At 48.0% G+C, this 57,671-nt stretch carries 60 protein-coding genes (2 of these 60 cut by a window edge); 12 read left to right on the top strand and 48 right to left on the bottom strand.

Annotation, left to right across the window (positions count from 1 at the left end; translation table 11 throughout):
- The 24 genes from ACZ5FK_RS00555 to ACZ5FK_RS00440 form a co-directional block, all read right to left on the bottom strand.
- On the bottom strand, positions 1-172 hold the start of the coding sequence (locus ACZ5FK_RS00555) for a sigma-E processing peptidase SpoIIGA (RefSeq protein WP_464805980.1). Its footprint begins 722 nt before the window's first position; only the first 172 of its 894 coding nucleotides appear in the window; its start codon is at positions 170-172; its stop codon lies off the left edge, out of view.
- Positions 173-327: 155 nt separating this feature from the next.
- Positions 328-1,491 (bottom strand): cell division protein FtsZ, encoded by a 1,164-nt coding sequence (gene ftsZ / locus ACZ5FK_RS00550; RefSeq protein ID WP_464805979.1) that lies wholly within the window; start codon positions 1,489-1,491, stop codon positions 328-330.
- A 43-nt stretch (positions 1,492-1,534) separates the two neighbouring features.
- Positions 1,535-2,818, bottom strand: a complete 1,284-nt coding sequence (ftsA, locus tag ACZ5FK_RS00545; protein ID WP_464805978.1) for a cell division protein FtsA — start codon at positions 2,816-2,818, stop codon at positions 1,535-1,537.
- 97 nt (positions 2,819-2,915) lie between these two features.
- Positions 2,916-3,284, bottom strand: a complete 369-nt coding sequence (locus ACZ5FK_RS00540; RefSeq protein ID WP_464807463.1) for a small basic family protein — start codon at positions 3,282-3,284, stop codon at positions 2,916-2,918.
- A gap of 2 nt (positions 3,285-3,286) precedes the next feature.
- Entirely contained in the window at positions 3,287-4,006 is a 720-nt protein-coding gene (locus ACZ5FK_RS00535; RefSeq protein ID WP_464805977.1) for a DUF881 domain-containing protein, read from the bottom strand.
- 20 nt (positions 4,007-4,026) lie between these two features.
- Positions 4,027-4,764, bottom strand: coding sequence for a DUF881 domain-containing protein (locus tag ACZ5FK_RS00530; protein WP_464805976.1), 738 nt, complete (start codon positions 4,762-4,764; stop codon positions 4,027-4,029).
- Positions 4,730-5,524, bottom strand: a complete 795-nt coding sequence (locus ACZ5FK_RS00525; RefSeq protein WP_464805975.1) for a cell division protein FtsQ/DivIB — start codon at positions 5,522-5,524, stop codon at positions 4,730-4,732. The genes ACZ5FK_RS00530 and ACZ5FK_RS00525 overlap by 35 nt, the downstream gene beginning before the upstream one ends.
- A 12-nt stretch (positions 5,525-5,536) precedes the next feature.
- Positions 5,537-6,634 (bottom strand): putative lipid II flippase FtsW, encoded by a 1,098-nt coding sequence (ftsW, locus tag ACZ5FK_RS00520; RefSeq protein ID WP_464805974.1) that lies wholly within the window; start codon positions 6,632-6,634, stop codon positions 5,537-5,539.
- A gap of 156 nt (positions 6,635-6,790) precedes the next feature.
- Positions 6,791-8,143, bottom strand: a complete 1,353-nt coding sequence (gene murD / locus ACZ5FK_RS00515; protein WP_464805973.1) for a UDP-N-acetylmuramoyl-L-alanine--D-glutamate ligase — start codon at positions 8,141-8,143, stop codon at positions 6,791-6,793.
- Complete coding sequence (gene mraY, locus ACZ5FK_RS00510) at positions 8,140-9,117, bottom strand: phospho-N-acetylmuramoyl-pentapeptide-transferase (protein WP_464805972.1); 978 nt, start codon at positions 9,115-9,117, stop codon at positions 8,140-8,142. Before mraY ends, murD begins: the two co-directional genes overlap by 4 nt.
- A gap of 115 nt (positions 9,118-9,232) precedes the next feature.
- Positions 9,233-11,146, bottom strand: coding sequence for a penicillin-binding transpeptidase domain-containing protein (locus ACZ5FK_RS00505; protein ID WP_464807462.1), 1,914 nt, complete (start codon positions 11,144-11,146; stop codon positions 9,233-9,235).
- Positions 11,147-11,202: 56 nt separating this feature from the next.
- Positions 11,203-13,383, bottom strand: a complete 2,181-nt coding sequence (locus tag ACZ5FK_RS00500; RefSeq protein ID WP_464805971.1) for a penicillin-binding protein — start codon at positions 13,381-13,383, stop codon at positions 11,203-11,205.
- 35 nt (positions 13,384-13,418) lie between these two features.
- Complete coding sequence (ftsL, locus tag ACZ5FK_RS00495; RefSeq protein WP_464805970.1) at positions 13,419-13,790, bottom strand: cell division protein FtsL; 372 nt, start codon at positions 13,788-13,790, stop codon at positions 13,419-13,421.
- A gap of 15 nt (positions 13,791-13,805) precedes the next feature.
- Entirely contained in the window at positions 13,806-14,738 is a 933-nt protein-coding gene (rsmH, locus tag ACZ5FK_RS00490; RefSeq protein WP_464805969.1) for a 16S rRNA (cytosine(1402)-N(4))-methyltransferase RsmH, read from the bottom strand.
- Between the two features lie 41 nt (positions 14,739-14,779).
- Complete coding sequence (gene mraZ / locus ACZ5FK_RS00485) at positions 14,780-15,211, bottom strand: division/cell wall cluster transcriptional repressor MraZ (protein ID WP_464805968.1); 432 nt, start codon at positions 15,209-15,211, stop codon at positions 14,780-14,782.
- Between the two features lie 199 nt (positions 15,212-15,410).
- Positions 15,411-17,039, bottom strand: coding sequence for a bacillithiol biosynthesis cysteine-adding enzyme BshC (gene bshC / locus ACZ5FK_RS00480; RefSeq protein ID WP_464805967.1), 1,629 nt, complete (start codon positions 17,037-17,039; stop codon positions 15,411-15,413).
- 91 nt (positions 17,040-17,130) lie between these two features.
- Positions 17,131-17,520, bottom strand: coding sequence for a DUF3397 domain-containing protein (locus ACZ5FK_RS00475; protein WP_464805966.1), 390 nt, complete (start codon positions 17,518-17,520; stop codon positions 17,131-17,133).
- Positions 17,517-18,413, bottom strand: a complete 897-nt coding sequence (locus ACZ5FK_RS00470; protein ID WP_464805965.1) for a ketopantoate reductase family protein — start codon at positions 18,411-18,413, stop codon at positions 17,517-17,519. The genes ACZ5FK_RS00475 and ACZ5FK_RS00470 overlap by 4 nt, the downstream gene beginning before the upstream one ends.
- 63 nt (positions 18,414-18,476) lie before the next feature.
- Positions 18,477-20,027: an acyl-CoA carboxylase subunit beta gene (locus tag ACZ5FK_RS00465; protein ID WP_464805964.1), complete on the bottom strand. Its 1,551-nt coding sequence runs from the start codon at positions 20,025-20,027 to the stop codon at positions 18,477-18,479.
- Positions 20,028-20,059: 32 nt separating this feature from the next.
- Positions 20,060-20,275, bottom strand: coding sequence for a biotin/lipoyl-binding carrier protein (locus tag ACZ5FK_RS00460; protein WP_464805963.1), 216 nt, complete (start codon positions 20,273-20,275; stop codon positions 20,060-20,062).
- Positions 20,272-21,627 (bottom strand): acetyl-CoA carboxylase biotin carboxylase subunit, encoded by a 1,356-nt coding sequence (locus ACZ5FK_RS00455; RefSeq protein ID WP_464805962.1) that lies wholly within the window; start codon positions 21,625-21,627, stop codon positions 20,272-20,274. The genes ACZ5FK_RS00460 and ACZ5FK_RS00455 overlap by 4 nt, the downstream gene beginning before the upstream one ends.
- A gap of 193 nt (positions 21,628-21,820) precedes the next feature.
- A complete protein-coding gene (locus ACZ5FK_RS00450) occupies positions 21,821-22,594 on the bottom strand; it encodes an enoyl-CoA hydratase/isomerase family protein (RefSeq protein WP_464805961.1) in 774 nt (257 codons plus the stop codon).
- A 115-nt stretch (positions 22,595-22,709) separates the two neighbouring features.
- Positions 22,710-22,883: a 50S ribosomal protein L32 gene (gene rpmF, locus ACZ5FK_RS00445; RefSeq protein WP_184206909.1), complete on the bottom strand. Its 174-nt coding sequence runs from the start codon at positions 22,881-22,883 to the stop codon at positions 22,710-22,712.
- Between the two features lie 24 nt (positions 22,884-22,907).
- A complete protein-coding gene (locus tag ACZ5FK_RS00440; protein ID WP_464805960.1) occupies positions 22,908-23,441 on the bottom strand; it encodes a YceD family protein in 534 nt (177 codons plus the stop codon).
- A gap of 189 nt (positions 23,442-23,630) precedes the next feature.
- Here ACZ5FK_RS00440 and ACZ5FK_RS00435 point away from each other — a divergent pair, with 189 nt between their 5' ends.
- Positions 23,631-24,848 carry a nucleotidyltransferase gene (locus tag ACZ5FK_RS00435; protein ID WP_464805959.1) on the top strand — a complete coding sequence of 406 codons (1,218 nt, stop codon included), beginning with the start codon at positions 23,631-23,633 and terminating at the stop codon, positions 24,846-24,848.
- Between the two features lie 4 nt (positions 24,849-24,852).
- Here ACZ5FK_RS00435 and ACZ5FK_RS00430 read toward each other — a convergent pair whose 3' ends face one another.
- Positions 24,853-25,899: a SepM family pheromone-processing serine protease gene (locus ACZ5FK_RS00430; RefSeq protein ID WP_464805958.1), complete on the bottom strand. Its 1,047-nt coding sequence runs from the start codon at positions 25,897-25,899 to the stop codon at positions 24,853-24,855.
- Positions 25,900-26,110: 211 nt separating this feature from the next.
- On the opposite strand from ACZ5FK_RS00430, the gene ACZ5FK_RS00425 reads away from it, so the two are divergent.
- Positions 26,111-27,031, top strand: coding sequence for a hypothetical protein (locus ACZ5FK_RS00425; RefSeq protein ID WP_464805957.1), 921 nt, complete (start codon positions 26,111-26,113; stop codon positions 27,029-27,031).
- Positions 27,032-27,215: 184 nt separating this feature from the next.
- Here the strand turns inward: ACZ5FK_RS00425 and coaD are convergent, their stop codons facing one another.
- The 3 genes from coaD to ACZ5FK_RS00410 are packed head-to-tail and all read right to left on the bottom strand — an operon-like array spanning position 27,216 to position 29,677.
- Entirely contained in the window at positions 27,216-27,698 is a 483-nt protein-coding gene (gene coaD, locus ACZ5FK_RS00420; protein ID WP_464805956.1) for a pantetheine-phosphate adenylyltransferase, read from the bottom strand.
- Between the two features lie 9 nt (positions 27,699-27,707).
- Entirely contained in the window at positions 27,708-28,256 is a 549-nt protein-coding gene (rsmD, locus tag ACZ5FK_RS00415; protein WP_464805955.1) for a 16S rRNA (guanine(966)-N(2))-methyltransferase RsmD, read from the bottom strand.
- Entirely contained in the window at positions 28,253-29,677 is a 1,425-nt protein-coding gene (locus ACZ5FK_RS00410) for a stalk domain-containing protein (protein ID WP_464805954.1), read from the bottom strand. The genes rsmD and ACZ5FK_RS00410 overlap by 4 nt, the downstream gene beginning before the upstream one ends.
- Before the next feature lie 82 nt (positions 29,678-29,759).
- On the opposite strand from ACZ5FK_RS00410, the gene ACZ5FK_RS00405 reads away from it, so the two are divergent.
- A complete protein-coding gene (locus ACZ5FK_RS00405; protein WP_464805953.1) occupies positions 29,760-30,164 on the top strand; it encodes a DUF7147 family protein in 405 nt (134 codons plus the stop codon).
- 108 nt (positions 30,165-30,272) lie between these two features.
- Here the strand turns inward: ACZ5FK_RS00405 and ACZ5FK_RS00400 are convergent, their stop codons facing one another.
- The gene (locus ACZ5FK_RS00400) at positions 30,273-30,545 is read right to left on the bottom strand and encodes a YlbG family protein (RefSeq protein WP_464805952.1); all 273 of its coding nucleotides are present in this window, start codon (positions 30,543-30,545) and stop codon (positions 30,273-30,275) included.
- 138 nt (positions 30,546-30,683) lie between these two features.
- Between ACZ5FK_RS00400 and ACZ5FK_RS00395 the strand changes: the two genes are divergently transcribed.
- Positions 30,684-31,589 carry a glycerophosphodiester phosphodiesterase family protein gene (locus tag ACZ5FK_RS00395; protein ID WP_464805951.1) on the top strand — a complete coding sequence of 302 codons (906 nt, stop codon included), beginning with the start codon at positions 30,684-30,686 and terminating at the stop codon, positions 31,587-31,589.
- A 63-nt stretch (positions 31,590-31,652) separates the two neighbouring features.
- Here ACZ5FK_RS00395 and ACZ5FK_RS00390 read toward each other — a convergent pair whose 3' ends face one another.
- A complete protein-coding gene (locus tag ACZ5FK_RS00390) occupies positions 31,653-32,093 on the bottom strand; it encodes a YlbF/YmcA family competence regulator (RefSeq protein WP_464805950.1) in 441 nt (146 codons plus the stop codon).
- A gap of 56 nt (positions 32,094-32,149) precedes the next feature.
- Positions 32,150-33,565 (bottom strand): UDP-N-acetylmuramoyl-L-alanyl-D-glutamate--2,6-diaminopimelate ligase, encoded by a 1,416-nt coding sequence (locus ACZ5FK_RS00385; protein ID WP_464805949.1) that lies wholly within the window; start codon positions 33,563-33,565, stop codon positions 32,150-32,152.
- Positions 33,566-33,699: 134 nt separating this feature from the next.
- Between ACZ5FK_RS00385 and ACZ5FK_RS00380 the strand changes: the two genes are divergently transcribed.
- Positions 33,700-34,446 (top strand): amino acid kinase family protein, encoded by a 747-nt coding sequence (locus ACZ5FK_RS00380; RefSeq protein WP_464805948.1) that lies wholly within the window; start codon positions 33,700-33,702, stop codon positions 34,444-34,446.
- Here ACZ5FK_RS00380 and ACZ5FK_RS00375 read toward each other — a convergent pair.
- Positions 34,421-35,509 (bottom strand): CAP domain-containing protein, encoded by a 1,089-nt coding sequence (locus ACZ5FK_RS00375; RefSeq protein ID WP_464805947.1) that lies wholly within the window; start codon positions 35,507-35,509, stop codon positions 34,421-34,423. The genes ACZ5FK_RS00380 and ACZ5FK_RS00375 overlap by 26 nt on opposite strands.
- Before the next feature lie 247 nt (positions 35,510-35,756).
- Here ACZ5FK_RS00375 and ACZ5FK_RS00370 point away from each other — a divergent pair, with 247 nt between their 5' ends.
- Positions 35,757-36,113, top strand: a complete 357-nt coding sequence (locus ACZ5FK_RS00370) for a YugN family protein (protein ID WP_464807461.1) — start codon at positions 35,757-35,759, stop codon at positions 36,111-36,113.
- Between the two features lie 101 nt (positions 36,114-36,214).
- The gene (gene ytvI, locus ACZ5FK_RS00365) at positions 36,215-37,273 is read left to right on the top strand and encodes a sporulation integral membrane protein YtvI (RefSeq protein ID WP_464805946.1); all 1,059 of its coding nucleotides are present in this window, start codon (positions 36,215-36,217) and stop codon (positions 37,271-37,273) included.
- 47 nt (positions 37,274-37,320) lie between these two features.
- Here the strand turns inward: ytvI and ACZ5FK_RS00360 are convergent, their stop codons facing one another.
- The 7 genes from ACZ5FK_RS00360 to cyoE all read right to left on the bottom strand — a co-directional run bounded on the left by ACZ5FK_RS00360 (position 37,321) and on the right by cyoE (position 43,868).
- Positions 37,321-37,782, bottom strand: a complete 462-nt coding sequence (locus tag ACZ5FK_RS00360; protein WP_464805945.1) for a DUF420 domain-containing protein — start codon at positions 37,780-37,782, stop codon at positions 37,321-37,323.
- A 33-nt stretch (positions 37,783-37,815) separates the two neighbouring features.
- A complete protein-coding gene (gene ctaG, locus ACZ5FK_RS00355) occupies positions 37,816-38,730 on the bottom strand; it encodes a cytochrome c oxidase assembly factor CtaG (RefSeq protein WP_464805944.1) in 915 nt (304 codons plus the stop codon).
- A gap of 172 nt (positions 38,731-38,902) precedes the next feature.
- Positions 38,903-39,250 (bottom strand): cytochrome C oxidase subunit IV family protein, encoded by a 348-nt coding sequence (locus tag ACZ5FK_RS00350; RefSeq protein WP_464805943.1) that lies wholly within the window; start codon positions 39,248-39,250, stop codon positions 38,903-38,905.
- Position 39,251: 1 nt separating this feature from the next.
- Positions 39,252-39,878: a cytochrome c oxidase subunit 3 gene (locus tag ACZ5FK_RS00345; RefSeq protein ID WP_464805942.1), complete on the bottom strand. Its 627-nt coding sequence runs from the start codon at positions 39,876-39,878 to the stop codon at positions 39,252-39,254.
- Complete coding sequence (gene ctaD / locus ACZ5FK_RS00340; protein ID WP_464805941.1) at positions 39,878-41,752, bottom strand: cytochrome c oxidase subunit I; 1,875 nt, start codon at positions 41,750-41,752, stop codon at positions 39,878-39,880. Before ctaD ends, ACZ5FK_RS00345 begins: the two co-directional genes overlap by 1 nt.
- Before the next feature lie 33 nt (positions 41,753-41,785).
- Positions 41,786-42,853: a cytochrome c oxidase subunit II gene (gene coxB / locus ACZ5FK_RS00335; RefSeq protein ID WP_464805940.1), complete on the bottom strand. Its 1,068-nt coding sequence runs from the start codon at positions 42,851-42,853 to the stop codon at positions 41,786-41,788.
- Positions 42,854-42,950: 97 nt separating this feature from the next.
- Complete coding sequence (gene cyoE / locus ACZ5FK_RS00330) at positions 42,951-43,868, bottom strand: heme o synthase (RefSeq protein WP_464805939.1); 918 nt, start codon at positions 43,866-43,868, stop codon at positions 42,951-42,953.
- Positions 43,869-44,243: 375 nt separating this feature from the next.
- Here cyoE and ACZ5FK_RS00325 point away from each other — a divergent pair, with 375 nt between their 5' ends.
- Positions 44,244-45,110: a COX15/CtaA family protein gene (locus tag ACZ5FK_RS00325; protein WP_464807460.1), complete on the top strand. Its 867-nt coding sequence runs from the start codon at positions 44,244-44,246 to the stop codon at positions 45,108-45,110.
- Between the two features lie 40 nt (positions 45,111-45,150).
- Here ACZ5FK_RS00325 and pyc read toward each other — a convergent pair whose 3' ends face one another.
- The 3 genes from pyc to ACZ5FK_RS00310 are packed head-to-tail and all read right to left on the bottom strand — an operon-like array spanning position 45,151 to position 50,125.
- Positions 45,151-48,594, bottom strand: a complete 3,444-nt coding sequence (gene pyc / locus ACZ5FK_RS00320; protein WP_464807459.1) for a pyruvate carboxylase — start codon at positions 48,592-48,594, stop codon at positions 45,151-45,153.
- A 12-nt stretch (positions 48,595-48,606) separates the two neighbouring features.
- Positions 48,607-49,785, bottom strand: coding sequence for an FtsW/RodA/SpoVE family cell cycle protein (locus ACZ5FK_RS00315; RefSeq protein WP_464805938.1), 1,179 nt, complete (start codon positions 49,783-49,785; stop codon positions 48,607-48,609).
- A gap of 58 nt (positions 49,786-49,843) precedes the next feature.
- Entirely contained in the window at positions 49,844-50,125 is a 282-nt protein-coding gene (locus ACZ5FK_RS00310; protein WP_464805937.1) for an Fpa/YlaN family protein, read from the bottom strand.
- Between the two features lie 245 nt (positions 50,126-50,370).
- On the opposite strand from ACZ5FK_RS00310, the gene ACZ5FK_RS00305 reads away from it, so the two are divergent.
- Both ACZ5FK_RS00305 and ACZ5FK_RS00300 read left to right on the top strand, forming a co-directional pair.
- Positions 50,371-50,868 carry a peptidyl-prolyl cis-trans isomerase gene (locus ACZ5FK_RS00305; protein WP_464805936.1) on the top strand — a complete coding sequence of 166 codons (498 nt, stop codon included), beginning with the start codon at positions 50,371-50,373 and terminating at the stop codon, positions 50,866-50,868.
- 35 nt (positions 50,869-50,903) lie between these two features.
- Positions 50,904-51,107, top strand: a complete 204-nt coding sequence (locus ACZ5FK_RS00300; RefSeq protein WP_464805935.1) for a YlaI family protein — start codon at positions 50,904-50,906, stop codon at positions 51,105-51,107.
- Between the two features lie 18 nt (positions 51,108-51,125).
- Here ACZ5FK_RS00300 and ACZ5FK_RS00295 read toward each other — a convergent pair whose 3' ends face one another.
- Together ACZ5FK_RS00295 and typA are read right to left on the bottom strand one after the other, a co-directional pair.
- Positions 51,126-51,458 (bottom strand): YlaH-like family protein, encoded by a 333-nt coding sequence (locus ACZ5FK_RS00295; RefSeq protein WP_464805934.1) that lies wholly within the window; start codon positions 51,456-51,458, stop codon positions 51,126-51,128.
- A 33-nt stretch (positions 51,459-51,491) separates the two neighbouring features.
- Complete coding sequence (gene typA / locus ACZ5FK_RS00290) at positions 51,492-53,333, bottom strand: translational GTPase TypA (RefSeq protein WP_464805933.1); 1,842 nt, start codon at positions 53,331-53,333, stop codon at positions 51,492-51,494.
- A gap of 101 nt (positions 53,334-53,434) precedes the next feature.
- On the opposite strand from typA, the gene ACZ5FK_RS00285 reads away from it, so the two are divergent.
- Entirely contained in the window at positions 53,435-53,620 is a 186-nt protein-coding gene (locus ACZ5FK_RS00285; protein WP_464805932.1) for a YlaF family protein, read from the top strand.
- Between the two features lie 137 nt (positions 53,621-53,757).
- Here the strand turns inward: ACZ5FK_RS00285 and ACZ5FK_RS00280 are convergent, their stop codons facing one another.
- The 3 genes from ACZ5FK_RS00280 to ACZ5FK_RS00270 form a co-directional block, all read right to left on the bottom strand.
- Positions 53,758-55,212, bottom strand: coding sequence for an IS1182 family transposase (locus tag ACZ5FK_RS00280; RefSeq protein ID WP_464805533.1), 1,455 nt, complete (start codon positions 55,210-55,212; stop codon positions 53,758-53,760).
- Positions 55,213-55,514: 302 nt separating this feature from the next.
- Positions 55,515-56,312 carry an inositol monophosphatase family protein gene (locus tag ACZ5FK_RS00275; protein WP_464805931.1) on the bottom strand — a complete coding sequence of 266 codons (798 nt, stop codon included), beginning with the start codon at positions 56,310-56,312 and terminating at the stop codon, positions 55,515-55,517.
- Between the two features lie 183 nt (positions 56,313-56,495).
- Positions 56,496-56,693: a hypothetical protein gene (locus ACZ5FK_RS00270; RefSeq protein ID WP_464805930.1), complete on the bottom strand. Its 198-nt coding sequence runs from the start codon at positions 56,691-56,693 to the stop codon at positions 56,496-56,498.
- A gap of 155 nt (positions 56,694-56,848) precedes the next feature.
- On the opposite strand from ACZ5FK_RS00270, the gene ACZ5FK_RS00265 reads away from it, so the two are divergent.
- Positions 56,849-57,472, top strand: coding sequence for a YktB family protein (locus ACZ5FK_RS00265; RefSeq protein WP_464805929.1), 624 nt, complete (start codon positions 56,849-56,851; stop codon positions 57,470-57,472).
- 84 nt (positions 57,473-57,556) lie between these two features.
- On the opposite strand, the gene ACZ5FK_RS00260 is transcribed toward ACZ5FK_RS00265, so the two are convergent.
- Positions 57,557-57,671, bottom strand: the 3' end of a protein-coding gene (locus ACZ5FK_RS00260) for a UPF0223 family protein (protein ID WP_464805928.1). Its footprint extends 167 nt past the window's final position; the window shows 115 of its 282 coding nt (coding positions 168-282); its start codon lies off the right edge, out of view — the gene reads right to left on this strand; it ends in the stop codon at positions 57,557-57,559.

Raw genomic sequence — 57,671 nt, 5'->3', positions numbered from 1 at the left:
AGACGATCATGCCTGGAAGCGAATGCGGGAAAAATGTGACCGGCAGTGCACCTGCAAAGGAAGCGGAGACGAGCCTGCCGCGGGCGGCCTGTATGTTTCCGGCTTTATTCGCAAAAGACAACACGGCAAAGTTGAAAATCATGTTTATGCCGATGATGATTTCGCCATACATGGACCACCCTCCTTTGTAAATTAAGGTTACCACTTGGTCTATGAAATGTTTGTCGGAAAGGGGATTTATTTTCTTTGTTTGTTCGACAACTTCTGAGGGTGGTTTTGAGGAAATGAAAAACCCGGCCCGTCTTTCCCGGGCCGGGAGTATATCTATTATCTGCGTTGACGATTGCGAAGGAAGGTTGGAATATCCAAAGCATCCTCCTGCTGATTCGATTGCGGCTGCCGTACTGGCTCAGACTGCTGCTGGTATTGAGGCTGCTGCTCCTCCCTGCTGATTCGCGGTTGCTGGGCAGGCTGGGATTCACGCTGGCGCGTAGAACCGAATCCGCCTGCGCGGTTCGGGCGGGCCGTGGTCAATTGCTCTTCGGTAAAGCCGGTCGCAATGACAGTGACGATAATTTCGTCTTTCAAGTCATCGTTAATGACGGAACCGAATATCATATTAACATCCTCGTCCGAAGCGGATGCGACAATATCGGCTGCCTCCTGCACTTCGAAGAGGCTTAAGTTTGAGCCGCCTGTAATGTTCATGATGACGCCTTTCGCTCCATCTATCGATGTCTCAAGCAACGGGCTGGAAATTGCTTTTTTCGCCGCTTCGGCCGCCCGGTTCTCGCCTGTCGACATGCCGATCCCCATAAGGGCAGAGCCTTTATTGGACATGATTGTCTTCACATCAGCAAAGTCCAGATTGATCAATCCAGGAGTCGCGATCAAGTCGGAGATGCCCTGGACACCTTGACGCAGCACGTTATCCGCTTCACGGAACGCTTCGAGCATCGGCGTGTTTTTATCGACAATCTCAAGAAGTTTGTCATTTGGAATGACGATGAGCGTATCAACAGATTCCTTCATCGCCGTTATTCCGCCGATCGCCTGTGTAGAACGCTTGCGACCTTCGAAAGTGAATGGACGAGTGACAACGCCGACCGTCAGAGCACCGAGGTCTTTTGCCACTTGTGCGATGACTGGCGCGGCACCTGTGCCAGTACCGCCGCCCATGCCAGCAGTGACGAAGACCATGTCAGCTCCTCTGAGCGCCTCTTCAATCTGCTCTTTGCTCTCTTCGGCTGCCTTTTTGCCTACTTCAGGATTCGCACCAGCTCCAAGTCCTCTTGTAAGTTTTGCACCAATCTGTAATTTAACCCCTGCGTGGGAAAGTTTAAGCGCCTGTGCATCCGTATTGACTGCGATGAATTCAACGCCTTGTACACCATGCTCGATCATCCGGTTGACGGCATTGTTGCCTCCACCACCGACACCAATAACTTTTATGACAGCGAGCGAATCAATATTCGTATCAAAATCTAGCATCCGTCTCTCCTCCTAGTTTCTCTTAAACAAGTAATCTGCATGCTCATTCAAAAAATCCATCGAAAAATTTCTTTGTTTTGCTGATGAGGCTTCCCTTTTTATCCTTCGGCCGTTCACTTGCAATCTTTTTGCCGGCAGGCACCCGCTCTTTTTCATGCAGGACAGGCTCAGCGTGTTCGTCAGGTGATATACCGAAATACGTATCCTCCATATCAGCATAACGGATAAGACCGACCGCTGTCGCATACATTGGCTCCCTCACCCCGATATATTCCGGAGTGTACACGCGTACACGCGTCTTAAGCACATGCCTTGCGAGCTGCAAGATCCCCTCCAGTTTCGTTGTGCCGCCCGTTAAAACGACACCGCCCGGCAGATCTTTGATCCCCATCTTGTACAATTCCTCCAAAACAAGATCAAACAGTTCCTCAAGGCGGACGCCAATGATTTCGGATATGTATCTTTGACTATATTGATCTTTCGTATCCACACCAATAACCGGGACTTCGAATAGTTCATCATCGGACGCATCGTCATAGAATGCATGTCCGAATTGATGTTTGATTTTCCTGGCTTGTTCGGTTGGAGTTTTCAAGACGATCGAGAGATCTTTTGTTATATGATCGCCTCCAACCGGCACGACAGCAGTGGAGATGAGCCGGTTGTCACCGAAGACAGCGACGGTCGTGGATCCCCCTCCGATATCGATGAATGCGGTTCCGTGGTTCTTCTCGTCATCTGTTAATGCAAAAGTTCCTGATGCGAGCGGCTGCAAGTATATTTCGCGTATGACGAGGCCTGCCCTTTCCACGCATCGCAATATATTATGGACAAGGGTTTTTGATGTGGTGATCAATGTCCCGTCCATTTCCAGCCGGACACCGATCATTCCTCTCGGATCAGTTATTTCATCATAGTCATCCACAATGAATTGCTTAGGGATGATATTGACGATTTCACGCTCAGGCGGCACTGACATCACTTGTGCCGACTTCATGACGCGCGCAAGCTCATCGTCCGTTATTTCGCGGTTCTCCGAATTGACGGCTACCACGCCTTTCACATCCTGCAGGACAACCCCTCCGGCGGGTATTCCAAGAATGACATCCCGTACCGTCATACCAGTCATCCGCTCAGCCTGCTCAACCGCTTTCCGGATGGATTGCACAGTCGCATCAATATCAATGATTGTCCCTTTCCGAATACCAGCGGATTGGACATTGCCGACACCAATGACATGCAGGGAACCGCCATCGACTTCACCGATCAGCACTTTGACCGAAGAAGACCCTATATCAAGAGAAACATAGATCGTAGACTGACTCAATTCATGGCACCTCCCATAACAACTCTTATACTCCATTCTATTGTATTATAGTCCAGTTGTCTAAATATTTTCGCCATCCATTCCCCAAATCCTTTCATCACTGTTCTTTCGATGCATTTTCTTTCCGGTATTCCGTCCATTTCCCCAGCAAAATCCTTCGAATGACAGCGATATTCTGGAACAGACGGACGCCGAATGCGAATACCGCGGCCAAATAGAGATCGACTCCAAGATGGACGCCGAGAAAAGCCAGCGCGGCAGCAAGGGCGATGTTGAAGAAGAAACCCGAAATGAACACCTTGTCATCATAGATATGCTGCAAGTGCGCCCGGATCCCTCCGAATAGTGTATCCAGCGCGGCAAGCACCGCAATCGACAAATAGTTGCTGTATACGGGAGGGATTTGTATGTCCGACAGGAGTCCGAACGCTATTCCAAGTATGAGCCCTAGAAAAGGCAGCCACATGGTCATTCTCCTTTCGGCAGTTCTTTAAGATACTCGTTCTTAAATTTTTCTGGCCAGCCGTTGATCGTGACTTTCTTCTGCGGCTTTCCGATTTCAAGCAGCAGATTATCGACATAGAAATCATCCTGAATAGACGAAGCAAGAAGATAATTGTAAAGCTTTTCGCTGTCTTTCATCGTCTCGCTGACGACTTTAATCTGAAATGGCGGCATTTTGATCGGCAGACCATTCACGGATGTCTCTCCATTGATATCCCGGATTGAACTGAGGATTGTGTATCGCTTTCCGTCGATTTCTAGATCGTGACCTTTGAAACGGTTCAGATCATTGACAAAGCGGATGAGCAAGTCTGATGAAATGCTCGTGATCGGCATTCCATATGCGATACTTTCCGGGGAAGGCTTCACTTCGATGACAATGCCGGGTCCGGTCAAGTCCGTTTCGCCTGCCTGCCTTCGAAGGTTGTCCACCGTCGTCCCAAGCGCTTTCGCCGCATTACCGTCATTTTCTGTCTGATAAGCGGACAGGGTCTCATCCAATTCCCGGATTTCCTTCAGCAGCTCCGAATGTGTCTTCTTCTCTTCAGCCAGCTCTTGGCGGATGGCCCATATATCCCTCGTATCACGTTCCTCAGGATGTTTTACCGTATTGTATTGAACAGCCACCATAAACCCGAGCAGCAGAAGGATGGCTGTAAACTTCCAGCTGATTGATGGTTTCATAGGCTCCCCTCCGATCCGCCTCAGCTCTCATCCCGGATGGCTGGCATTTTGACATCTTTCAATGGTTCTACACTTACAACAACATTATCGCGCTTCAGCCCGTCAATCACGCCGCCTTTCAAGGTCAGGGCAGAAGAGAGCACTTCCGAATCTCCAACCGCCTCTATGACAAAGGGGGCTGGATATGTCCTTCCGTCCACCGTGATGACAGGACCCGTGCATTTGATATAGGAACCTGCTGTGATACGCTGGCCGTTGATCGCAAGGCCTTCCGCTCCGGAGATCCATAATTCATTAACAACCCTCAAAATATGTGATTCATGAACAATGTAATCATTTGGATTCTGTTCGACCGGATCATAATCAGCGTCTTTCAAGACAACCCTCACTCCAGTGCCTACGGCCGGAACTGTCCCAAGGAGCAGACGGAGTTCCTGCGCCTCTGTCACCAGGCCCTGATAGTGTTTCTCCTTATCGGATATGCTCTCTTCCGCCACACGGATCATCTTCTGCTTTTCATGGATTTCATCAGTCAGTTCTTTATTCCTCTCCTGCTGATCGATCAATTCATTGCGATATTGCTCCTCCTTGACCGCTGCGGGCGACTCATGAAAAGATTCATTTCCCATATCGCCCAGCATGCGGTAGGAAAAGGCAAGAATGAAACCGAGCACAAGGAAAACGAATGAAAAGAGAATATGTCTCCCCCTTTTGCGGTTTGCATCATTCTCCTTCTGCTTCACTTTCAACTGTATCACCTGCCTCTTCCCCATCAGTTCCGTATACTTCACTGAAAGGGGTAAAAAAAGTGCCGACTTCCATATCGATTATACCTTTTTCATGCCCCTTCAATTGAGCGGTAATTTGTGGATAGTAACCCATCTGCTCAGCGAACGTTGGAATGACAGCATGCACTTCATATCCATCATCCATATATACGACAAGGCTGTCCGGACTTTTTTCGGAACCTGTATAAATAATTTCCGATACTAACTGGAATACAGTCCTGTCCATTTTCGCCAATTGCTTGATCAGCCGCTTTTTCACCGTTTCATCCGGCTCTCCAGTCAGGATCGGTACGTCCAGCCGATCCATCTCGCCTTTGAAGATTTCACCATTATCAAGAAGCAGGGCATACTCTCCTTTTTCTTCAACATAGGCGACAGTCGCATATTCTTCGACTTTGAAAGTGACGTCTCTCACCCATTTCCGTGACACAGACACGGATTTCACTCCTTCGACCTGCATTAGCCTTTTTTCGATGTCGCCGCTTTCAAACCCCCACAAGGAATCGCCCTCTTGGATACCACTTTTCTGTATATACGCATCCTGAGAGTGCAAATGGGCGCCTGTGACTTGAATTTCACCGATCGAACTCATTGACGATTGAAAATAGAGAAGGATAAGGAGTGCGCCACAAAATATCGCAAGGACCAATAAGAATTTCTTGTTTGTCCGCCTGCGCTGTTTTTTTCGCATAGACGGTATCCGTTCCTGGATATCAATGACTTTCTCCATATCCACCCCTCCTCATCCATCTTGTTTTCTATTAAAAGCAAAATGCAGTATTGTGCCGATCGCCATCCATGTTGTAAGGAGCGAAGAACCTCCATAACTGATAAACGGCAATGTCACTCCTGTAACAGGCAGCAGGCCGGAGACCACTCCTGTATTCAGGAAAGTTTGGAACGTTATCATGGACGCCATGCCGGCCGTCATCAGAAAGGCCTCATACGACCTGGTCCTGATTGCGATTCCGAAAGCGGATACGAGGAGTGCTGCAAAAAGAGCGAGCAAGACGGTCGCCCCGATAAATCCGGTCTCCTCCGCAATAATCGAGAATATGAAATCATTTTGAGGCTCCGGCAAGTAAAGATACTTCTGCCTGCTATTTCCGTACCCATGCCCAAAAAGACCGCCTGGTGCTATTGCAAACAACGATTGGATCCCTTGAAATCCTTTCCCCAGTGGATCGCTCCACGGATCGATATAGGACTTAATACGGTCAAGCCGATATGGCGCAGATGCGATGAGCGCGACAAATGCCCCCACTCCGAGCGTGCCAAGCAGTCCGAAGAAAGAAATCGGATAGCCGGCAATGAACAGAATAACGAACGCAGAAACGATCATTATGACGGCTGATCCAAGGTCTGGTTGCATCATGATGAGCGCACCCGGCAAGAGGATCAGTCCAAAGTGGCTGAGCCGAATTGCACTTTTCTTCCCGGGTATCCGTTCCATACTGCATGCCAGTTTCCCGATTAGCGCCACTTTCACGAACTCAGCCGGCTGAAGGCTGACCGGCCCTAAAGCGATCCAGCTCTGTGAACCGTTCCGAACAGAGCCAATCCCAGGAATTAACACTGCTGCTAGCAAAATGACAGTAGTGTAGTAGAAGAATGTCCAAAAAGACGGCTTTGAGAGCAAAGGGCTCCTCATCATCATGAAAGCAATACCAATTGATACAACCATGTAAATACCTTGCTTGACAATAAAAGGCGCCGAATCTGCGTAGTGCACCTGGCCCCAGTAGGAGCCGGCCGAATGGACAAAAACAAGTCCAATTAGCGACAGCAGAATCGCGGAACTCACAAAAGTGACCTTTAATTTCCGTTCCAGAAAACGCATCCTTCCTTATTTGCGATTCGTAAAGACAGTATGCCTGGATGGAAGTCTCCAGGCCGAAGTGCTAAGAGAAATGATTCCATTGTATGTCATCAGCTTTGCGCCTTCATTACGTGCGGATTAAGTTTCAATGACATGTGCACAGTCTTTCTATGACCATCAATCCAGCGCCATGACAGCTTCAATGAACTTGTCGCCGCGTTCTTCAAAATTTTTGAATTGATCCCAGCTTGCGCAGGCGGGCGACAACAGAATGACGTCTCCTCTGTCCGATAAGTCAAAACTGAGTCGTACAGCCTCTTCCAGATCTGACGCCTGCTTGACAACCCGCACGTCACAATCCCTGGCGAACTCAGCGAACCGTTCCGCGGTTTCCCCGACCGATATAACGGTCTTCACATATTTCATATGAGGTGCAAGCTCATCGAATGGATGGCCCCGATCCAGACCTCCCGCGATGAGGACAACAGGTGACTCAAATGAGGACAATGCGCTCTTTGTTGCAAGCGTATTCGTCGCTTTGGAGTCGTTATAAAATGTTCTGCCCTGGACTTCTTTGACGAACTGCATGCGATGCCTGACGCCTGTGAAGGAGCTGAGCACACTTTCAATCGCCCCTTTGTCACAGTCAGACAGAATCGCAGCAGCAGTGGCAGCAAGTATGTTTTCAAGATTATGCTGTCCAGGGAGCTTGATGATGGATCGCTCAACGTAAGGCTCCCCTTGCCAATAAATATACTGGTCATCTGTTGAAATGCCTTCACTTTTCCTGCCCTGCAAAGTGAAGGGGACCTTAACTGCATGGCTGTCTCTCGTGTACTCTTCCACTTCAGGCTGGTCCGCATTATAAATCAGGAAATCATCCTCGGTCTGATTTTTTGTCACTTGGGATTTGGCTAGCGCGTATGACTCAGATGATCCGTGATAATCCAAATGGGCATCATACAGATTTGTCCAGATGGCGATGCGCGGACGAAATTGTTCCGTTCCAGCCAATTGGAATGATGACACTTCCATTACAATCGTCTGCTCCCTTTTGGCACCGGCTGCGACAGAACAGGCGACCGTACCGATATTGCCGGCGATCAGCGGCTTCTTGCCCCCAATGTTCAGCATGTGATAAAGGATTGTCGTAGTCGTCGTCTTTCCATTCGATCCTGTCACTGCAATGATCGGTGCTTCACTGATCCGGTACGCAAGTTCGACTTCCGTCCAAACAGGGATGCCGGAGCTGACCGCTTTTTCGACAACCGGATTGGAGTATGGAATGCCGGGATTTTTCACAAGCACATCGAAGCCTCTGTCTAAAATGTTCTCAGGATGGCCGCCGCAGATAACTTCAATTCCCTTTTCCGCCAATCGTGCCGCTTCGAGGTTCCCTTCAGCGGGCGATGCATCATTCACGACGACGCACGCCCCCATCTCATGCAGTAGCTCCGCTGCTGCAAAACCGCTTTTTGCAAGCCCTAAAACAAGAATATGTTTATCTTTGAACTGATCCGGCTGTTTCACGTTAGCACCTCCATCATGACAGGGATTACGGCTGCAAGCAGTGCAACTCCCCAAAATACTGCAACAACCTTCCATTCCGACCAGCCTGACAGTTCAAAGTGATGATGGATCGGACTCATTTTAAAGACCCGCTTGCCTGTCAATTTAAAACTGATGACCTGGATGATGACAGACAACGTCTCTATCACATACACAAGACCAATCACGATTAGGAGCAACTCCTGTTTGACGAGGATGGACAACATCGCAAGAGCTCCGCCTAAAGCAAGCGAGCCTGTATCCCCCATGAAAACTTTCGCCGGTTTCATATTGAACAGCAAAAAGCCCAGCATCGCACCTGACACAACAAATGCGAACATCGCGATATCAAACTGTTCATAGTAAAGGGCATGCACTCCAAAAGCAGCGAATGCGATTGTCGAAGTTCCCGCCACAAGACCGTCAAGACCATCTGACAGGTTGACCGCATTTGAAAATCCGACGAGCCAAAATACGAGGAATGCAACATAAAAAATTCCCATGTCAATTTTGAATTCAGTAAATGGGATGGCGACCGTCGTATCAAAAGGACCCATCTTCAATAGGAAATAGGCACAAATGGCAATGATGATCTGACCAATCAATTTTTGCAGAGAAGTAAGCCCCAAATTCCTTTTCATGACAACTATGATGAAATCATCAAGGAAACCGATCAAGCCGAAGCCTGCCAGGACGAGTAGCAGAACGATTGTCTGTGTTGTCAATACATCTTCATATATGTATGAAAGTAAGAGCATTGAAATGATGATGGAAAAAAGGAAGATCAGACCGCCCATCGTCGGCGTTCCAGCTTTTTTCTGGTGGGCCTCAGGGCCTTCCTCTCGGATACTCTGGCCAAATTTCAATTTTCTCAATACCGGAATGAAAAACACACCGATAATGGCTGTTAAAATAAAAGTGACGGCAATTGCCGACAACGTCGTGACGAGTGTCATAGGTAATGATCTCCTTACTCTTTTTGGACATAGTGTTGATTGGGTGAACGGGTCGGATTGCGCCCGTCCACCACTTTTTATAGTAATGCACAAGTTGATATTCCGCTATAGTTTTTTACTCTGTATACAGATGGATGACATCGTCAACTTCTAGGAGAGTTTCGGGAGCAGGCAATTGGTATTTCACTTGTTCGCCATCTCCATGCCATTCGATCCGGTATGTGTGATACTGACGGGCGATCATCGGCTTTGTCATTCCGACCAAGTCAGGAGCACGGTGTGTCAAAGGATCTCCCCATCGATATTCTTTTTCCAGCTGATTCTCACGTTTCTCGATACCTGCTATTGCGGCAACTTCCTCCAGCACCTTACCGACAATCGGAGCTGCAATCACTCCGCCGAATTGGATGGAGTTCTTCGGGCTGTCGACTGCCACGTACGCGAGAAGTTCAGGGTCATCAGCGGGTGCGAAACCGATGAATGAAACGATGTAATCGCCATCCTTATAAGTGCCGTCAACGACCTTTTGAGCTGTTCCTGTTTTTCCGCCGACACGCAAGCCGTCTGTGAATGCGCCGCGGCCTGACCCGTTGGCAACGACCGATTCAAGGGCTTCCCTCACTTGAGCGGATGTTTCCTCGCTGACGACCCGCCGTTTCAGTTCGGGCTCAAACGATTTCACCGTATTTCCATTCTCGTCTTTAATCCCTTTAACGATGTACGGTTTATACAGATTGCCGCCATTCACCGCCGCCGCAACGGCTTGGACCTGCTGAATCGGCGTAACGGAGATTCCCTGGCCGAAAGCTGTCGTCGCCTGTTCCACCGGGCCGAATTTCTCCTTTGAGAAGAGGATTCCCTTCGCTTCGCCCGCTATCCCAGATCCTGTCGATTCTCCAAACCCAAAATCCCGGATATACTTATCAAGCCTCTCAGCTCCAAGCCTTTGTCCGATTTCAATAAAACCAGGGTTGCAAGAATTCTCGACGACTTCAAGAAATGTCTGATGGCCATGGCCAGACCGCTTCCAGCAGCGAAGGCGCGCATTGGCCACAACTGTGAATCCGGGATCGTTGAAATGCTCGTTTTTCAAGTCGATTAACTTCTCCTCAAGTCCTGCAGCGAGCGTGACAATCTTGAAAGTGGAACCAGGCTCGAATGTCATCCATACCGGCAAGTTGCGATTATAGATCGCCTGATCAGCTGATTGGTAGTCAGCAGGGTCGAACGTCGGAAAGGAGGCCAGGGATAAGATTTCTCCAGTCTTCGGGTTCATGATGATGCCCAGTGATTGCGTCGCATCATACTTTTCCATCGCCTGCATGAGTTCGCGTTCCAGCACTTTTTGCATTTCAAGGTCAATGGTCAATTCTACAGTAGATCCATTTTTCCCGGTTTGGAACCCATCGTCGACATGGGGCAGGGGAATAGTTCTGGCATCTGTGTAAAGACGGACTTTATCACCGGTCCCTTTCAGGATCTCGTCATACGCAAATTCGATTCCTGCCAGCCCGTCACCGTCATATCCAGTGAATCCAATCAGCCTGGCCAAAAGATCTTTATACGGATATTGTCTGATAAAGTCTACGCCTGTATACAGCCCGTCTATTTTCAGCCGGGTGATTTCATCCGCCTGTTCCTTCGATATGTTCTTACCTTTCGGCCCCAGCTTCACCATATAACCGGGTTTCTTCATCCGATCGAGAAGCTCTTTTTCATCGGCACCTAGAATCGGCGCCAAAATGGCCGCTACTTTTTCCGGTTCCTTATTCTGGGATGGCATGAAATACAGCGTCGGAGCGAGCTGGTTTCCGACGATCGTATTTCCGTTCCGGTCATTTATATTTCCACGGACCGCGCCAAACGGAATCTCCCGGTCCCAATTCGCCTCGGCGCGTTCCTTCAGCCATTCATGCTTTATGATTTGAACGTGGAACAGTTTTCCGACGACCATGAGAAGAGAGAACAGGAAAATGACAAACACAGCACGCAGCCGTTTTTTCGACTGTAGATTGATAGCTCTACGCAGCGCCCCACACCTTTCGTTTTTCTATCAACGTATGAGTATAGGCGCGGCGCTATTCGTCAGCCGCCCACGATCTCCTCTTCTTCTGCTTCAGGTTTTTCTTTGAATTGTTCAGAAGGCGGCTCGAGAATGATGACGATCGGTTCTTTTGCATCAACGACCGTACCAGCAGAGAGACTCTGCTCATTCACAAATCCGTCACCATTAAGGCGGATATCAAGGCCGGATTGCATTTTAAACGAAAGAACCATTTTTTTAGACCAGCCTGTGAAATCAGGCAATGTCGTCTTTCCGGCTGTCTTCAGAAGAACTGTCGATCCCGCAGTCACTTTTGTTCCGTCCCCAGGGTATTGGCTTTCAATCTTTCCGCCTGATCCGACGAGGACAGGATCCAGGCCTTCTGATTTCAGTTTATCCGTGATGGAGGATGAGTCTTTTCCAACATAGTCCTCAAGCGAGAGGATTTTCGTGGCTTCACTATCATCCGGCAATATATTCAAATACTTTAAACTGCTTTCCATAACCGGCTTGAAAATTTCGGAAACCGGATCTGAACCGGTCTGGGTCACATCGATATCCGGCTGCTGGACGAGCACATAAATGAGCAGCTGCGGATCATCGATAGGTGCCATGCCAAGAAAAGAATATAGATATTGCCCTTGCCCGCTAATATATCTCCCGTGTTTGTCAGGTATTTCTGCTGTTCCTGTCTTTCCGCCGACCTCATATCCGGGAATGGCGAACTTCCTGCCTGTCCCGACCTCTGAAGTGACTGTTGACGCGAGGATATCACGGACTTTTTTTGCCGTCTCTTTCGAAATCGGTTTCCCCTTCTCTTCGGGCTTATGGTTCTGGATGACCTCGTCTGTATTAGGATTGATAATCTCATCGATCACATACGGTTTCATCATGACTCCGTCATTCGCTATCGCTGTTGCTGCCTGGATCATCTGAATCGGAGTGACCGTCGAACCTTGTCCGTAAGATGTTGTTAGCCGCTCAGCAGGGAAATTGTCCAATATTTTACCCGGAGTTTCGTTCGGCAGGTCGATGCCGACTCTTTCACCGAATCCGAAGTCTTTCAGATACTCAATAAACGTGCGGTCACCAAGTCTTTCAAGCAAGTAAGCCATCGATACGTTGGAAGAACGCTGAAACCCTTCGAGGAAAGAGATCGATCCCCACCCTACCCGGTTATGGTCCCGGATGGTCTTATCATAGATTGTATACTGTCCCGACGGATATTTTGCGGCAGGATCCCACTTATTTTCTTCTATTGCAGCTGCGAGTGTGAATGTTTTCATTGTTGAACCTGGCTCAATTGTCGTCTCGACAGCCTCATTCAACCAGTTTTCCGTCAGGCCCTCACGTGTGCCGGGATTAAACGACGGCCTTTGGCTCATAGCATAGATTTCCCCGGTCTTAGGGTTTGTTACAACGACAAGCATTTTTTTCGGGGCATATTTCTGGTCAACTTTTGTCAAAGCATCTTCCACAAAATTTTGTATCGTCTTATCGAGTGTGAGACGGATCTCATTTCCACTTTGGGGAGCGACCATGTTCTTCTCACTTTTCGGCAAAATATAGCCCCAGAAATCTGTCTGGAAATCCACTTTGCCGTCGATTCCCGTCAACTCTTTGTCGTATGTTTTCTCAAGCCCCATTTTCCCGACTGTATGAAATTTGCCTGGTTCATACTCTTCCCTCATTGCGAAACCGACTAGATAGGAGGCGAAATTCCCGTTTGGATAAAATCGTTTCTTCTCTTCCATGAAATTGATGCCCGGCAAGTTTTCCCGCTCCATCGCTTTCTTGATCTTCTCCATCTTTTCATGATTGATTTCACGGCCGGCTTTGCCGAACTCAATTTGCCAAGGCATCTTTTCCTTGCTTGCCGCTTTTTGAAACCTTTCTAAAATCTCTTCTTTTTTCATAGGTATATATTGACTAAGAACATCAGCGGTCTTTTCGTAATCGACAACATGGTGCAAAGTATCGGAACCAGAAGGCGTCGCCTGGTCGCTTGTGACAGCAAAAAGCCGGTAGCTCAGTGTGTCGGTGGCAATCATTTCGCCATTGCGATCCACTATCTCTCCGCGCTCGGCCTTCAATACATTCTCCCGGGCGTATTTCATCTCAGCCATGGCCGCCATTGGCCTTCCTTCTGCCTGGCCTGTAATTTGAATTGCAAGCATCCTTCCGAGCAATAGGAAAAAGAGCCCCCCGTAAACTGCAAACATCAGAAAGGCTCCCCATTGAAATCGAAATTTCCTCTTCATTGTCCAGACACTACCTTTACGTTCTTCTCGTTAAGATGCAATCCGAGTTCCTTCGCCTTTTCCCAGATGACCTCATATGTAGATTTCTCGCTGACCTGGATGGACAACTCCGTATTCTGTTTTGCAGTTTCATCGATTTTTTTACTGATGAGTTGCACTTCCTTGTTTGTATCGTTAATTTGCGCTTCTGTATGTAAGATCATTGTTGCGAAAGTGACGACGATAGCCCCAAACAGCATGAACAGGAGTTTTTCGCCTTTTGAAAAGAATCTGCGTGACGGCCGGACCGTCACTTTCGGTTTAGGTACCTTAGTCGTCTCGATCGCCGGTTCATAGTATGTTTCAAATTTCCTTTGTTCCAATGCCATTTAACGCTTCCCCCTTCACTTTTTCTCTGCGATCCGCAGTTTCGCTGAACGCGATCTGTTATTCTCTTCAATTTCAGAATCACTTGGTAAAATCGGCTTTCTGGTCACCAGCTTTAATGACGGCTCCATTCCTTCCGGGATGACCGGCAGATTCGGAGGCAATTCCGGCAAAGAGGAGGCCTCTTTGAAAATTGTTTTACATAGCCTGTCCTCAAGCGAGTGGAATGTGATGACACATATCCGGCCGCCTGGTGTAAGCACTGTGATGGCGTCAGTCAGCGATTGTTCCGCTGCACCGAGTTCGTCATTGACAGCGATCCGGATTGCCTGGAAAACGCGTTTCGCAGGATGTCCGCCTGTTCTCCGGGCAGCTGCGGGAATCCCTTCTTTAATCACATCGACAAGCTCTGTCGTCGTTGTAATCGGTTCTTTCGCCCGTCTCTCTTCGATCTTCCGTGCTATGTTTTTCGCGAATTTCTCTTCTCCATAGCGGAAGAATATCCTCAGCAACTCTTCGAATGGCCACTCGTTCACCACTTCATACGCTGACAGGTCAGCTTCCTGATCCATCCTCATATCAAGTTTCGCTTCATAATTGTAGCTGAATCCTCTTTCCGGAGTATCGAGCTGCGGAGAAGAAACACCCAAGTCATATAGAATGCCGTCGACCGCATCGATTCCGAGTGCTTCCAGTTCCTCTTTCAGATATCTGAAGTTCGCATGGACAAATGTCACCCGGTCCAGATAATCAGCCAGTTTCCCTTTTGCCGACTCGATTGCAGTCGTATCCTGGTCGAAGCAGATCAGCCTGCCCTTGCTGGATAGCCGCTTGGCAATCTCCAAACTGTGGCCGGCACCTCCTAGAGTACAGTCCACATAGATGCCATCCTCTTTTATATCCAATCCATCGACGGCTTCCTGAAGCAATACCGTTACATGTTTAAACATTGAAACCGCCTTCTTTCTGCAATGTAGTCATGCCTTCCCAATTAAAAATCAAAGTCAATGATGTTCTCTGCAATCTCGTTGAAAGACTGCTCCGATTCATCGTAATACGAATTCCATAGTGTTTTCGACCAAATTTCAATCCTGCTGGAGACTCCGATGACAACGCAGTCCTTCTCGATTTTCGCATAGTCGATCAAGGAAGCCGGGATGTTGACACGCCCCTGCTTGTCCACTTCCACTTCCGAAGCACCCGAAAAGAAGAACCTTGCGAATGCACGGGCGTCTTTTTTCGTGACCGGAAGAGCTTTCAGTTTTTCTTCGAGGCGTTTCCACTCATCCATAGGGTATCCGAAGATGCAATTGTCCAGTCCGCGGGTCAACACAAAGCCCTCCGCCAGATATTCCCTGAATTTAGACGGGACGATCAAGCGGCCTTTTGTATCGACAGTATGTTGATATTCCCCCATGAACATACTCTTCACCCCACTATATGAATTTAATGTACCACATCCCCCCACTTTCCTCCACTCTTATTCTTCCTTAATCTGAAAATATGCCAATAGAACTTGTTTCATTGAGACATAGACGGTAAAAAACAGCTCCGCAGAGCATTTCATTCAGAAAAAAACCTCCAAATGGACGCAGCGGTCCACTTGGAGGATCTTAACTTTCTTATAAGTATACAAGCTGATGCCTATGAAACGCGCTCTCTTTTCCTTCAAGCTGATACGGCAACGCCAGAAGGTCTTTGACGAGCGTCCGTCCATATATATTCATGAAAGCATATGGCGAGTAGATCCTCTCCTGCAAGGAGCCGTCAGGCAAGAGCTCGCCTTCAAGCAAATGATAATTCCTGAGCGCTTTATCATTTTTCAGCAGAATCTCCTCTTCCGCCTTGCCTCTCATGAACTCGATCTGCCTTTTATGGAAGCCGAGATTTTTGTCGAGCAATCCTTGCAAGGATCCTCCTGCTGTCCCTTTCAGTTCGGCATAACATCGTTCAATCGTCTTTTCCGTTTCGGATAGCAGGCTGTCAAACTGTTCATTGCGCAATGTATCGACATAGTTATCGTATCGCATACGCACATCACCTGCCAGCACATCCGAAATCGTCATGGAAGCCCAATCCAACGATTTCTGCGCTTGCGGCGTTACAAGTGTCATGGAGATTCTTGGAACGACGACAGGCATCTTTATGCCGACCTCATGAAACGCATTTTTCAGAAGTGCCCAGTATGCGATTTCTCCAGCTCCTCCGACAAATCCGAGTACTGGAAACACAAGATCCTGCATGATCGGACGGGTTGCGACATTATTGCTGAGACGCTGGGGTTCGAATTGTGCGGTTGTGAGCAGATCGTCCACGCTTTGCCGGAAGCCTGAAGACTCATGGACAAACATGTCTTCCTGCCGTGACAGCAGGATCCGGCCGGTGTCATGTATGTAGAATAGGTGTGCCGCATCCCTTTCGGCGCCGATCGGCCGACTGAAACCAGCCTGTTCAAATGCATCCTCTTGGTCCGCGACCAGCTTTGCAATCGTTTCAGATTGGCTGATGAGCCGTTTGAAATAGTCCGATTCAAGCGAACGGAGCGGCCCATACGCGGAATCGATCAGTAAAAGCCCTTCCTCTTTGAAAAGGCCGTTCATCAGACGGGCGAAGAAACCTGTAAACGTATCCTCCAGCCTGGCTGCCTCCAGAACATCAGCGAGAAGGCTCTTCGTATGTTCCGTTTCACCGAACCCAGCGAAGACTTGCTTCACTAAGCCCGCCATCTTCTCTTTGTCATAAGCCGCATCTGAAGCCGTAAGCTTCAAAACGTAGTTCTGATTATACTGATGTTTGACCGGCTCTTCTCCGTTGAATGAATACGTATGGTTGATCTCATTCAAATCATGATCTTCGCCCGCAATCCAGAATACAGGAACGACCGGCAGTCCGCCAAGCGTTCTTCTTTTCTCCTTTGCCAGAAGAATGACAGAGATTGCCTTATGCACTGAATAGAGCGGACCGGTTAAAATACCCGCCTGTTGTCCGCCGACAATGGCAACCGCGTTTTCCGAAAGTTCCTGCAGATGGCGGTCTGCCTGTTCTGAAATCCCATAAGGCTGCATGAACGACCGGATGACGGAGACGAGTTCATCCCGTTTATAATCTCGGGTCGCAAGTTCCTCAGCCCGTTGTTTAAAAGCGGATTCCGTAAAGCTGTAATCGAAAAACGTATGTATGAATTCCGGATCATTCCGGTATGCTTGCATCACTTGATTTTTCTCTTTCAATGCAATCGATTGAAGTTCCATCTTCGTATACTCCTTTGCCCTTGTGTCTATGCCGAGTATACCATCCTGCTTGGCGCGAGAGAATCATTACGCATTATGGACGGACAGACGATCAGCTTAGATGCCCGAAAATATATATAGATAATCCGGTGATCAAGAGAGCCGCATAAGAAATCAATAGCAATAAAAAATAGAGTCTCCACGTTTTGCGCAAAAGCCGGCCAATTTCGTACTCCTTGACTTTAATGCGTTCCGTGACCGCAACGACTATGCCGATTGCAAGCGCAGCACCAACTATATAAAACGCAACTGGACCATCAAATAATGACTTGGCAACGACGTAAACAGCCAAGAACAGGAATGGCGTCGTTAAGTCGGCTGCCTGGCCAAGCGACTTAGGGGAAGGCGTGCCCCATTTACGGACGATGAGCAGATAGATGAGTGTCAAAAGGAACGGGAAGAGAATGATAGCGCCGATAATATTCGATATTACATTACTCATGACTCAATTCCCTTCCGATCAATCGCCAGCAGAAGACTTTCCAAAATCGACAGAAGCCGCACGTTCTTCCCCTTGGCCTCCGCCCTCTGCCTTACCGAAGTGACAATCGTTTCAATTTCCATCGGATTGCCTTCCATTCTGTCTACAAGCATGGAAGAATGATTGGCGGCCGTCTTTTCAGCCACTTCAGCGATGCGGCCATAGGAGATGTGGTCAGCCACTTCTGGAAACGCGGCAGCCAGTTCACCATACAGTTCCTCAAACAGTTTTTTCGCATGGGCATTTCTCAGCAATTCCCCGTTTTCCACTTGCAGAAGCGCTGTCAATGGATTGATCATGCAGTTGATCATCACCTTCTCCAAAAGAAGCTGTTCAGCGTTCGGACGAAAGGCGATCGGAAAATCAGCAAGGGTCATATCTTCAAGCCATTTGAAACTATCTGGATCTCCAGCCTCTACAGCAATCAGCATACGGCCTATACCGTTATGCATGACCGTAATGTCATCGGTTCGTCTCGCACCATGCTCCACAGTCCCAAACGCCAGTGCAGGCAAATCGGCCTTTTTCGCTTTCTCGAAATGTGCCAGCCCATTCTGCACAAATAAAACAGGATGCCCTTTCCCCTGGAATTCAGTGAGCAACGCTTCAATACCCGCATATTTCATCGCAGCGATAACAAGCGCCTTAGAGGGCAGGCCGCTTGCGTCCGCAGTCGCTTTGACCAGGTGATGCACACGCGACCCTTCCCTTGTTTGCCTCGTCAGACCAGAAGATCGGAGGGCGGCTGCCTGCTCTTCGCGTCTCACATAAAAGATAACATTACATCCGGCTTCCGCTAGAAAGGAGCCGATCAGTAAACCGATTGCTCCGCCGCCAGCTACGATAACTTTCATCCCTTTCCTCCCCCTTACTTGAAAAGGCCCCCCTGCAGCAGGCGGGCCTTTCACTTGTTTTCATTATACAGGATAGACAGGGTGTTTTTTAGGCGGCAGCGGAATATTCTTTGTCGTGTACATACGGAACCGATCCGCCAAAACGCTCCGCAGGTCGGAAGGGGCGATGATTTCATCGATGATCAGCTCGGAAGCCATCTTATACACATCAATCTCTTCCTTGTATTCTCTATGCTTCTCCTGAACAAATGCGATTTTTTCCTTCGGATCTTCAATTGACTCGATCTTATTTGAATACACCGCATTCACTGCGGCTTCAGGACCCATGACAGCGATCTGGGCAGTCGGAAGAGCGATACAGACATCGGGTTCAAAAGCCGGTCCGGCCATCGCATACAGTCCCGCCCCGTAAGCTTTGCGCACAATGACTGAAATCTTCGGGACGGTAGCGGAACTCATCGCCATGATCAGCTTCGCGCCGTGGCGTATAATGCCATCCCGCTCCACTTTGGTTCCGATCATAAAGCCAGGCACATCCGCCAAGAATAGAAGAGGGATTGAAAAAGCGTCACACAGATTGATGAATTTCGCCGCTTTATCAGCCGAGTCCACAAACAGAACTCCGCCTTTCGCTTTTGGCTGGTTCGCTATGATGCCGACAGGCCGCCCTTCAATCCTTGCCAATCCAGTAATAATTTCCGGTGCGAACAGTTTCTTGACCGCAAAGAAGCTCCCTTCATCGACAATGGCGTCGATCGCTTCATGCATATCAAACGGCGCATTCTGGTTTTCCGGAATGATCGCTTCAAGAGGACGCCCGGTTTTTGCATCGATCGCTTCTTTTACCGGTGGCTGCTGTGTATAATTTCCCGGAAAATATTCCAGATATCTGCGGGCTTCCGCAATCGCCTCTTCCTCATTCGCCGCGAGCACATCCCCGCAGCCGCTGACGGAACAGTGCATTCTCGCTCCGCCCATCTCTTCAAGGGACACTTTCTCTCCGATCACCTTTTCAGCCATCCGAGGAGACCCGAGATACATGGAGGCGTTTTTATCGACCATGATGACGATATCACAAAACGCAGGTATATAAGCGCCGCCTGCAGCAGAAGGCCCGAACAGGACGCAGATCTGCGGAATGAATCCAGACAATCTCACTTGATTGTGAAAAATGCGTCCCGCACCTCTGCGGTTTGGAAACATTTGCAGCTGGTCGGTGATGCGGGCACCTGCCGAATCGACAAGGTATAAAAGAGGCACGCGATTCTTCTCAGCAGTTTCCTGGATCCGGATAATCTTTTCAACTGTCCTTGAACCCCATGACCCCGCTTTTACCGTGGAGTCATTTGCCATCACACAGACGGTCATGCCGTTTACTTTCCCCATAGCTGTTACGACACCGTCAGCCGGCAAGTCAGCCGCCTCACAGTTCGCAAAACGGCCGTCTTCCGTATATTCGCCGTCATCAAATAACAGTGCCAGGCGATCACGGACGAAAAGCTTGTTCTGCTCTTTCAATTTCTCGTGATATTTCGGCGCGCCTCCCGCAAAGACAGTTTCAATTCTTTCTTTCAGCAGTTCATTATACGAAACGTTCTCCGTTGTATTTGTCATCTCCATTACCCCTTCCGCTCTACCATTTACAGTTATCCCTCGATGACTGCGAGTACATCCTCTTCATTCACAAAGTCGCCCGGCTGGACATTGATGGACGTAACTTTTCCTGCCGCCTCTGTTTCAACAGGGATTTCCATCTTCATCGATTCCAGGACGATGATGACCTGCCCAGCTTCAACTTCGTCTCCAACTGATGCATTCACTGTGAATACTGTCCCTGCCATTGTCGCTTTCAATTCCATCATTTATCCAACTCCTTCGTTTTCGTTAGCCATTCTTGTATAACGCCTGTATCATAATCCCCCCGTGCGAATTCCTCGGAATCCGCAAACTCGGACAACAGGCTCATGTTTGTCTTTAACCCTTCAATTTTGGCATCAGAGAAGAAGATTCCCGATCTTCGGATTGCATCCTCCCGATTTTGTCCTTTGATGATGATTTTAGCAATCATCGGATCATAAAAAGGCGTCACTTTGCCGCCTTCCTCGTATCCCGCATCAATTCTAACCCCATCCTTGTCAGGAAGATCCATCACGCTTATCGTACCAGGAGATGGCATGAATGTTTTCGGGTCTTCCGCATAGACACGGAACTCGATAGCATGACCGTCTGTCGACAGCTCATCTTGCCGTTTTGGAAGGCCATTCCCTTTTGCGACCTCTATTTGCCATTCGACCAGGTCCAAGCCGGTCACTTCTTCTGTGACTGGGTGTTCGACTTGCAGGCGTGTGTTCATTTCCAGAAAATAAAAACTGCCGTCTTCTGCGACGATGAACTCGACTGTCCCAGCGTTTTTATAATGGACCGCTTTCGCTGCATCCACAGCCGCTTTCAGAAGTCCTTCCCTGACTTGTTCAGACAAGCATGGAGAAGGGGATTCTTCGATCACTTTCTGATTCCGGCGCTGGACAGAACAGTTCCTTTCGAACAGGTGTATGATATTGCCCTGTTCATCCCCAAAAATCTGAACTTCAATATGGCGCGCATTTTTGATGTATTTTTCCAAAAAGACGACATCGTCCCCAAAATAGGCTTTCGCCCGGTTTTTCACCGTTTCAAAATGTTGACTGAGCGCTTGCTCATTTTCGCAAAGCACCATACCGATGCCGCCTCCCCCGCTGCTCGCTTTCAGCATCACGGGATATCCGATGTCGCTTGCCGCACTGATCGCTTCTTCGATCGAACCGACGCCGCCGTCTGTTCCCGGTACAACAGGAACGCCAGCTTTCATCATCGTATGTCTGGAACCGATCTTATCCCCCATCTGTTCAATTGTGTCGGCGTCAGGGCCAATGAAAATTAGTCCTGCTTCCCTTGCCTTCCTTGCAAAACCGCTATTTTCCGAGAGGAACCCATACCCCGGATGGATCGCCTGGGCTCCGCTCTCTTTGGCAATCCTGATAATCTCATCACTCTTCAAATAGGATTGGACGACAGGCGCCGGACCAAGCAGATACTTTTCATCCGCCTCTTTGACGAACGGCATTTCCTGATCCGCCTCCGAATAGACAGCGACCGTTCCAATGCCTAGCCGTTTGCATGTCCTGATGATTCGCAACGCGATTTCCCCGCGATTTGCTATTACTATTTTATCCATTGTCAGACCCCCATCTATGAAGAATGAACATTTCCTTCCCTTCTTCAGTTTATACGATACGTGAAACCGTTTTCAACTATTTGACTACTGAATTTTTCTCACAACTTCATAATTGCACTATCGATTCAAGAATTCAGCGTCCGGTCCCTCCGGTTTATATACTTGCTGGGTATGGATAAACATTCAGTAATTTTCATTGCGCATTTCGCTTTTTTTTTGAAAGGAATTTAGACACAGCTTCATGATGCGCTTCACTTTCCCATAACTCCGCGCAGCGTCTCGCCTCTTCCATCATGCGCTCTTTACTAGCGGTTTTCTTCAGTGAGTCGGCAACAATGGATTTGTATGCACGATGGACAGAAGGGTGAACGCCAGACATCCTGGCCAGGAAGCCATCTATTCCCTGTTCGGCAGATCCCTGATACATTTCAGTTGCCCAACCAATCTCAAGGAGTGTTTCAGCGTCATGTACAGCCGCTTCGCAAAGAAATTTCAAAGCCTGGTCTTTCCTTCCCATTTTCTCGATCAGCTGGGTCGCTCCACCCCATCCGCTTGTAATGGCAAGTGTCCCCTGTATGAAACCGGCCCTTGCCTTTTCGGATACGATCCGGTAATCGCAGGCAGTCGCAATTTCACAGCCTCCCCCAACAGCCGCCCCGTCAATTACGGCAACAACAGGGACAGGCAGGACAGACAGTTTATACAGATTCTCCGCCATTCTGGCAAGCATCGGATACGCCTCTTCCGCTGTACGCAGCGTATGGAATTCAGACAGGTCCCCTCCGGAGCAGAATGCCCGGTCTCCTGATCCTCTGATTATAGCAACCCAGACCGTCTCATCCTTCTCCACCTGGGCTATGAACTTTTCCAGCCCCTCCATCACTTCGAAATTGACTGCATTCCGAAACGCTGGCCGATCAATCGTAAAAATAGCGGCCCCTTGCGAGAATTCAATTTGGTATGCCATCCTCCATCTGCCTTTCTTCTGTTTTTATGTATGTAAAAAGGCCACCGGAGCCATGGTCTCTCGGTGGCCTTTTGATCGCACAGCCTCACGCAGTGCTGCGCAAAAGCGAATCAGATTATTCGCCGACTACTTCTTTGCCTTTGTAATGTCCACATGATTTGCAAACACGGTGAGCAAGTTTCATTTCGCCACAGTTCTCGCAAGTTGTCATGCCAGGTACTTGCAATTTGAAGTGCGTACGGCGAAGTCTTTTCTTTGTTTTAGATGTTCTTCTCTTTGGTACTGCCACGTTGGGCACCTCCTTATGATAAGCCTAATCTTTGTCGGAATCAAAAAATTTCGCTAGGCCCGAAAGCCTTGGATCCACTTTGGATTCCTTTTCTTGCCGGAGACGCTCATTGTATTCCTCATCCGTGACGAAGGACCAGCCTTTCCCTTCCGCACTTGGCATGTCTTTCGCTTTATCGGAAAAGACTTGCAGCGGGACTTCGAGGAGAATCAACTCTTCGAAGATCGGGGTCGGGTCGATCACTTCACCGGTTACCGGATGGATGGTATCATCAGTCTGAACGACTGTTTCATCCCAACTGAATTGCTCGTCCGATTCCACCGAAAATGGATATTCGACATCTTCCCATGTCCTAGAACATGGCAAGATCATCGTACCTTCAAGGCGGAATCTGCACGTCAGCTTCTTCGAACCAATGGTGCAGTGTCCGGTTACGTGCACAGGCTTGATGTCCCGGATTTCGGGGTTCCGTTTCTTGACGGACTCGAGGTTCACCTCTTCGTCAAGAGGCATTGAACCTTGCCTGTATTTCTGCAATTGATGAATGGACCATTTCATGTCTATCACCTCAAGACAACACTGTTGATTATATAATGCATGAAAATAGATGTCAAGATTTTTTCTTGTCACCAAAGTTGCTGAAACGCTATAATTTAGTAAGCATCAGAAGTGTTTAAAAAATGTCACTGGAATCATTCAACCAAATCAAATGCTGTACATAAACAGTATACCGAAAGGATGGCGCAAATGAAAGCTGTAGGAATTGTTGTTGAATATAATCCGTTCCATAACGGACATTTGCACCACGTAGAGCAGGCGAAGGAGGCAAGCGGGGCTGAGGTGGCTGTCGCGGTCATGAGCGGCAACTTCCTCCAGCGCGGTGAACCCGCCTTTACCGATAAGTGGACGCGTGCCGAAATGGCCCTTGCTTCCGGCGTCGATCTGGTGTTCGAACTGCCATACCGGTTTGCGACTGCCCATGCTCCTGTTTTTTCAGAAGGCGCTATCCGTTTGCTGGATGCTGCCAAGTGTGATTCGTTTTGTTTCGGCAGCGAAGAGGGTTCGATCGCCCCGTTCGCAGCGGCCATGGAGTTGATCGGCCGGTCTGAAGAAATGTATCAGTCAGCCGTACGGGAAGCGGTCAAAAGCGGCGTAAGCTATCCAAAAGCATTGAATGAGGCCTATCACTCCATTCTGGAGGGCGGGCCCACAGAGAAAGGCCTTGTTGATCTTTCCATGCCGAACAATATACTCGGTTTTCACTACATGGAGGCTGCCTCTGCTATCGGTTCACAGATGCGCCCGCTTACTATCCAAAGAATATCAGCCAATTATCACGATGACGCAGTCCCTGGCAGCAAAATTGCAAGTGCTACAGGCATACGGAAATCATTCTTCGAAGAAAGCCGTCTTGATGCTGTTGCTGGCTACATTCCTCAGGCGACAGAGCGGCTGCTAAAAGATTGGCAAGAAGAACGTAAATGTTTTGGCAGCTGGGATCTGTTCTATCCATTGCTGAGATATATCCTTGTCAGAGAGGATCCGAAACAGCTTGCTGAAATAGCGGATGTCACGGAAGGAATCGAAAATGCATTCCGCCGCTCAGCTTTGTCCGCAGAAACGTTCCAGGCATTCATGGGACAGGTCAAGTCAAAGCGCTATACATGGACACGTTTGCAGCGCATGCTGACCCATATCCTCACCGGCTTCACAAAGGAGATGCAAGCCGCCACTGTGAATCCATCCTATCTCCGGCTACTCGGCATGACGGATAAGGGGAGATCCTATTTGAGTATCCATAAGAAATCAATGAAGCTCCCCGTCATCAGCAAAGTTTCAGCATCCGATGACCCTTCACTATCAGTTGATTGCAGGGCCTCGGATATTTTCTCGCTCGGAATCGGCCGTAATGATGGCATCGCACATATGGGGCTCGACTTTAAGAGACCGCCGATCTTGCTGTAAATCGTCACTTTGGTTCCAGATGGCTCAAATATTCCAAAGCATCATCAACAGTTTTCACAGGCACGATCTTCATCTTCGTGCCTATTTTTTCTGCCGCTTCGACTGCCTCTTCATAATTTGTTTTAATTCCTGGATTCAACTTCCGGACTTCCTCAGACAACTCATCGTCGGGAGCGAAGAAAATTTCTATGCCAGCCCGGTCGGCGGCCATCACTTTAAAACCGGCTCCTCCGATCCGTCCAACCGTCCCATCCGGCAGCATTTCGCCTGTGCCTGCAATGTGATGGCCTTTCGTCATATCGGCGGGGTTCAGCTGGTTCATAATCTGCAAAGTGAACATGAGTCCTGCAGAGGGGCCTCCGATTTCCGACGTATGGAATTCCACTTCCGGTTCTGTTTCGACGAGTTTGTCTTCCTGGAACTGGATACCAAGACCGACACGTCCTTCACCGTGCGGTATTTCCTTCAGGCTCACCTTTATATCACGATCTTCCCCATCCCGTTCCACTTTCAGACGGGCCTCATCCCCTCTTTTCATGGAGGAGATGATGGATGCGAACTGACCTGGTTCCTTCAGTTCCACACCATTTACGCTCCGAACTTTATCACCGGCTTCCAAAAGGCCTTCCGCTGCCCCGCCCGGAACGACAAAGACGATGAACACACCGTCATATTGTATATTGACGGGAATTCCGGAACGGTCAAATGCCACTGTGATTGCATTGAACTGCGAGTCGGACATCATCTTAAGCTGCCTCATATTATAGTCCTTGTCGTTTTCGCCTTCTCTTCTTACTTTATCAACCGGCATGATCTTCGCCCTGTCTGACACCTTTGCCAGCGCATAGGTGACTGGTGTCGCTTTCGCTATGGAAACAGTCATAAGGCTGAAAGTCCCCTGATCATGCTGGTCTCCGCCAACCACCTCGACTAAAGGCGAAAGCTCATAGGCGCCGCCTGGCTTGGTGATGTAGTAATCAATCGGGTACATGACCAAAAATACTGCTAGAGCTGCAACCAGCACATATAGTCCAAGCCTTCTCATCTTCATTCGGATGCACCTCCATTAATAGCCTGTTCGTTTTGTACATATATATAAGCGGTGATGGCATGGCGGCTCGGATACATTGTTTGCGTCCTATCCCTTTGGACCTTCATATTCCGCTTTTCAATTATATCATCAGAGCAAAGCGCCTATGCCATTGCGGCTTCGCATTCAGGTCAATCACACGAAAGTATCCGAGTCGAAAGGAGAGGAATGCATGGATTCCGGATTGCACGCATCCAAGACAAATCTTTTTAACATCTTCATCATTTGGGCACTGATCTTCCTTTTCATCCTTCAACCGGGAATCGCGCATGATGGGGCCGAGACAGGGGCACATCTATTCCTCAACGCGCTTCTTCCCTATTTGCTGCCCTATATCATTTTGACACAATGGCTGTTAAAGATACCTGCGCAAAATCCGGGCAGCAGCAGGCGTTGGAAAAGTTATTTGAAGGCATATGTCCTCGGCTCGTTCGGAGGATTTCCAGTCGGCGCAGTGACGGTCTCTGAAATGGAAAAGAACGGGGAACTTTCGAAAAAGGAGAGTGCGCTGCTGCTTGCAGCCTGCCACGCGCCAGGTCCTATGTTCATCATCGGATTTATCGGAACCGAGTTATTCGGCTCTGTTTCAGCAGGCTGGAAACTGCTCGCAGCCGTCCATGCGGCTAACTTGATCTATTTCCTGTTCACACTGCTATTGCTGCGGTCCGAGACTGGACAAGAAAGGATAGCTGCCAAGAGCACCGGGAGCCGAAAGTCCCCTTTCTTGGATGCGGTGGAGGACAGCTCCTCTGTCATCATCCTTGTTGCGACGACAGTCATTTTTTTCTCATCCCTCGGTAATGTTCTCACATCGACAGCTGCAGCGGCAGTTCCAGTTGACATAGGCATCGCGAAGACAGTAGTTCTGTCAATTTTTGAAATGACATCAGGAGTGCAATCAGCTACAGACCACTTTTTCGGTCTGGCTCTGTTTCCTTTCATCATCGCCGCAATCGTCTCCTTGAACGGGCTCAGCATCCATATGCAAGTATATGTCATCGCCAAGTCTTCGGGCATTTCGCTCCTGCCATACGTAATCGGAAGGGCATGGTCGTTCGCAGTCGTGCCTCTTATCTTGTACATCCTTATATAAAAAAAGAAAAGGCCCCTCGATTGAACGCTGTTCATACGTAAATGCGAGGGACGTTCCAGGAGCCAGCCATTTCTGCGGGTATCTCCGGCCGGGTGAACAATCTACAATGGAGCGGTTGCCAGTATCGCCTAAAGCGCGGCGGACATACTGGACAGCCTCTCCTTTTTTTCAGCAGGCCATTATATTAAAAAGAGTATTTCTCAAGCAATGCGTCTTTGACGACAGCCGGCACAAGCGCCGAAATATCACCGCCATATTTGGCGACTTCTTTCACAATACTGGAACTGAGGAATGAATAACTGTTTTTTGTCATGACAAAAAACGTTTCAATGCTCTCATCCAGCATCCGGTTCATTGAAGTGATCTGCATCTCGTACTCAAAGTCGGAGACTGCGCGCAGTCCCCGGACAATTACAGATGCACCCACTTGTCTTGCATAGTCGATGAGCAGGCCAGATGATGATTCGACGACAATGTTCGGTATTCCAAAAGTCACTTCGCGGATCAATTCTATCCGTTCCTCCACCGTGAATAATGGGTTTTTCGATGAATTATTCATGACAGCCACCCGGACTTCCGGGAAGACTTTCGCTGCCCTCTCAATAATATCCAGATGCCCATTTGTGATCGGATCAAAGCTTCCGGGCACCACTGCGATTTTAGACATGTTGAAACCTCATTTCCTGTATATGGACACAGCGCTGCTCCCATAGATGACATGCTTAGTTCTGCCGTAGTCCCCGTAGGCTTCAGGCAGCTCAAGCTGTTTTTCATGTTCGCAGACAATAACAGCGTCTTCCGTCAATCTTCCTTGCGCTATGAATTCATTAACTAAGTCGTAAAACTCCGCCTTCGCATAGGGAGGATCCACAAATAAGAAGTCGGCCCTGATATCCATGGAATCCAATTTCTTAGCCGCTGTCCTGGCATCGGCTTTAAAGATGGTGACCGCTTCGCTGAATCTGCACTTATCGGCATTTTCTTTAATGATTGTGCATGCTTTCGGATTTTTCTCGAATATGTACGCTGTATCAGCGCCTCGTGACAACGATTCGAACGCCAGGGCTCCGCTTCCTCCGAACAGCTCGACGGCTATGCCCCCATCAAAATATGGACCGATCATATTAAAGATCGATTCTTTCACCTTGTCCGTTGTAGGGCGGGTCGTATTGCCCGGTATCGTTTTCAGAGGGATACCCCTTCTCGACCCTGAGATGATCCTCATTTGGGACTTCCCCCTTCTTCTGCAGTTTGAGTGGAGCTGATGTCAATCATCTCTTCTGTTTTGTTGATCTGCAACTTGAAAATCCGCCTTACTGCCGATTCTTCAAAATGATACGAGCCATTGATGAGTTCATATGGCTGATCGCGGTACGTATGTTTCCGGTCATTCCATACGTAGAATGGATCACGCAATGAAAATCGGTAGGTGTTTGCGTTCCCTTTTACATATAAGGATTGTTCTGTAGAGGAGACGTCCATTCCCAATGGGCTAAGCAATTTACGTGCTGGATAATACGATTTGCCATTTTGCACGACGACTTCAAGTGCTTCCACCTGTTTCCCGTTGATTGAAACCGGGCGAGGGTCTTCCAAATAGAAGGAATACGCATCATCCTTGCTATTCTCCACGAACGATGTGTTCATCCCTGATAGATCCCCAATCATCCGGTCCACAACTTTCGCGTCGAGTGCTTCTGCTCCGGACAGCTTCCTGCTTAATTCCTCCAGTTGCATGTCCGTCAGATGATTTGCAAGTTCTTTATAAGCGGTTTGTGAACGTTCTGTTCCTGCCGGCCGCCCGCTAACTATGGATGCAACTATGCCGCTTGTGATTTTCTCATCCGGCGGGATTTTATACTTGCTCTTCACACCGCCAATGAGAATCCTGTCTGACAGCCCTTGGCCCGCTCCGCTGTCCGCCATGAACAGCCTATTTCGGTCGAATGGCTGCCGCTTGTTGTCTATGATTACGGCCGCATGCGGCAATCCGGATTTCTTCATAGCTTCTTCGATATCCTCAATCGTTTTCTGATCCAACGATTGTCCATACACAGACAATTGACCGGTGCCGTGCACAAGAGGCAGCGAGCTGTTTTGCCAGTAAAGGACATCTGCTTGTCCAGAACCGACGAACAGCGAGTAGTCAATCCGCTTCATCTTTTTTTCGCCAATCCGCTCCAGGCCGCTTAGCCATGTGCCCTCCTCTCCTGTTTCGTCTGTAATATGTAAAATTGTCGCAGCAGGCGCAGCGCCTCTTAGAGCGGCGAACGGTTTCACATACAGGGAGGTGCCGCCGCTTATGGATTTCGGTATCTCATAAGAGACGGATTGCTCCTGAGTTTCGCCTTCCATGATTGCGGTCGCTGCTTCGTTAAGCCTGTCGCAGGAAGACTCCGTTTCTATGTAACATGCTTGGCTGCGGCTGGATGAAGGAAAGACGATTTCATGCCTGCCGGACGTCAAGCCTTTGAAATGATGCCGGATCAGCAAAGTATCTTTTCGGCTGACCACCTCAATCTCTTGGCTGTACAGCTCTTTCGCTCCGGCTTGGCCATTGCCGCCAGCTTTTTGGCTAAAATGCATGTACAGCAGGATGCCATTCACTGCTAAAAGAACGGCGGCTGTCCTCAAAATAAATTTCAATGTTGCACCTCTGTGTACTGATCATTTCATACCCGTCTTTTCATATGCATGGTATGATGATGGTATTAAAAGTTGAAAGGTTGTGCCTGAATTGCTGCAACAGCGGTTTATAGAACTCGGCGAAGGGTTCGCAGACGTCTACGAGTTGATTGAACTGATTAAAACAAATAAGGAACGGCTTCATCATACATTCATATTCAGGTCGAAGACTGATACAGGAGTGCATCTCTCGCTTGCCGCAGCCTTCAGACCTGCTGGCGATGGCCACTTCATGCCGATTTACATATGCAGGGAAGGGATTTTCCAAAAAAGCGATGAGATGATTCCTAAAAGAAGGATGCTGTTTGAGAAAGGTGCTGCTGAAAGCGAATCGACTCCTGTTACACTTGAACTCAAACACTCCTCGGAATTTGCTGAGCGTGATTTATATTACCAATATATAATCGGCATTCTACGGCTGAATCACCTCATGCCTCCAATCCACTGATTCCGGATCAGTGCATGAAAAACACGGATGAGGAATAGCGGGGCCCCGCCCACCCTTGAGGGCCCTGCGCCTCCATAGCATCATTTCAATCTTGGAAGTTGCATACAGTCATAGCCCGATTTTATAATCATATTCCTTCGCTTTATCGGGTTTGACGTTTTCATATTCCGTTTTAACAAACGGGCGGTACGACGGAAGCACTTTTTTCACAGATGGCAGACGCTCAATCTTTCGCATCGTCTCCTCCACCTCGGCTTGATCGCAATAAAGCACGACGTATTTCATCCGCCTTGAGATATAATGGACATGCCCGAATTTCCGTAAGGATTTCGCTTGTTTCAAATGATGTAAATAGACAATAATGCCTTGCCGATCAATCATAAAATTTTCCCTCTTTTCCTATCCCATACGATACCATAGGTAGGAAATGAGCTGCAACTGAACATTGCTGACACAGCGAAACTTTTCACCTATAATGAGAGTAATAAGCTTCGAATCGTTTTGAAAGGAGGTTGGAAAATGGCAAAAAAGAGAACAATTGCACTGACCGTCGGAGCTGCGGGTGTTGCAGCATGGGCAGCATCAAAGGCGGTTGTGAAACCGGTTCCCCGAGAACCGCAGACGGCTCTCTCTTTCTCGGAGCCTATCGTACTTGCGAACCACGGAGGCACGGCTGAAGCGCCGGAACAGACGATGTCAGCGTTCAAAAAAGCGGCAAGTCTTGGTGTCCACGGATTTACGGTGAGCATCCGATTGACAAAGGATGAGGAAATTATTGCGTTTCACGATGAATTTGCTGATCGGACAACTGATTTCTCCGGTAAAATTTCCGATTATACATGGGAAGAACTGAAAAAGGCTGATGCAGGATATACCTTCATGGACGAAAATGGTGATTATCCGTATCGAGGGAAATCAGAACGGATTCTCACGCTGCAGGAGATTCTTGAAGCTTTTCCCCAGCTCCTATTCATCATCGAGATCAAAGATTCACCGGACACATATGAAGGAAGCTTGATGCCTTCCAAGCTGTGGAGAGTTTTGGAAAAAATGGGGGCGGAAGGCCGCGTCGTTGTCACCAGCCACTTTGACGAGCAGACGGACCGTTTCAATCTGTATGCTCAAAGCAAGATTGCAATTGGTGCTGGAAACGACGAGGTGAAGAAAGCATACACTGCCTTCTCCAGTAAATTCGGGCATTTGTATAAACCAAGGGCTGATCTGTTCGCCATTCGTGAACGGATAGGAATTTTCCCTCTTGCTTCAGAGCATTTCATCGATTACTTGAAACGCTTGAATGTCTCTGTACTCTATGAGAATGTTGAGAGTCCAAGCCAGATGATGAAATTGCTTAAGGCGGGGGCGGCAGGCTTCATTGCCGATCATCCCGCAAAAGCCCTTGAAGTCGTGCAAAACAACACATAAAAAAAGGACTGTCAGAAAGCTTTCATGTGAATGAACGCTTTCTGTACAGTCCTTTCTATTTCATTAAGCAGAGCAAGAACAGCTGCCCCCTGATCCGCATCCACCACTGCAGGAGGACGTGAAAAGACCGTTCCCTGCAGGCACCTTGACTGATTCGGATACCGACTTTGCAAGGATGATGCAGATCTCGTCAAGAAGGTCTTGCATGTCGTTCTCAGCAAGCCGCAAAGCCGCCACCTTTTCATTCATATCCAGCTCCCGCTTGCGAAGACGGATGTTTTTCATGACTGTATGATAATCCGGATGATATTTTCCGAAACGCTGTACTTCCTCATACCGCTCTTTCAAATCAGCGAACTCCCTGATGGCAGCTGCTAATTGTTTCTCCTCATAGACGGCTTGTTTTGCCCGCTTGTATTGCATGACCGGTTCCGAACAGAGAACCATGCCAGAAAGTTCTTCGGCTTGTTCGATGACGTCCAGCCACTCATCGGTCATCATCATAAAGGCAATCCCCTCCATTCCATCCCATTATACCAAAACAGGACTGCCTCATGCATCTATTCGAGACTTGCTTCTTTGAGCGAAGCTTCGCATTTCAGTTCAATTGCCCGCTTCGCCACTTCATAATCGGAAAAAGGGAAAAGCCCTTCTTTTGTCTGCTGGGTCTTTTCGTGTCCTTTGCCAGCAATCAGGATGATATCCCCTTTGGAAGCATGCTGGACTGCTTTATAGATTGCCGATTTCCGGTCCGGTTCAACAATCGGATCGATCGGGTACATACCTTGGATTATCTCACTGATAATCTGCTCTGGATCTTCTGATCGCGGGTTATCTGTTGTCACAATGACTTCAGCCGAATAGCGCGCCGCAATTTCTCCCATTTGCGGCCGTTTGCCCTGATCACGCTCCCCGCCGCAGCCGAACACAGTGATCAGCTTCCCTTCGCATTCCTTAGCCAGCGCAGATAACACAGCAAGAAGGGCATCTGGTGTATGGGCATAGTCGATGTAAACCGTGATACCATCCCTCTTTATCTGCTGCAGCCTTCCTTCAGGCAAGCTGAGCCTGCTGCACAGCGGTACAATCCCTTCAATCCTAAAACCGAGCAGAGCTAATACAGACACCGCTGCAACCGCATTTAATTTGTTATGGATGCCCGGGACGCGCAACTTGAACGACTTTTCGTCAATCAGATTTCCTGCTGCTGTATCACGATTGAAATAATGCACAGGAACCAGCGCATCCGACACGATTTCAACACATGAAGCATCTTCTGAATTGGCGATCAGCACTTTCGCTTTTCCGGCAAGCAGCTTTTTAGCATTCAGATAGTTTTGCCTGCCCCCATGTTCTTCATAGTGATCAATACCAATATTTAAAAAGACCCCGATATCAATATCACAGTGATCCAGCCGATTCATCGACAGTCCGATCGACGAAGCCTCCAGCACTACATGAGTGACTCCTTCCTGTTCCAATTGCTTCAATAAGAAATGAAAATGCTCGGGCAGCAAGGTGGTCATCCCCGAATGATCCAGCGGCCACTTCTTCCCTTCGACAAATACGCCTGTTGTTCCGATCACGGCCGCTTTCACTCCACAATAGTAGAGCATCTGCCCGATAAAGTGGGTGACAGTCGTTTTGCCATTCGTTCCCGTCACAGCGACGACCAGCATCCGTTCGGATGGGTTGCCGGCTAGCCGCGCACTTGCGTATGCGATGAATTTCCTGCAATCTGGCACTACGATGACTGGAACGCCATATCCCCGGCAAGCGGCAATCGAATCATTCCGGTCAATGACGATTCCACTAGCCCCACGCCTGATCGCTTCTTCAATGTACAAAAAACCGTCTGTCTTCCCTCCTTTTCTCGCTATGAAGAGATAGCCATCGGTGACATGGCCAGAATGTTCGGTGATCCGCTTTACGACTGTATGAATATCGCCAAATACGGTACACGGCCAATCTTTCATGAGCTCTGAAAGTAACAGGTCCCGTCTCCCCTTTCCCGAACAATTTGCTAAACAACCGAATATATTGAGAACGAACTATACTTCATCGTATGAAGAAGGTGGAATGAACGTCACGAAGAAAGTTGGGAAACCGAATGATTGTACAGAAGTTTGGCGGCATAGCTATGAAAGATAAGAAGACGAGGGAGAAATGTATTGAGCATGTGCGGCGAGGTATCAAAGAGCATCAGAACGTCATAGTCGTCGTATCTGCCATCGGAAGGGATACTGACCCTTATTCGACAGACAGCCTGCTCAGATTGACAGAAGCGTTCTCAGAAGCGAAGGCGGCTTGCGATCTTGCTGTCTCATGCGGTGAACTCATTGCCTCTGCAGTATTTTCCGCGGAATTAGCTGCAGCCGGCATCAATAATCAGATCTTTCACGGTATCCAAGCCGGTATTTGGACGGAAGGGGAATTTGGGGACGGAACGATTTCGGATATTGACCCGTCAATGATCATTGACGGATTGAATCAGACAGACTGTATCCTCATTCCTGGATTCCAAGGAATGAATGAAGCATGCCAAGTGATGACAATCGGCAGAGGCGGCAGTGATCTGACTGCTGTCGCACTAGGTGCAGCTCTGCGGGCTGAGCATATTGAATTTTTCAAAGACGTGCCAGGCATCATGACTGCTGATCCGAAAGTAGACGGACAGAGCAAAAAAATCGATCGGCTATCCTTCCATGACCTGCTTCCTTTACTAGAAACGGATCGTCCAGTCATCCAAAAACGGGCTGCCTTGTATGCCATGAAAAAGTCGATGCCCTTGTATGTGAAAGGCATCGACGGTTATGAAGACGGGACATGGATTACTCCTTCGCGGGAAACAATGTAGCCGGATCTTTTTCTTCATCGCTTTGTATAAAGTCCTGTGTATAGTATTTTCCATATACGCCTGAACCGAGATGATTGAAATCCTTGCCAAGCATGACTTTCCGGTGAGAAGGCGAATTCAGCCAGCCATGTACCGCTTCGATTGCATCGACATAATTGAAAGCGATATTTTCCCCTGCTTTCTTGTGGGTGATTTCAGCTTGTTTCAAACGATCGGCAAGCGTACCGCTGGAAGGGGAAACATTCGCGAAATAATTTTCCAGCGCCATGTCTTCACTATGGCCTCTTGCCACGATACCAAGCCAATAGTGATTTTTCAGCTCCTCCAAGCCATGGAGCTTACGGATTTCATTTGTCAAATCGAAGAGCTGCCTTTCCATAGCGCGGTCGACTTCGATTTGTTTTGCCGCGGACGGCGGGGGGACGGTCGTTATCTCCCCGCTGTATTCCATGTCATACGGCTGGTGGATCACGAGAGTTCTTGGACTCAGGAAGCGGACACCTTCAATCGTCTGATCCTCTTCATCTACATATACTTGTGCAAATAAATTTTTGAACTTGATCAATAAGCGGTTGGAAATGTCCTCGTTTTTGAGCATGAACATATAGAGGTCATCTCCAAGCTGGACATCCACTTCCGAATCAATGATAGTCGTCCTGTAAACTTCATTGATGTCTTGTGAAATACCGAAAGGCTGTATATCGATATCGGGATCGGCCGTGAAGACCTGATTCACCATATCCCCTTCAACGCCTGCCATGAAGGAGAAGTCATCCAGGTATATCCACCAATCATATCCGAACGCGGAAGGTTCTACGCGATCCGGCTCGCCGTACTTGTCGACAAGTTCCTGCACAGGAGACCCGACATAAATGGACAATCCGCCTATTGGCCGTTCCTTCTCGTTTGCCTGATTCGTGAAATCCTTGCCCGGCGCCGGTATCGCCGTGCCATGTTTAACCGGAGATTCAAGTAACTCATTCTCTTTTACCCTTGTGTCCAGCAGATAGAATACAGCAAACAAGACGAAGAGAAGAAGTGCAATTTTCCAGATTACTTTCAAATCGATTGCCCCTGCTTTCGATGAATGATAATGTTCTGCTTCCTACTTTACATGATAAAATACAGATGTTTCATCCTTTTCGCTTAAAATCGGCAACTTTTCATAATTCTTTAGTATGGGGAATGCAAATAGGGACATTCCTATACGACACAATGTTGTCATTGCAAGTAACGCCAATATGTTCTATTATAAATAAGTATAGGCAGTGGACTGGATATGATAGAAGGAGGATGTAACTTTGGATATTATGAATACCGGCCTTGACGGCCTTGTTGCCGAATTGAACGTTCTTGATGAGATCATGCTGAAGCATGACCTGGTACGCGCAGGGCAATGGGACTATGAACGGGTAACATACGATAAGAAGTATGTTGTAAAAGAAGGTACATACTATTTACGCGTATATGGATATACGCCTGAGGATGACGTCGATACTCGGGAAGCGGTCATCCACTTGATGCAGCCGCAACTCGGAAAATATTATTATCCGCATGGCGTCGAGTATGGTGAAGACGAAGTATATCCTGAAGGACTTGTTAAAGATTGCATCGCTACACTAAAGTCAGTGTATGACGATCTAAAACCTTTTATATTGGAGAAATGATTTAAAAAACCGGAGAACATACTGTTCTTCGGTTTTTTCATCTATTCATCCCTGGCTTAATTGGTTATAATGGGAACAATGATTAATTTGGGGGAATTGAATTGTCAAGATGGTTCACAAAACGATTGTTACTCATTATTGTGGCAGTCATACTACTAATCGTGGCGGCTTATTTTATTTTGCCGGTTTCCATCCCGATCATATTGGCGTTGCTCACCGCGATGCTCTTTGAGCCGCTTGTAAAGCTGGTGGAAGTCAAACTGAAATGGAAACGGAAAATGTCCGTCATCTCTGTATACTTAATGATAATTGCGATTTTAGCCGCATCATTATACTATACGGTAAACTCCCTGATCGGACGGATCATTCAATTCACCAAAGACGCACCCGACTATTTGAATAAACTATCTGGAGTCTGGATTGATCTCCAAAGCAAAATGTTCAACTATACTGCCGGTATGCCAAAGGAATTTACGGAAGCGATTCAAAAAGAAGTCGAGACAATCATCATTTCGATGCGTTCCTCTATCACAAGCCTTCTTAACTCTGATAAGATCATGACGCTCGCGGCTGATATTCCTAACTTCTTAGTAAGCCTGATTGTTTTTATGATCGCCCTTTTCCTATTCATGCTGGAACTTCCCGATCTAAAGCTAATGGTATTCCGCCATTTGACAGAGGAATCCGCAAAGAAATTCAGGTATATGACACAAAAATTGAATTCTGTAGCCTTCGGTTTCATGAAAGCACAATTACTTGTCAGCCTAATCATTTTAGCGGTATCTTTCATAGGCTTGCTCATCATTGTGCCAAAGTATGCGATTATCATGTCGCTTGTTATCTGGATCATTGACATCATCCCAATTTTAGGCTCGATCATCGTCCTTGCCCCTTGGTCACTTTACCAAATTGTGAGCGGCGATGTTGCCACAGGTACGAAGCTGGCAGTACTTGCTGTTGTTCTCCTCATCATCCGAAGGACCGTGGAACCGAAAGTGATGGGTAACCAAATTGGACTGTCACCGCTGCCTACATTGATTGCGATGTTCATAGGATTGAAGCTGTTCGGTTTCCTGGGCTTCTTCATAGGACCGATGATCGTCATCCTGTTCAACACTGCACGGGAAGCGGGAATCATTAAACTGAATTTCAAAATTTAAAAAGCAGGAAAGGCGGCTTCAAGCCCCTTTCCTGCTTTTTCATCATTTTAAAATCCAAGAATCGCCTTGATGACAGAAGTTGTTTCTCCTCCTGTATAAAAAACATATAGGAGCAAATAGACAGCGACCCCCGTAATGGCGGTGAAAAACCATATAATACTTGTCGCAGGGCCCAGCTTCCGGTGGATCTTCAGCCTGTCTTTCAAACCGGTAATAAGCATGATGATGCCAAGCACGGCTCCAACGGTCGCGAGAGTGATGTGGAAAATCAGGAAGACCGTATAGTAGATCTTCAGGCTCGACGGACCTCCAAATGCGGTATTCCCAATAAAGACCGTACGCGACGCATAGATGATAAAAAACACAAGCGCGGATGCCGCTGCGACAAACATCGTTTTTTTATGGGCATCCACGTTCTTTTTACGGATAAGCGACCAGCCGATCGCCACCAGGATCGCCGACAGCACAATGAAGGATGTACTGATTGTCGGCAGTATTGGAACATTCATCGTGCATTCCCCTTCTCCATTTGTTACACCAAATTAACCGTGCACGTTCAAGTTCTGCCGCTCCAGCAAATCTCTTCGTGTGATCTCGTCCGCGTTTTCCTGCTCGTCCTTCGACCATTGGAAGAAAATCTTGCCAATTACCACAACATAAATCAATTCCTGGATGACTTTCATGATGATGCCGCCCAGCTGTTGATCATAAAGTGTCGGCATATTCGTGAACAGTTCAGGACCTGATATGGAGAGACCTGACAGCGTGCCGGCAGGAACACAAAGGGCCATCGCTTTCAACCATGCTTCACCGCTGTAATACGTCTCATATACCGGTACGTCGACAAAGATGATAAGCGAACATGCCGGAGTGATTAAAATAGCACTAAGGATGACATAACCAATTTTCTTTAAACCGTGCAAATGCGGGTGATCTTCAAGCGTATTAACAATCGGCCACCACAGGAACAGAGCAGCAATAAACAAGGTAGTCGTAAACACCGCATGCAGCGTCAGACTCAGCTTTACATAATCCAAAATCATTGGATAATGATAGAGCGAAAACATAAGGGTGAAGACCATCAAACTAATGACCGGCTTGGTGAAAAGCCGAACAATCCGATCGATTAACCCGACGCTGAAAACCTTTTTCCAAATGAAGTTCGGAATGCCGATGATTAAGAATGGGGCTACCATCAATAGCAAAAGAGCCATCTGCGCCATATGTACAGAGAACAAAATATGGCCAAGCAGATCCATCGGTGATCCTTTGACGATATACAGCAAGATGATGGATGCCAGGAAATAACCGATCTGTCGCTGCGTTACCGGCTCGGTCCCTTCAAACTTATTTCTCCATTTCTTGGTCAATAAAAAATAAATGCCGATGCATAACAACAGAAAAATAATAAAATACGGGCTCCATAACGCCCGAAATCCAAATATGCTTAAAGGCATAGTCGCCATCGCTCCTTTTTCAGTCTTTCTTCATTATAGAACGAACCTTCGCTGAACACAATGAACGAACATTGACATTTCGAGCAGGTCCGCAGCTTTAGGCATATACTGTTTCCATAACAGCATATCTAATAAAAAAATCCGCGAACCTATGTCCGCGGATTTTTCCCAATTACCACCAGACGATTGTCACGAAGGTAAGCGGGATGAGAAAACCGAGCAAAGCGCCCGTGAACATGAACATTTGTGGAATGCCATGTCCTTTCTCGCTCATATGCATGAAATAATAAAGTTGCAACCCGACTTGGACAGCCGCGAACAACATAAGCATTGGCGTAATGAAATATTTGGAGAATCCAGCAACTCCATTTTGCCATGCCACGACCATCGAGAACGATACGAGCGTCAAGAAGATCATCAGTGAGAACATCATAACTTGACCGCGCATCGACTCTTTTGAGCGTCTTTTCATAAGTGCTTGTTCTGCCGGCGTCCGTTTGTACACTTCAATCTCTGCCATCTTACCCTATCACTCCCATCAAGTAGACTACAGTAAAGATGAATACCCACACAACGTCAATGAAGTGCCAGTATAGAGAGAATGTATAATACTTTGTCGCATTATACAAATTCAATCCGCGCTTCGCATTACGGAAGATCAACAGCGTGATCCAGACAAGACCGATCGCTACGTGGAAACCGTGTGTTCCGACAAGCGTATAGAATGCAGAACTGAATGCACTGTTGCTGTAGACAAATCCATCATGGATGTAGTGCGAGAACTCGTAAACTTCAAGGGCAAGGAATCCAAGACCAAGAAGCGCAGTAATCGCAAGCCACAGCTGCATCTTCCTGAAGTTATAGTTGCGCAAATGGTACATCGCATACACACTCGTAAGCGAGGACGTCAAAAGCAGCATTGTCATTACGAACACAAGCGGCAATTCATAAAGTTCCTGTGTGCTGAATCCAAATCCGCTAGGACCGGAGTTCTTTAATGCGATATACGTCGCAAACAAGGTTGCGAAGAGTATTGTCTCTCCTCCAAGGAACAACCAGAAACCAACAAATTTGTTTTTCGCTTCAAGAGTCGCTTTTTCCGGATGATCAGGCCATGTATCAGGAGTGAATTTCTTATTCAAGTCCATTAAGCTCGACCTCCTTTGCTCTTCATGTCGCGAACCAGTTCTTCCTTCTTAATGTAATACCCTGTATCATCCGCCAATGAACGCCAGCTCATGCAAATGAACGTCCAGGCGAGACCAATCACTAGAACCGGAAGGCCCCAGCTTGTTTCATTATGGAACATTGCTCCGAATGCTGCGACAAACAATCCGATTGTCATAAGGAATGGAATGATCGAACCGTAAGGCATATGGATATCCTTCACTGGTTCAGCAGCAGTATAGCCTGCTTCGTTCCCTTCCATCTTTTCGATCCAGACTGTGTCAAGTCCGCGGACAAGCGGAGTTGTCGGGAAGTTATAGTACACTGGCGGAGATTCGATCGCCCACTCAAGCGTACGTCCGTCTCCCCAAGGGTCGTTTCCGACTCTGACATTCTTGACAGATGTAATGATGACGTTGATGACGAGGACAATTACGCCCAGACCCATCAACAGAGCACCGACTGTACTGATATAGTTTGCAAGGTTCCAGCCTTGGCCATCCTGGTACGTCCAGACACGGCGCGGCATTCCCCAGAATCCGAGCCAGTGCTGGATTAGGAATGTCAAGTGGAAACCGATGAAGAACAAGACGAATGTCACTTTACCAAGTGCTTCGTTCAGCATCGTACCGAACATTTTCGGCCACCAGTAGTGCGTAGCAGCCAAGATCGCGAGCACAACCCCACCAACGATAACATAGTGGAAGTGGGCGACGATGAAGTACGAATCGTGCAATTGGTAGTCAAGCGGGGCGGCCCCTTGCATGACACCCGTCACACCGCCCATTACGAAAGACGGGATGAAACCGAGTGCGTAAAGCATCGGAGTTGTGACTTTGATGCTGCCGCCCCACATTGTGAGCAGCCAGTTAAAGATCTTCACACCAGTAGGGACAGCGATCGCCATTGTCGCTACCGCGAAGATTGCGTTCGCAGTTGGCCCTAGGCCGACAGTGAACATATGGTGAGCCCAAACCATGAATCCGAGGAAGCCGATCAAGACTGTCGCAAATACCATGGATGGATATCCGAATAGACGCTTTCTCGAGAATGTAGAGAATATCTCCGAGAAAATACCGAATGCCGGCAAGATGAGGATATACACCTCAGGGTGACCGAAAATCCAGAAGATATGCTCCCAGATGATCGTGTTTCCGCCCATTGTATGATCGAAGAAGTTCGCTCCGAACATGCGGTCGAATGTCAAGAAGAACAATCCGATCGTAAGTGGAGGGAATGCGAACAGGATCATCGCAGAAGCGACAAACGTTGTCCATGTGAAGAGCGGCATACGCATATACGTCATACCCGGCGCACGCATGTTAATGATGGTTACGAGGAAGTTGATCCCCGCCATCAACGTACCGCCCCCGGCAATCTGAAGGCCGAGTGCATAGAAATCAATGCCGTGCCCTTCGGAGTGGAGTGACAGTGATGCATAGGAAGTCCATCCAGCATCCGGAACCTCACCGAAGAACCAAGAGATGTTCAGGAACAATCCTCCGAAGAAGAACATCCAGAATCCTAATGAGTTAATGAATGGGAACGCAACGTCACGAGCCCCGATTTGAAGCGGGACAATCGCGTTCATGAAACCGAATAAGATCGGCATGGCAGCAAGGAAGATCATTGTCGTACCATGCATGGTGATCAAGTCGTTATAAAGGCCTGCACTTACGAAGTCAAGATTCGGCTTATGTAACTGCCAACGAATCAATAACGCTTCGATACCGCCGACGACGAAGAAGAATCCGCCTCCAAGGAAGTAAAGGATTCCGATCTTCTTATGGTCGACTGTTGTCAGCCAATCCCATAGCGTAGCGCCAAAACCCTTTTTTTGAGCAGCTGAACTCACATTGTTACCTCCTCTACAATAGTCGCGTTGGAATTATTTTTCCACTGACAATCCCATCAAGTATTCAGCCAATGCATCAAGTTCTTCATCAGAGAACTTGCCTTCAAAGCCTGGCATCGTATTGCCTGGTTTGTATTTCTGTGGGTCTTTGATCCATTTGATCAAATCTTCTTTTGTATGATCCATGACACCCGCCACCCGGTTACGATCTCCGAATGTCGCAAGGTTAGGCCCTTGTGCACCGCTTTCGCCTACACCGCTGACAGCGTGGCAGCCGATACAAGTGTTGTTCTGGAAGATATCTTGGCCTTGCTCATTGGCAACTGCCTGTTTGTCTTTCGTATCTTGCATTGACGCAACCCAGTTATCGAATTCCGCGCGCGGAAGCGTCTTCACTTTAAAGTCCATCAACGCGTGGGATGGCCCGCAAAGCTCAGCACATTTTCCGTAGAAGACGCCATCTTTAAGGCCGGCAGATTCCTGGTCGAATGATAGATAGAACTTGTTGACATTTTCAACGTTCGTATCCATTTTTCCGCCGATCGCCGGGATCCAGAATGAGTGCTTCACGTCAGCAGCCAATAGGTTGAAATACACTTTTTCATTTGTCGGCACGACTAGCTCCTGTGCCGTCACAATACCTAGGTCAGGATACTCAAACTCCCACCAATACAACTTAGCCGTCACATCGACGACAAGGTTTTCAGGATTCCCATCCTCGTCCACCGCGCCCATTGCTGATACATCGCCGAGCTTATACGTGTAGTACACTGTCGGCACAGCAAGGAGCAGAATGAGAAGAATCGGAAGAACCGTCCACACGAGTTCAAGCGTATGGCTTCCCTCAACCTGTTCAGGAATATGATCTTCACCTAGTCTTGAACGTCTGAAACGTATCAATGCTATCAAGTAGATTGCAACGACCACAATAATGACCAACAGCATGATTCCTGATGCTAGAAGCAGCAGATTAAACTGGTCCTTACCAACCTGTCCGGCAGGAAGAAGCGTGGAAAGCTCTTCTTGTCCACAACCCGCAAGGAAAACCGTAAGAACTGCTAATAGAGAAAAGAGACGCCATTTTTTGAGTCCTTTCATCATCGCTTCGAATACCTCTCTTTCTGAAAAATTGTTTTCTAATTGAGGACGATTGACCTCTCTATAATGAATTCCTGTCATAAAGAAAGAATTCCGTACGTCAGATGAATATCGAGAAGATGATCATGGAGACAAATAGGATTGTCATGTAGTTCAGCGAATAGACAAACATCGAAGTCGCCCATTTCAAATCCTCTTTCGCCTTGAACCCTCTAATGGCCAGTACAAGCCAGCCGATATTCAAAAGTGTGGCAAGGATCAGGAATCCTGTTCCAAGCTCTGTGAGCATGAATGGCAGCGGGAACAGTACAAGTACCCAGCCAAACATGGATTTCTTCGTTCTTGCAAAGCCTTTTACCACCGGCAGCATCGGGATGCCTGCTGCCCGGTATTCTTCTGTCTTTTTCATGGCAAGCGCATAGAAATGCGGCGGCTGCCAGATGAACATGATCAAAAACAACGCCCAGGCACCAAGACCAAGTGACGGTTCCACAGCAGACCAGCCGATCAGGGGCGGGATTGCTCCAGAGAGGCTTCCAACCACCGTATTGGCAGTGTGCTTCCGTTTCGACCACATCGAATACAGCACGACATAACTGAAAACACCCGCTAAACCCAGCCATCCGGCTAACGGCGTCGCAAGGAACAGCATGATTTCGCCGATCAAGATGAAAGTGAGTGCCAGTGCCAACACAGCCGAGGCGTTAAAGCGCCCAGTCACCGTCGGACGGGTTTTCGTCCTCGACATGATCGGATCGATATCCCTGTCGATCAGGTTATTCAGAGCCGCAGAGCCCGCAATGATCAAAGCTGTGCCCAGCATGGCGTAGATAAGTATATCCAGGTGCTGGATGAAGCTTGTGCCTGTGAACTGAAAGGCTAAAAACAGGCCGGTGAAAGCTGTGATCAAGTTCGAGTTGACAATGCCGATTTTTATAAGTGCCAGAAAATCTTTTAATAATGATGCCTGCTGGATCGCTGTATCTGCAGACGTTCCGATCGTACGACCGTTTGACATGATTACCCTCCTTTCAATGATATCGGCGGATGCCGCTACACTTAACTATATCGAAATCCTGCGCCGATTTCTATAGGGAAACGAAAAAACGGCAGAATTGCGCAGTACAACGACATATTTACCGGTACACCCTATCTATAGTAAATCATTTCCGACAGGCTTTTGTGAAGTTAAAGGATCTTTTTTATGAACAATTTGTGAAATAAGGCTTCGCATTTGCTTTTCCATCCATTCCTCATTGTTTTTTACGGTATTTTTAGCTATCATCAAAAACAGAGCCTTTTTGAGTAACGGTCATCATTCTTTAAAGAGAAGGTGCTTTATTTGCGATATCATAAATTATTAAAATGGTTTGCGGTCGCCGCTACGGTCGGAATGCTCCTCATCATGCTTGGAGGCGCCCTTGTAACGAAGACCGACAGCGGGATGGGTTGCGGAAGGCATTGGCCCGGCTGCAACGGCCAGCTGATTCCGGATGAAATCACTCCTGAAGTCCTCATTGAGTTCTCTCATCGGCTTGTGACGGGCGCTGTCGGAATCTTTATCGTCGTGCTCGCGGTATGGTCCTGGAAAGCGATCGGGCATGTGAGGGAAACAAAGTTCCTCGCCTTTCTTGCTGTATTCTTCCTGATCCTTCAAGCACTCATTGGAGCTGCCCAAGTACTGTGGGGACAAGGAGACTTCATACTTGCCTTGCACTTCGGCATTTCACTCATTTCATACGCAGCAGTATTTCTTCTCACTCTTCTCATTTTTGAAGTCGATCAGAAATTTGATGCGGACAAGCTCATTATTGGTAAGAAGATGCGTTGGCATACGATTGGTGTAACAATCTATTCATATTTTGTCATCTATTCAGGCGCTCTCGTCCGCCACACGGAATCGGAGCTGAGCTGCCCCGACTGGCCGATGTGCCGGAACGGTGAATTCAGATTGCCTGCGGACTTCTGGGAATGGATACAGATGAGCCACCGCACTGCGGCTGCCCTGATCTTCGTCTGGATCGGGATCATCACCATCCATGCTATCCGGCACTACAAGCAGACAAGAGTCATCTATTGGGGTTGGATCACCGCATTCATCCTTGTGACACTTCAAGTGCTAGCCGGAGCATCTGTCGTCCTGACAAGGCTGAATCTGTATCTTGCACTTGCACACTCGCTGTTCATCACATTGCTGTTCGGTTTATTGACCTATATGGTCCTGCTTGTTTCAAGAAGCTGGGCAAACCGGGAGAAATAAGCTGCCAAAAAGGCATCACGGAATCCGTGATGCCTTTTTATTATGCCTCATGTTCAAGTTCCAGCAGCAGGTCCCCAGTGGAGATGGAATCCCCTGCCACGACATGGATCGCTGTTACAACGCCTTTGAATGGAGCCTGTATAGTCGTTTCCATTTTCATCGCTTCCGTGATGAGCAGGTGCTCCCCCCTTTTCACTTTGGCACCGGCTGAAACTGCCACTTTAAGAACAGTTCCCGGCATAGTTGCGGCGATGTGCGTCTCATTGGCAGGATTCGCTTTCGGTCTGTGTTCGTGATGCGTCTCGATGCTCATATCCTGGATGACGATCTCCCGCGGCTGCCCGTTCATCTCGAAATACATGATGCGGGTGCCGTCCGATTGCGGCTCCCCGATCGATATGAGCTTGACGATCAGCGTTTTCCCTTTTTCGATCTCCACCTCTATTTCCTGGCCAAGCCTCATGCCAAACAGGAACTCAGGTGTGTGTATGACCGAGACATCACCGAACTGCTTTTGCATCGTTGCATACTCCTCAAACACTTTCGGATAGAGCGCGTATGCTAACGCGTCTTTCATCGACGCCGGCCTTGCCAGCATTCCATCAAGCTTCGATTTGACTTCCTTGAAATCGACGTCTGGCAGCAATTCGCCCGGGCGCACAGTAATCGGTTCCCTCCCCTTCAGCACAACGTCCTGAAGTTCCTTTGGAAACCCTCCATACGGCTGCCCGATATAGCCCTCAAAGAATTCAATGACCGACTCGGGAAAGTCAATCGACTGCCCTCTGCTGATGACAGATTGTTCATCCAAATTGTTCTGTACCATGAACAGGGCCATGTCACCGACAATTTTAGAGGACGGCGTCACCTTGATGATATCTCCGAATAGCATATTCACCCGGGAGAACATCTCTTTCACTTCATCCCAGCGCTCTCCAAGACCTACGCCTTTCGCCTGCTGCTGCAAGTTTGAATATTGGCCGCCCGGCATCTCGTGGACATAAATTTCGGAATGCGGGCTGATCATGCCGCTTTCGAAATGCTGGTAATATTTCCGGACGTCTTCCCAGTAATAGGATAGATCCTCAAGCGCCTTAATATCCGACCGTACCTTTCGGCCCGAATGCTGCATGGCGTAATACAGCGAGCTTGCCGACGGCTGCGACGTCAGCCCAGCCATCGAGCCAAGAGCCGTATCGACGATATCCACACCTGATTCAATTGCTTTTGCATACATGTATATACCATTGCCGCTTGTATCATGTGAATGAAGGTGGATCGGAATATCAATACTCTCTTTCAGTTCTGAAATTAATCGGTAAGCAGCTTCCGGTTTCAAGAGGCCTGCCATGTCCTTGATGGCAAGTATATGTGCCCCTGTCGCTTCCAGCTCTTTCGCCATCTTTTTATAATAATCGACCGTGTATTTAGCCCGTCCATCGTCAAGGATGTCGCCTGTATAGCAAAGCGCCGCTTCAGCGACTTTCCCCGCATCCCTCGCCGCTTCGATGGCGACTTCCATCCCTTTCAGCCAATTGAGACTGTCGAAAATCCGAAATACATCGATCCCCGATTCAGCTGCAGTCTTAACAAATTCCTTTATGACATTGTCTGGGTAATTTGAATAACCGACGGCATTCGCACCGCGGAACAGCATTTGAAACAGCACATTCGGAATCTGTTCCCTTAACTTTGTTAACCTGTCCCACGGATCCTCTTTCAGGAATCGGTACGAGACGTCGAAAGTCGCCCCTCCCCACATTTCATAAGAGAAAAGGTTTGGCAGAAGATGCGCCGACTCGGAAGCGATATTGACAAGATCTTTCGTCCTTACTCTAGTCGCCAAAAGCGACTGGTGCGCATCCCGGAATGTAGTGTCGGTGAGCAGCACATCATCCTGCCGCTTGATCCACTCCACCAGTCCGACCGCGCCACTTTCGTCAAGAATCTGTTTTGTACCCGGCAGTATTGGCTGCAACAGATCGACTTGAGGCTTCCTGGCGGGATGGAACAGCGGTTTTGATTGCTTCCCAATGCCCGGAAACCCATTGACTGTAACATTCCCAAGGTAATTCAGCAGTTTAGTGCCCCTGTCGAGTCTGACTGGGAACTCGAAAAGCTCGGGAGCTGTGTCGATGAATCCAGTATCGTAATTCCCTGTAAGGAAACTCTCATGGCGCACGACATTTTCAAGAAAAGGTATATTCGTTTTAATTCCGCGTATCCTGAACTCTTGCAAATTTCTGTCCATTTTAGACGCAGCTTCGCGGAATGTCATTCCCCATGTAGAGACTTTCACGAGCAATGAGTCGTAATATGGCGTTATGACCGCGCCTTGAAAACCGTTGCCGGCATCCAGGCGGACACCAAACCCGCCTCCCGACCTGTATACCATCAATTTTCCTGTGTCCGGCATAAAATCGTTCAAAGGATCTTCCGTTGTCACGCGTGACTGAATGGCATAACCAAAAAGCGGAATCTCATTTTGATGAGGGACGGCTGTCACTTGACCGTGCAAGTCATTCCCGCCAGCAATATGGATCTGTGCGTGGACAATATCGATCCCTGTCACCATTTCGGTAATGGTATGTTCCACCTGTATCCGTGGGTTCACTTCTATAAAATAGAATTTATCATCTGCAACTAGAAATTCCACTGTTCCGGCATTCACATACGACACACTCCGCATGAGCTTGACCGCAGCATCGCAGATTTCTGCACGCAACCTTTCTGTTAATGAAATGGAAGGAGCAATTTCAACGACTTTCTGGTGCCTTCGCTGCACGGAACAGTCGCGTTCATATAAGTGGACGACATTGCCATCTGTGTCACCGAGGATCTGCACTTCGATATGTTTCGGTTTTGCAATGTACTTCTCGACATATACATCGCTTGATCCGAATGCAGATTTGGTTTCTGAGCGAGCACGCTCATACGCCTCCTCGATCATCTCTTCCGTCTCCACTATGCGCATTCCACGTCCACCGCCGCCAAGCGCCGCTTTAATAATCAACGGATAGCCATGCGCAGACCCGAATTCTCTTATATCGGAAACGGCAGAGACCGGTCCCCCGCTTCCAGGAATGACAGGAATTCCAGCCCTGATCGCCTGATCCCGTGCTTTTACTTTGTCGCCGAACATATCAAGATGAAGGGGTGTAGGACCGATGAAAATAATGCCCTCTTCCTCTAGCCGGCGTGCGAATTGTGCGTTTTCCGCAAGGAAGCCATATCCGGGATGTACAGCATTTGCTCCTGAATACTTGGCAATGCGAATAATATCCTCGATATCAAGATATGCATCAATCGGTTTTCTGCCTTCTCCGACGAGGTAGGATTCATCCGCTTTGTACCGATGGAAGGAACCCCTGTCCTCCGCTGAATAGATGCCAACTGTCGGGATTTGCAATTCAGTGCAAGCGCGGAAGATCCGAATCGCGATCTCTCCCCTGTTAGCGACAAGAATCTTCTTGATTTCTCCCAATCCCTTTCCCATTTACGCACTTCCTTTGCTATTATTCTTCTTATATTTTTCGAACATTGACACATTCATCAATATTCCTAAAGCTAAAGATAACAGAATAATAGAAGTTCCGCCATAACTAATAAACGGAAGCGGTACACCTGTCAAAGGAAGCAGTCCGGTAAGCCCGCCGATATTGACAAATGTCTGGATGCCGATCAGGCTGCCAATCCCCGCGGCCAGCATCCGTGCTTGCGGATCTTTTGTAGACATGGCGATCTTAAGTGCATGCAGGACAAGGAACCCTAGTCCTCCAAGTACGATGAGCGTTCCGAAGATCCCCAGTTCTTCAGATATGACTGCCATGATTACATCCGTTTGGGGCTCAGGCAGGTAGCCCAGTTTTTGTATGGAATTGCCGAGGCCAAGGCCTTTTACCCCTCCCGTCCCGATCGCAATATAGCCGTTTGCAATCTGATAACCCGACCCCTGTATATAATCAAACGGATCCAGGAAGGATAATATACGCCCTTTCCGTCCCCCGGTCATAACCGTATCCCAAAAAATCCAGAGCAGGAGCGACATCGGAATGAGAATAAGTCCGATAATACCGCTTAACTTTCCGAACGTTTTTGGCCGGATTCCGCTTGAAGCAAGCAAAGCGAGCGCCGTCATGACAATGATGAATGAAGTCCCAATATCCGTCTCTGTCATAATAAGCCCGACGGCGAAGAACAGGATAATGACAGGCGGGAGGATGGACTTGTTGATGGAGTCGATTGTCCCCGATTCATATTTCTTTGCAAACACGCTGGAGAAGTAGAGGATGATCACAATCTTTGCAATTTCGGAAGGCTGCAGGTTTCCAAAACCCGGTACAGTGATCCAACTTTGTGCGCCGCCAGCTCCCCAGCCGATTATATGTACAAGCACAAGGAAGATGAACATAATAAAGACGGAAGTTTTCATAAAACCTTTCCGTTTATAATTGTGGTAGGGAAAGAAAGCGCCAAGGAAAAAGGCAACAAATGAAACAATCAGGTTGATCAGCTGTTTCCGGTAGAAGTGGTCTGGTGCGAATCCATAACGGTTGACCGCCCACGCCATACTTGCACTGTAGATCATGACCAACCCGAACGCACAAAGCAGTAGATAGACAAAGAACAACGGGTAATCGAAGTTCTTACCTATTTTTTTCACATAATTTATCATCGTACATTCCCCGTTTTAAATAAAAAACTCAAACCTTTTATGAGTTTGAGTCTTTTGTTTATTTTTTTGTATATAACTCATGCAAGACGTTCATTTCCTGTTCAAGCGCCGAAAGGAGGATTTTCCCCTGATCCCTCTCGATCAGGCCGAGCTTCACTGCAAAATCGATTTCACGGGAGAGCCCGTACATTTGCGTGTCAAGCACTTCCTCATACAGAGGGCATTGCGGCATCGTCAAATGATCCATCTGCACTTTGATGAGCTGTGCAATTTTATCGGCATCCGCTTGTAGCTGCTTCATTGCCTTTTCTTGATATGTCTCTTGTACTTCTGTATCCATGAGGACGCCCCCGTTCACCTAGTATTCATGCGCGGTGATTATGAATAAATTGTATCTTTTGAGAGGGTAAATTGCAAGTGTTTCCCCTGAAGGAGCTGCTTGTTGTAAATGACTTCCCACAGTTGTTCTCTAAGGGTATACTAAAAGAAGACGGAACATGCCGCCCTTTATCGGCATTCCAAAGAACTGCAACTAAAAATCCGGCCGGTCAAACGGCCGCCCATTTACGTAGGAGGCTTACTGTTTTGGAAACGATTATCCCGATAACAGGAAACACGGAATTTAAGATCACACTGGATCCAACGGTTTGGATCTTTGACGACCGCCGCATAGACCTTGACACCTTTTTCGGCGGACAGTATGTCGAACGCGACGAAATGGAAGAATACAAGGAAGCGATGGGTAAACATTGGTCCCGCGAAATCATGGAAGGCGCCACATTCCCTCCGACTTTGAAATCTGAGAAGAAGTATGAAAAACAGAAAATGCTGACCGGAACGTTCGGCATCATCCTGGAGCCTTTCATCAAGAACGCGGTGCCCGGCGAGAACGCGGAGCGCTTCACGCTTGTGACAGCTGAAGGCGAACATTCCTTCCCGCTTGATATGGCGAAGGAGATCATCCTCCAATACAGCATTAAAGGGAAGCCGCTGAAAGACGGAGGACCTGTATATGCATTGCTGAAAGACGGAAGCAATCGTAATGAGCCGATCCGTTCCATTACATCCATCCGGATCGATTGACTGAAAAGCCGGCATCGCCTGAAAGGAGTGGCCAGATGCGAGTTAAATGTGTACTTTGTGATACGATCGGAGAACTGAAGGATGACTTGCCGCTTGCGAAAAAGTTGCGCAATCATCCTATCAATACGTATATGTGTGAATCATGCAGCGACCGTATCAAAGATGAGACCAACAGACGGGTATCGACCGGGCGCTTCATTTTCCACAGAAGCTCCCATATATCTGAAAAAGAATTCTAAACGAAAAGACTCCGCCGCTTACGATGCGACGGAGTCTTTCTTATGTTCATTCATGCGGCGTACCCGATATATGATCAAGATGAGCGCTGCCACGATGAGCCCTTCCACGATCGGCAGGAAGAAGGCAAGGAATGTCAAAACGAGGCATCCTAGAAACAGGAAGCTGTAGATGACGACATTCTGCCAAAATTTAATCTTCCGGGCGAATCCCAGCTTGTACACAATCGCGGACAGCAGGAATATGAGCGCAAACAAGACATATCCAGCGGAATTATACGTAGGCATCAGATCATAGATCATATGACAGACGCCTGACATCCTGCCGAATACGAACTCGGTCTCCTTATCCATTACAGAAAACAACCCTTTCTTGACGCGCTATCTTCACTCTCCGGACTTTCTCTTCTTTTCCGCCTTTTCCCGTTCGTTCTTATCCAGGATTTTCTTGCGCAGACGGATGGAAACCGGCGTCACTTCACAATATTCGTCGTCCCCGACGTACTGAAGCGCTTCTTCCAGAGATAAAATACGCGGTTTTTTCGTCGTAACGGTCTGATCTTTCGTGGCGGACCGGACATTTGTCGCGTGCTTGATTTTTGTCAGATTGATCGTCAAATCATTGTCCCGATTATTCTGGCCGACAATCATGCCCGCATAAATTTCGGTTCCCGCTTCCACAAACATCGTACCGCGGTCTTCCAATTGCATTATACCATAACCTGTGACAGTTCCGTTCTCCATGGAGACAAGCACTCCATGGCGGCGACCGCCAACTCGTCCTGAAGCGACAGGCTTATAGGAATCGAACGTATGGTTGATGATGCCATATCCGCGCGTAAGAGTCAGGAATTCGGTGGAATACCCGATCAATCCCCTTGCCGGCACTAGGAAAATCAGACGGACTTGTCCGTTGCCATTGTTGATCATATCAAGCATTTCGCCTTTTCGTTCACCGATCGACTCGATGATCGATCCTGTATGTTCTTCAGGAATATCGATCTGCACCCGCTCAACCGGCTCGCAGCGCACACCATCGATCGTACGGATGATAACTTCCGGCTTCGACACTTGAAGCTCGTAGCCTTCACGGCGCATATTCTCAATCAGGATGGACAAGTGAAGTTCACCGCGGCCGGAAACGACCCATGCATCTGGAGAGTCGGTCGGTTCTACACGCAGGGAAACATCGGTCTGCAGCTGCTGCTCAAGGCGTTCTTCGATCTTACGGGAAGTGACCCATTTGCCTTCCTTCCCTGCGAACGGGCTATTGTTCACGAGGAATGTCATTTGCAGCGTCGGTTCGTCTACGTGAAGAGCCGGTAATGCTTCAAGATGATCTGACGGGCAGACGGTCTCACCGACGTCAAGATCTTCCATTCCTGAAATTGCGACAAGATCTCCAGCATATGCTTCCTGGATCTCGATGCGTTTCAGGCCGAGGAAACCGTACATCTTAGTGACGCGGAAGTTCTTAGTCGAACCATCACGCTTCATGACGGTCACTTGCTGACCCACTTTCATCGTACCGCGGAAAATACGCCCGATTCCGATGCGTCCCACATAGTCATTATAATCAAGCAGCGATACTTGGAATTGAAGGGGTTCTTCACGGTTATCGACAGGAGCCGGAATATTTTCCAAAATCGAATCAAACAGTACAGCCAATGTGTCTTCCTGATCTTCTGGATTTGGTGAAAGGCTTGCCGTCCCATTGAAACCAGATGCAAAAACGACTGGGAACTCAAGCTGATCATCATTGGCATCAAGCTCAATGAAAAGTTCGAGAACTTCATCGACCACTTCTTCGGGCCGAGCGAATTCACGGTCGATCTTATTGACGACGACAATCGGCTTCAGATTAGTTTCAAGGGCTTTCTTAAGGACAAAACGTGTTTGAGGCATACAGCCCTCGAATGAATCGACAACAAGGATGACACCATCTACCATGCGGAGAATACGTTCCACTTCCCCGCCGAAGTCGGCGTGTCCAGGTGTATCTAGAATGTTGATTTTTGTATCTTTATATTCAATCCCTGTGTTCTTGGCAAGGATTGTGATTCCGCGTTCCCTTTCCAAGTCATTGGAATCCATTGCACGTTCATCGACATGCTCATTCGAACGGAAAATACCGGATTGCTTCAGCAATTGGTCGACAAGTGTCGTTTTCCCATGGTCTACGTGAGCGATAATTGCTATATTGCGTATATCATTTCGAGATGTAGACATAATTTCACTCCATTATTCTTTTTTCAGATGTATAACTGTGATATTATAGCACAAGAGCCTTAGATACAAAAACAATTACTTTTAAATATGGAGGGTTTTTTTTGAATAATATCAAGTGGGTATTCGTCCTCTATTCCGTCGGTGCAGTCGCAGCTATGAGTGCAATTGGCGTCGCAGTCGGCATGCGTAGTATTCCCGTAGGCATCATCGCGATCCTCGCCCTCATTTTTGTCATGGGGAACGGTTTTAAGACAAAGAAAAAAATGCGCGAGAACGGCATGCTTTGAACATACAAAGAAAAGGCCGGCAGTTTATTACGAGGGCACTGAAAATCTTACGATTTCAAAAAGATTTCTCCTTAGAAACAAAAAAGAGGCGATTTCTGTTCGATTTTGAACAGAAATCGCCTCTTTTCTTCCTCTTATTATTGCACTTTCTCTGTTAAGAGCTTCAGGATCCGTTTCAGATTGACTGCGAATATCGTGGTCGCTGCCTGAACATCCATGCCAAATAAACCCGCGGATTTGGCCGTATGAAACCCATGGGCATGTTTCAGTTCACTATTTTTCGCTTCAATCTTATATCTTTCCCGCGCAAGTTTCTTAAAGTGTTCTGTCTCCTGGAAAGCAGCCTGTTCTACATGTTCCGCCGATTTGATGGATACGGAATAGGTCTTGCTTTTGGCCCCTTCCTTGTAACAGCCCTCTCGCATTGGACACGTCTTGCATTTTTCGATATCGAAATAGAACGTCATGGACTGGTTTTTCCCCTGGCCTTTTTTGCCAGTTCGTGCCTTCCGCGTCGCAAGATGTCCCGCCGGGCAGACAAACATACCGGCATCCTTGTTGAAATCAAACGCCTGTGTCCTGGTCCCGTTCAGAATCGGATTCAGTTTGGAGATCAATTGGATCTCTTCCTTCTGGGTATAGATCAGGTTATCTTTTCCTGAATATGCCGCGTCGCCAAGTACCGTGCTAATTTCCATGCCAGCCGTTCTGCTTTTTTCGATTAGTTCCTTTAGGTAGTGTCCATCGCTTTTTTCACCCGTCGTAATAGTTGCCGCCGTGATGATCCGTTCATCACACATCGCAAGATGCGTCTTATATCCAAAAAAGGAGGAATCCGCCGATTTATGGCCTACCCGTGCGTCTTGATCCCCGGAATATGCAAGGTGGTGTTGGGTATCCTCGACTATTTCCTTCAATGTGTTCAAACGCTCTTTGACAGCGGGCACCTCGGCGATTTGGGGTTCGTTCTCGAGTACGGTGATGACCTTCTCACAATAAGCCAATTCCTCGTCCATCTCCTGGGAAATTGGTTTCTCAGGAAACCTTTCTTTCATCGATTCATCGATTTTATAGACAGCTTTCCGCACATTCTTTGCTTTCTCTTGGAGGAACTCCCTCGGTGATTTTTGATTAAACCGAGCCTTTGTGTGGGTGGCATCCACAATCAAGGTCTTGCTTGTGATGAGCTTCTTATCCAGCGCAATCTCGACTGTCTTCCCGATCAGCATGTCTAATAGACCGACGTCCTGTAGACGCAGTCTGCGGAATTTCGTGAGTGAGCTTGGATCGATGACTTCATCTTCTGGCGCCATGCCTAGGAAATACTTGAAGGACATGTCGTATTTAGATCGTTCCACAAGATCGACATCAGACAGATCGTGGATCGCTTTTAACAGAAGATATTTGAACATACGGATGGGAGGAATCGCGTTCCGACCGTTATCGAGACAGTATTTAGTCTTCAGCTCATCAAGGATGAAAGAGAAATCGACCAGCTCATTGATTTGTCGAAGCATATTGTCTTTCGGCACAACGAGATCGTAGATCGCCATGTAGGGACTTAAGGGAAGGGTTTCTTGGTTTGAAATCATGAGACGCACCACCTGTGTTTTCTTACCATAAAGTATACAGGATTATTCTAGTGGATTGTAGTGGAAGGCGGCGACTCCAGCGGGAACAGCGCGAGCCGAAGACCCTGGACGGAGCGCAGCGAAGGAAGCGGCTGAGGCCGTGCCCGCGGAAAGCGTCCGCCTGGAACGGAAATCCACGGCGCCAAAGGGAAAAGCTCAGCAGGAAACGATAAATCGTTTCCTGCCGAGCTAAAAAGCAACTTGGGTACTTTTTCAGTGCCCTCGTTTATTACTGTCGGTCTTTCTTCTTGTTATACAGCCTTTCATTCCGGTTTTAGCTGTATGTGGCTGGAGAGGATATCATGATGCAGGCCAGGGCGCGCAACGATGAACGTATCCGTCCCTAGAAGGTGCGGCGTTTCACCTTTAAGGTTCGTCGCAAGCGCCCCGACCTCTTTTGCAATGACCATGCCGCCCGCTATATCCCATGGCGCCAGGCGCAAGGACATATAGGCGTCTATCCTTCCTGCTGATACATAAGCAAGCTCCATGGCGGCGGAACCATAGGAGCGCGTTCCTCTGCACGTCTGGATCAGATTGATCAGCGGCTCATGTTCAATTCTCCGGTTCGGAATCACCCAGCTTGCATTGATGCCGATCACCGCCTTCTCGATCGGTGTAATTTCAAGCATCGGAAGGCGCTCGTCGTTGAAAAATGCGCCCTCCCCCTTCATCGCATGGTAAAAATCATCTTGCATGACGTCATATATATAACCGAGCATTCCGATACCGTCCACATAAATACCGAGGGATATGGCAAAATTACGTTTTTGATGGATGAAGTTCATCGTCCCGTCAATCGGATCCAGGAACCAAATGACGCCGTCCAATGATTCGATTTGATCTCCAAAGCCTTCTTCACCGAAGATGCGATGTTCTGGAAACTCTGCTTTAATCCGCTCGACAAAGAAACGCTCAATTCCTTTGTCAATGTTTGTCACCAGATCATTCGCTTCGGATTTTGTCTCCACATCGATATGACTGTAGAAAGAAATACGTATCTTATGTCCCGCCTCCTTTAACAATGACTTAGCAAAGCGGTCGATCATGCCCCAGTTCAATGACAGCACCTCATTACCGGAAGAGACAGTTCTTCCTTTAAAGTTTTTAATTTATGGTGTACCTAGTATATCATAACAGCTGGCAATGCTTACTATCGTTTATACAAAAAAAGGCTACCGTCCACATCCTCCTCTATTGAGAAGAGAGTGCACAGAAGCCTTTTTTCTGGTGGCCGGAGATCTTTAGGCGAAAGCATTGAAGGTCTCCAGTTCTCCATGGATTTCTGTCAGCCTTTTTTTACTCTTGCCAATCTGCTTTTTATCATCTTCCTGCACCGCATCGAAAAGTGTCGCCAATTCATAATCGAGTTCCAACTGCAACAGCTTGACATATTCTTTTTCAATCTCGGATTTGCGAATAATATGGACCACTTGTTTCATGTTAACCGCTCCTTTGTTGAAATGTCGTCGATTGCTTATCACTTACTATAAAGTATGCCGGCATCTCTACTTACGTTAGTTATAAGCCTTGTTGTAGTGATTGTTCCCCATTTTCTGTTACGATAAACGTTGAATACTCGATTGGAGGAATATAATTGGCAGCAACCTATTGGACAAATGAAGATTTTGACGTATTCGCAATCGAAGGGCTTGATAACAGAATGGCTGCCCTCCAGGAAAAGATCCAGCCGAAGTTCCATGAGCTTGGTGATCTGTTTGCAGGCCATCTCTCCGCCTTTGGAAAGGGGGAGTTCTTTCCGCATGTCGCAAAACATGCAAGGCGGACAGTGAATCCGCCAAAGGACAGCTGGGTCGCATTAGCTCCTGCAAAACGCGGCTATAAGGCACTTCCCCATTTCCAAATCGGTTTATGGAATACGCATCTATTTATCATACTCGCCGTCATATATGAAAACCCGGATAAGAAAGGCATTTCCGAACGCCTTCAGAAACAACCGGACAGCATCCTTTCGCTACCCGGCTCATTCGTAGTCTCCGGAGATCATATGAAGCCGGAAGCTGCATCAATCGAAGCAGCGGGCAAAGAAGGTGTCATGGAACTGCTTGAGCGCCTTCACTCCGTTAAGAAAGCGGAGTTGATCGTCGGCAGGCATATAAGCCGCGAGGAAGCGGTGACTCTGTCCCGGAAAGAATTCTTTGCCATAGCCCAAGAAACAATCGATCGGCTTGTTCCTCTGTATGATCTCATTGCAGGATGAACGGAATGCAACATCAAAGATAAACGAAGAGGCGATCCTGATGTGTTCTAATCAGGATCGCCTTTTTCTCATAATTTATCCGGCTCAGTTTTTACCGATCCGCTCTCCGTCTTGGCCTTCTTTCGCCTGCTTGACAACAGAATAGCTGTCTAGGCCGCTCACGTCTTTGAATTCCTTGAATAGCGTCTTCTCTTCTGCC

It is taken from the genome of Sporosarcina sp. GTC18466, from assembly GCF_055389225.1.
The sequence above is the reverse complement of the archived record's forward strand: the minus strand, read 5'-3'. Positions and strand labels throughout refer to the sequence as shown.

Coding starts and splice junctions, on each gene's coding strand:
- ACZ5FK_RS00310 (WP_464805937.1), bottom strand. CDS start 50,125: ATGGATACAGAAGTACAAGAGACATATCAAGAAAAGGCAATGAAGCAG.
- ACZ5FK_RS00435 (WP_464805959.1), top strand. CDS start 23,631: ATGAAAGCTGTAGGAATTGTTGTTGAATATAATCCGTTCCATAACGGA.
- ACZ5FK_RS00535 (WP_464805977.1), bottom strand. CDS start 4,006: ATGAAACCATCAATCAGCTGGAAGTTTACAGCCATCCTTCTGCTGCTC.
- ACZ5FK_RS00460 (WP_464805963.1), bottom strand. CDS start 20,275: ATGATGGAATTGAAAGCGACAATGGCAGGGACAGTATTCACAGTGAAT.
- ACZ5FK_RS00360 (WP_464805945.1), bottom strand. CDS start 37,782: ATGAATGTTCCAATACTGCCGACAATCAGTACATCCTTCATTGTGCTG.
- mraY (WP_464805972.1), bottom strand. CDS start 9,117: ATGACACTCGTCACGACGTTGTCGGCAATTGCCGTCACTTTTATTTTA.
- coaD (WP_464805956.1), bottom strand. CDS start 27,698: ATGTCTAAAATCGCAGTGGTGCCCGGAAGCTTTGATCCGATCACAAAT.
- coxB (WP_464805940.1), bottom strand. CDS start 42,853: ATGATGAAAGGACTCAAAAAATGGCGTCTCTTTTCTCTATTAGCAGTT.
- ctaG (WP_464805944.1), bottom strand. CDS start 38,730: ATGCCTTTAAGCATATTTGGATTTCGGGCGTTATGGAGCCCGTATTTT.
- typA (WP_464805933.1), bottom strand. CDS start 53,333: ATGTCTACATCTCGAAATGATATACGCAATATAGCAATTATCGCTCAC.
- ftsZ (WP_464805979.1), bottom strand. CDS start 1,491: ATGCTAGATTTTGATACGAATATTGATTCGCTCGCTGTCATAAAAGTT.
- ACZ5FK_RS00380 (WP_464805948.1), top strand. CDS start 33,700: ATGATTGTACAGAAGTTTGGCGGCATAGCTATGAAAGATAAGAAGACG.
- ACZ5FK_RS00525 (WP_464805975.1), bottom strand. CDS start 5,524: ATGGAGAAAGTCATTGATATCCAGGAACGGATACCGTCTATGCGAAAA.
- ACZ5FK_RS00370 (WP_464807461.1), top strand. CDS start 35,757: ATGAATACCGGCCTTGACGGCCTTGTTGCCGAATTGAACGTTCTTGAT.
- ACZ5FK_RS00300 (WP_464805935.1), top strand. CDS start 50,904: ATGCGAGTTAAATGTGTACTTTGTGATACGATCGGAGAACTGAAGGAT.
- ACZ5FK_RS00440 (WP_464805960.1), bottom strand. CDS start 23,441: ATGAAATGGTCCATTCATCAATTGCAGAAATACAGGCAAGGTTCAATG.
- ACZ5FK_RS00295 (WP_464805934.1), bottom strand. CDS start 51,458: ATGGATAAGGAGACCGAGTTCGTATTCGGCAGGATGTCAGGCGTCTGT.
- ACZ5FK_RS00430 (WP_464805958.1), bottom strand. CDS start 25,899: ATGAAGATGAGAAGGCTTGGACTATATGTGCTGGTTGCAGCTCTAGCA.
- ACZ5FK_RS00350 (WP_464805943.1), bottom strand. CDS start 39,250: ATGGCAGAGATTGAAGTGTACAAACGGACGCCGGCAGAACAAGCACTT.
- ACZ5FK_RS00345 (WP_464805942.1), bottom strand. CDS start 39,878: ATGGACTTGAATAAGAAATTCACTCCTGATACATGGCCTGATCATCCG.
- ACZ5FK_RS00270 (WP_464805930.1), bottom strand. CDS start 56,693: ATGAAACAAGTGGTCCATATTATTCGCAAATCCGAGATTGAAAAAGAA.
- bshC (WP_464805967.1), bottom strand. CDS start 17,039: ATGGAACTTCAATCGATTGCATTGAAAGAGAAAAATCAAGTGATGCAA.
- ACZ5FK_RS00465 (WP_464805964.1), bottom strand. CDS start 20,027: ATGACAAATACAACGGAGAACGTTTCGTATAATGAACTGCTGAAAGAA.
- ftsW (WP_464805974.1), bottom strand. CDS start 6,634: ATGCGTTTTCTGGAACGGAAATTAAAGGTCACTTTTGTGAGTTCCGCG.
- ftsL (WP_464805970.1), bottom strand. CDS start 13,790: ATGGCATTGGAACAAAGGAAATTTGAAACATACTATGAACCGGCGATC.
- ACZ5FK_RS00325 (WP_464807460.1), top strand. CDS start 44,244: ATGCTCCTCATCATGCTTGGAGGCGCCCTTGTAACGAAGACCGACAGC.
- ACZ5FK_RS00500 (WP_464805971.1), bottom strand. CDS start 13,383: ATGTTTGCAGTTTACGGGGGGCTCTTTTTCCTATTGCTCGGAAGGATG.
- ACZ5FK_RS00475 (WP_464805966.1), bottom strand. CDS start 17,520: ATGAGTAATGTAATATCGAATATTATCGGCGCTATCATTCTCTTCCCG.
- rsmH (WP_464805969.1), bottom strand. CDS start 14,738: ATGTTTAAACATGTAACGGTATTGCTTCAGGAAGCCGTCGATGGATTG.
- ACZ5FK_RS00450 (WP_464805961.1), bottom strand. CDS start 22,594: ATGGCATACCAAATTGAATTCTCGCAAGGGGCCGCTATTTTTACGATT.
- ACZ5FK_RS00470 (WP_464805965.1), bottom strand. CDS start 18,413: ATGAAAGTTATCGTAGCTGGCGGCGGAGCAATCGGTTTACTGATCGGC.
- ACZ5FK_RS00455 (WP_464805962.1), bottom strand. CDS start 21,627: ATGGATAAAATAGTAATAGCAAATCGCGGGGAAATCGCGTTGCGAATC.
- ACZ5FK_RS00385 (WP_464805949.1), bottom strand. CDS start 33,565: ATGAAAGATTGGCCGTGTACCGTATTTGGCGATATTCATACAGTCGTA.
- rsmD (WP_464805955.1), bottom strand. CDS start 28,256: ATGAGGATCATCTCAGGGTCGAGAAGGGGTATCCCTCTGAAAACGATA.
- mraZ (WP_464805968.1), bottom strand. CDS start 15,211: ATGTTCATGGGGGAATATCAACATACTGTCGATACAAAAGGCCGCTTG.
- cyoE (WP_464805939.1), bottom strand. CDS start 43,868: ATGTCAAACGGTCGTACGATCGGAACGTCTGCAGATACAGCGATCCAG.
- ACZ5FK_RS00425 (WP_464805957.1), top strand. CDS start 26,111: ATGGATTCCGGATTGCACGCATCCAAGACAAATCTTTTTAACATCTTC.
- ACZ5FK_RS00540 (WP_464807463.1), bottom strand. CDS start 3,284: ATGTGGCTGCCTTTTCTAGGGCTCATACTTGGAATAGCGTTCGGACTC.
- ACZ5FK_RS00315 (WP_464805938.1), bottom strand. CDS start 49,785: ATGATAAATTATGTGAAAAAAATAGGTAAGAACTTCGATTACCCGTTG.
- ACZ5FK_RS00280 (WP_464805533.1), bottom strand. CDS start 55,212: ATGATTTCAAACCAAGAAACCCTTCCCTTAAGTCCCTACATGGCGATC.
- ACZ5FK_RS00390 (WP_464805950.1), bottom strand. CDS start 32,093: ATGATGATGACCGATGAGTGGCTGGACGTCATCGAACAAGCCGAAGAA.
- ACZ5FK_RS00395 (WP_464805951.1), top strand. CDS start 30,684: ATGGCAAAAAAGAGAACAATTGCACTGACCGTCGGAGCTGCGGGTGTT.
- ACZ5FK_RS00400 (WP_464805952.1), bottom strand. CDS start 30,545: ATGATTGATCGGCAAGGCATTATTGTCTATTTACATCATTTGAAACAA.